Annotated in this window: 49 protein-coding genes (1 of these 49 only partly in view); 16 read left to right on the plus strand and 33 right to left on the minus strand. The window is 38.5% G+C overall.

The features are described 5' to 3' along the window. Positions 1–363: 363 nt before the first annotated feature. A complete protein-coding gene (locus N0B48_RS00920) occupies positions 364–984 on the minus strand; it encodes a helix-turn-helix transcriptional regulator (protein ID WP_259835806.1) in 621 nt (206 codons plus the stop codon). Positions 985–1,176: 192 nt separating this feature from the next. Between N0B48_RS00920 and N0B48_RS00925 the strand changes: the two genes are divergently transcribed. The 6 genes from N0B48_RS00925 (at position 1,177) to N0B48_RS00950 (ending at position 6,329) form a co-directional block, all read left to right on the plus strand. Beyond that, positions 1,177–1,803 carry a superoxide dismutase gene (locus tag N0B48_RS00925; RefSeq protein ID WP_259835808.1) on the plus strand — a complete coding sequence of 209 codons (627 nt, stop codon included), beginning with the start codon at positions 1,177–1,179 and terminating at the stop codon, positions 1,801–1,803. A gap of 244 nt (positions 1,804–2,047) precedes the next feature. Beyond that, positions 2,048–2,548, plus strand: coding sequence for a DUF2480 family protein (locus tag N0B48_RS00930; RefSeq protein ID WP_259835810.1), 501 nt, complete (start codon positions 2,048–2,050; stop codon positions 2,546–2,548). Between the two features lie 7 nt (positions 2,549–2,555). Continuing rightward, positions 2,556–3,110: an NADPH-dependent FMN reductase gene (locus N0B48_RS00935; protein WP_259835812.1), complete on the plus strand. Its 555-nt coding sequence runs from the start codon at positions 2,556–2,558 to the stop codon at positions 3,108–3,110. Positions 3,111–3,152: 42 nt separating this feature from the next. Then, positions 3,153–3,284 carry a hypothetical protein gene (locus N0B48_RS00940; protein WP_259835814.1) on the plus strand — a complete coding sequence of 44 codons (132 nt, stop codon included), beginning with the start codon at positions 3,153–3,155 and terminating at the stop codon, positions 3,282–3,284. Positions 3,285–3,638: 354 nt separating this feature from the next. Next, a complete protein-coding gene (locus N0B48_RS00945; RefSeq protein WP_259835817.1) occupies positions 3,639–3,989 on the plus strand; it encodes a 4Fe-4S dicluster domain-containing protein in 351 nt (116 codons plus the stop codon). Positions 3,990–4,190: 201 nt separating this feature from the next. Next, positions 4,191–6,329 (plus strand): S8 family peptidase, encoded by a 2,139-nt coding sequence (locus tag N0B48_RS00950; RefSeq protein WP_259835821.1) that lies wholly within the window; start codon positions 4,191–4,193, stop codon positions 6,327–6,329. A gap of 165 nt (positions 6,330–6,494) precedes the next feature. Here N0B48_RS00950 and N0B48_RS00955 read toward each other — a convergent pair whose 3' ends face one another. Then, the gene (locus N0B48_RS00955; RefSeq protein WP_259835824.1) at positions 6,495–7,433 is read right to left on the minus strand and encodes a ketopantoate reductase family protein; all 939 of its coding nucleotides are present in this window, start codon (positions 7,431–7,433) and stop codon (positions 6,495–6,497) included. A gap of 307 nt (positions 7,434–7,740) precedes the next feature. Then, positions 7,741–8,322, minus strand: a complete 582-nt coding sequence (locus N0B48_RS00960; protein ID WP_259835827.1) for a Crp/Fnr family transcriptional regulator — start codon at positions 8,320–8,322, stop codon at positions 7,741–7,743. A 168-nt stretch (positions 8,323–8,490) separates the two neighbouring features. On the opposite strand from N0B48_RS00960, the gene N0B48_RS00965 reads away from it, so the two are divergent. Then, positions 8,491–9,348: a DUF1932 domain-containing protein gene (locus N0B48_RS00965; protein WP_259835829.1), complete on the plus strand. Its 858-nt coding sequence runs from the start codon at positions 8,491–8,493 to the stop codon at positions 9,346–9,348. A gap of 130 nt (positions 9,349–9,478) precedes the next feature. Here N0B48_RS00965 and N0B48_RS00970 read toward each other — a convergent pair whose 3' ends face one another. The 3 genes from N0B48_RS00970 to N0B48_RS00980 are packed head-to-tail and all read right to left on the minus strand — an operon-like array spanning position 9,479 to position 12,043. After that, a complete protein-coding gene (locus tag N0B48_RS00970) occupies positions 9,479–9,841 on the minus strand; it encodes a hypothetical protein (RefSeq protein ID WP_259835831.1) in 363 nt (120 codons plus the stop codon). Positions 9,842–9,857: 16 nt separating this feature from the next. Further along, positions 9,858–10,850: an MsnO8 family LLM class oxidoreductase gene (locus N0B48_RS00975; RefSeq protein ID WP_259835833.1), complete on the minus strand. Its 993-nt coding sequence runs from the start codon at positions 10,848–10,850 to the stop codon at positions 9,858–9,860. A gap of 53 nt (positions 10,851–10,903) precedes the next feature. Continuing rightward, entirely contained in the window at positions 10,904–12,043 is a 1,140-nt protein-coding gene (locus tag N0B48_RS00980; protein WP_259835835.1) for a tetratricopeptide repeat protein, read from the minus strand. 189 nt (positions 12,044–12,232) lie between these two features. On the opposite strand from N0B48_RS00980, the gene N0B48_RS00985 reads away from it, so the two are divergent. The 3 genes from N0B48_RS00985 (at position 12,233) to N0B48_RS00995 (ending at position 14,757) form a co-directional block, all read left to right on the plus strand. Continuing rightward, entirely contained in the window at positions 12,233–12,991 is a 759-nt protein-coding gene (locus tag N0B48_RS00985; RefSeq protein ID WP_259835837.1) for a helix-turn-helix domain-containing protein, read from the plus strand. 19 nt (positions 12,992–13,010) lie between these two features. Continuing rightward, on the plus strand, positions 13,011–14,177 hold the full coding sequence (locus N0B48_RS00990) for an FAD-dependent oxidoreductase (protein ID WP_259835838.1): 1,167 nt from the start codon (positions 13,011–13,013) through the stop codon (positions 14,175–14,177). 76 nt (positions 14,178–14,253) lie between these two features. Continuing rightward, complete coding sequence (locus N0B48_RS00995) at positions 14,254–14,757, plus strand: DinB family protein (protein WP_259835840.1); 504 nt, start codon at positions 14,254–14,256, stop codon at positions 14,755–14,757. A gap of 186 nt (positions 14,758–14,943) precedes the next feature. Here the strand turns inward: N0B48_RS00995 and N0B48_RS01000 are convergent, their stop codons facing one another. The 3 genes from N0B48_RS01000 to N0B48_RS01010 form a co-directional block, all read right to left on the minus strand. Then, positions 14,944–15,711: a hypothetical protein gene (locus tag N0B48_RS01000; protein WP_259835844.1), complete on the minus strand. Its 768-nt coding sequence runs from the start codon at positions 15,709–15,711 to the stop codon at positions 14,944–14,946. A gap of 76 nt (positions 15,712–15,787) precedes the next feature. Then, positions 15,788–16,690, minus strand: coding sequence for a helix-turn-helix domain-containing protein (locus tag N0B48_RS01005; RefSeq protein WP_259835845.1), 903 nt, complete (start codon positions 16,688–16,690; stop codon positions 15,788–15,790). Between the two features lie 17 nt (positions 16,691–16,707). Then, positions 16,708–17,712 (minus strand): aldo/keto reductase, encoded by a 1,005-nt coding sequence (locus N0B48_RS01010; RefSeq protein WP_259835848.1) that lies wholly within the window; start codon positions 17,710–17,712, stop codon positions 16,708–16,710. A gap of 268 nt (positions 17,713–17,980) precedes the next feature. Between N0B48_RS01010 and N0B48_RS01015 the strand changes: the two genes are divergently transcribed. Next, a complete protein-coding gene (locus tag N0B48_RS01015; protein WP_259835850.1) occupies positions 17,981–18,358 on the plus strand; it encodes a VOC family protein in 378 nt (125 codons plus the stop codon). A gap of 126 nt (positions 18,359–18,484) precedes the next feature. Here N0B48_RS01015 and N0B48_RS01020 read toward each other — a convergent pair whose 3' ends face one another. From N0B48_RS01020 to N0B48_RS01030, 3 genes are all read right to left on the minus strand, one after another. Beyond that, a complete protein-coding gene (locus tag N0B48_RS01020) occupies positions 18,485–21,502 on the minus strand; it encodes a reprolysin-like metallopeptidase (RefSeq protein ID WP_259835852.1) in 3,018 nt (1,005 codons plus the stop codon). Between the two features lie 1,137 nt (positions 21,503–22,639). Beyond that, entirely contained in the window at positions 22,640–24,064 is a 1,425-nt protein-coding gene (locus tag N0B48_RS01025; protein ID WP_259835854.1) for a tetratricopeptide repeat protein, read from the minus strand. Between the two features lie 72 nt (positions 24,065–24,136). Beyond that, on the minus strand, positions 24,137–25,570 hold the full coding sequence (locus tag N0B48_RS01030) for a tetratricopeptide repeat protein (RefSeq protein ID WP_259835856.1): 1,434 nt from the start codon (positions 25,568–25,570) through the stop codon (positions 24,137–24,139). Between the two features lie 326 nt (positions 25,571–25,896). On the opposite strand from N0B48_RS01030, the gene N0B48_RS01035 reads away from it, so the two are divergent. Next, positions 25,897–26,388, plus strand: a complete 492-nt coding sequence (locus N0B48_RS01035) for a GNAT family N-acetyltransferase (protein WP_259835858.1) — start codon at positions 25,897–25,899, stop codon at positions 26,386–26,388. A gap of 150 nt (positions 26,389–26,538) precedes the next feature. Here the strand turns inward: N0B48_RS01035 and N0B48_RS01040 are convergent, their stop codons facing one another. The 11 genes from N0B48_RS01040 to N0B48_RS01090 all read right to left on the minus strand — a co-directional run bounded on the left by N0B48_RS01040 (position 26,539) and on the right by N0B48_RS01090 (position 42,143). Beyond that, on the minus strand, positions 26,539–29,649 hold the full coding sequence (locus N0B48_RS01040; protein ID WP_259835860.1) for a lantibiotic dehydratase: 3,111 nt from the start codon (positions 29,647–29,649) through the stop codon (positions 26,539–26,541). Beyond that, positions 29,639–30,844, minus strand: a complete 1,206-nt coding sequence (locus N0B48_RS01045) for a lanthionine synthetase C family protein (RefSeq protein ID WP_259835863.1) — start codon at positions 30,842–30,844, stop codon at positions 29,639–29,641. The genes N0B48_RS01040 and N0B48_RS01045 overlap by 11 nt, the downstream gene beginning before the upstream one ends. After that, positions 30,828–30,992 carry a hypothetical protein gene (locus N0B48_RS01050; RefSeq protein ID WP_223609474.1) on the minus strand — a complete coding sequence of 55 codons (165 nt, stop codon included), beginning with the start codon at positions 30,990–30,992 and terminating at the stop codon, positions 30,828–30,830. Before N0B48_RS01050 ends, N0B48_RS01045 begins: the two co-directional genes overlap by 17 nt. A gap of 56 nt (positions 30,993–31,048) precedes the next feature. Next, positions 31,049–32,755 carry a S41 family peptidase gene (locus tag N0B48_RS01055; protein WP_259835867.1) on the minus strand — a complete coding sequence of 569 codons (1,707 nt, stop codon included), beginning with the start codon at positions 32,753–32,755 and terminating at the stop codon, positions 31,049–31,051. Between the two features lie 100 nt (positions 32,756–32,855). Next, entirely contained in the window at positions 32,856–33,080 is a 225-nt protein-coding gene (locus N0B48_RS01060) for a hypothetical protein (protein ID WP_047454104.1), read from the minus strand. Between the two features lie 467 nt (positions 33,081–33,547). Then, positions 33,548–37,033, minus strand: coding sequence for a glycosyltransferase family 117 protein (locus tag N0B48_RS01065; RefSeq protein ID WP_259835870.1), 3,486 nt, complete (start codon positions 37,031–37,033; stop codon positions 33,548–33,550). 161 nt (positions 37,034–37,194) lie between these two features. After that, positions 37,195–38,052, minus strand: a complete 858-nt coding sequence (locus N0B48_RS01070) for a DUF4240 domain-containing protein (RefSeq protein ID WP_259835873.1) — start codon at positions 38,050–38,052, stop codon at positions 37,195–37,197. A gap of 579 nt (positions 38,053–38,631) precedes the next feature. Then, positions 38,632–39,420 carry an SDR family oxidoreductase gene (locus N0B48_RS01075; RefSeq protein WP_259835875.1) on the minus strand — a complete coding sequence of 263 codons (789 nt, stop codon included), beginning with the start codon at positions 39,418–39,420 and terminating at the stop codon, positions 38,632–38,634. Positions 39,421–39,518: 98 nt separating this feature from the next. After that, positions 39,519–40,685: a cytochrome-c peroxidase gene (locus N0B48_RS01080; RefSeq protein WP_259835877.1), complete on the minus strand. Its 1,167-nt coding sequence runs from the start codon at positions 40,683–40,685 to the stop codon at positions 39,519–39,521. Between the two features lie 398 nt (positions 40,686–41,083). Next, the gene (locus N0B48_RS01085) at positions 41,084–41,482 is read right to left on the minus strand and encodes a RidA family protein (RefSeq protein WP_259835879.1); all 399 of its coding nucleotides are present in this window, start codon (positions 41,480–41,482) and stop codon (positions 41,084–41,086) included. Positions 41,483–41,579: 97 nt separating this feature from the next. Then, complete coding sequence (locus N0B48_RS01090) at positions 41,580–42,143, minus strand: Crp/Fnr family transcriptional regulator (protein ID WP_259835881.1); 564 nt, start codon at positions 42,141–42,143, stop codon at positions 41,580–41,582. Positions 42,144–42,354: 211 nt separating this feature from the next. On the opposite strand from N0B48_RS01090, the gene N0B48_RS01095 reads away from it, so the two are divergent. Beyond that, a complete protein-coding gene (locus N0B48_RS01095; RefSeq protein ID WP_259835882.1) occupies positions 42,355–43,545 on the plus strand; it encodes a serine hydrolase domain-containing protein in 1,191 nt (396 codons plus the stop codon). 61 nt (positions 43,546–43,606) lie between these two features. Here N0B48_RS01095 and mug read toward each other — a convergent pair whose 3' ends face one another. Continuing rightward, entirely contained in the window at positions 43,607–44,107 is a 501-nt protein-coding gene (gene mug / locus N0B48_RS01100; RefSeq protein WP_259835886.1) for a G/U mismatch-specific DNA glycosylase, read from the minus strand. A gap of 190 nt (positions 44,108–44,297) precedes the next feature. Here mug and N0B48_RS01105 point away from each other — a divergent pair, with 190 nt between their 5' ends. Then, positions 44,298–44,600 carry a hypothetical protein gene (locus N0B48_RS01105; RefSeq protein WP_259835889.1) on the plus strand — a complete coding sequence of 101 codons (303 nt, stop codon included), beginning with the start codon at positions 44,298–44,300 and terminating at the stop codon, positions 44,598–44,600. A gap of 366 nt (positions 44,601–44,966) precedes the next feature. Here N0B48_RS01105 and N0B48_RS01110 read toward each other — a convergent pair whose 3' ends face one another. The 8 genes from N0B48_RS01110 to N0B48_RS01145 form a co-directional block, all read right to left on the minus strand. Continuing rightward, positions 44,967–45,329 (minus strand): response regulator, encoded by a 363-nt coding sequence (locus N0B48_RS01110; RefSeq protein ID WP_047456049.1) that lies wholly within the window; start codon positions 45,327–45,329, stop codon positions 44,967–44,969. Positions 45,330–45,369: 40 nt separating this feature from the next. Next, positions 45,370–45,942: a chemotaxis protein CheB gene (locus N0B48_RS01115; protein ID WP_259835892.1), complete on the minus strand. Its 573-nt coding sequence runs from the start codon at positions 45,940–45,942 to the stop codon at positions 45,370–45,372. A gap of 10 nt (positions 45,943–45,952) precedes the next feature. Continuing rightward, positions 45,953–46,783: a CheR family methyltransferase gene (locus tag N0B48_RS01120; RefSeq protein ID WP_259835894.1), complete on the minus strand. Its 831-nt coding sequence runs from the start codon at positions 46,781–46,783 to the stop codon at positions 45,953–45,955. After that, the gene (locus N0B48_RS01125; protein ID WP_259835897.1) at positions 46,784–47,149 is read right to left on the minus strand and encodes a response regulator; all 366 of its coding nucleotides are present in this window, start codon (positions 47,147–47,149) and stop codon (positions 46,784–46,786) included. Further along, positions 47,150–50,761 (minus strand): response regulator, encoded by a 3,612-nt coding sequence (locus N0B48_RS01130; RefSeq protein WP_259835899.1) that lies wholly within the window; start codon positions 50,759–50,761, stop codon positions 47,150–47,152. Between the two features lie 4 nt (positions 50,762–50,765). Next, on the minus strand, positions 50,766–52,241 hold the full coding sequence (locus N0B48_RS01135; protein ID WP_259835902.1) for a hybrid sensor histidine kinase/response regulator: 1,476 nt from the start codon (positions 52,239–52,241) through the stop codon (positions 50,766–50,768). A 228-nt stretch (positions 52,242–52,469) separates the two neighbouring features. Continuing rightward, complete coding sequence (locus tag N0B48_RS01140) at positions 52,470–52,814, minus strand: hypothetical protein (protein ID WP_259835904.1); 345 nt, start codon at positions 52,812–52,814, stop codon at positions 52,470–52,472. Between the two features lie 192 nt (positions 52,815–53,006). Continuing rightward, on the minus strand, positions 53,007–54,809 hold the full coding sequence (locus N0B48_RS01145; protein ID WP_259835906.1) for a serine hydrolase: 1,803 nt from the start codon (positions 54,807–54,809) through the stop codon (positions 53,007–53,009). Between the two features lie 311 nt (positions 54,810–55,120). On the opposite strand from N0B48_RS01145, the gene N0B48_RS01150 reads away from it, so the two are divergent. Then, entirely contained in the window at positions 55,121–56,482 is a 1,362-nt protein-coding gene (locus N0B48_RS01150; RefSeq protein ID WP_259835908.1) for a tetratricopeptide repeat protein, read from the plus strand. Here N0B48_RS01150 and N0B48_RS01155 read toward each other — a convergent pair whose 3' ends face one another. Continuing rightward, on the minus strand, positions 56,483–57,445 hold the full coding sequence (locus tag N0B48_RS01155) for a helix-turn-helix domain-containing protein (RefSeq protein ID WP_259835909.1): 963 nt from the start codon (positions 57,443–57,445) through the stop codon (positions 56,483–56,485). It abuts the gene before it with no gap. Positions 57,446–57,540: 95 nt separating this feature from the next. Between N0B48_RS01155 and N0B48_RS01160 the strand changes: the two genes are divergently transcribed. Next, positions 57,541–57,671, plus strand: the beginning of a protein-coding gene (locus N0B48_RS01160) for an FAD-dependent oxidoreductase (RefSeq protein WP_259835911.1). Its footprint extends 1,000 nt past the window's final position; only the first 131 of its 1,131 coding nucleotides appear in the window; its start codon is at positions 57,541–57,543; its stop codon lies off the right edge, out of view.

The following is a 57,671-nucleotide window of genomic DNA, read 5'->3' on the forward strand; positions in this document are numbered from 1 at the left end:
AGAAAATCTTGTCATTGATTGTAAATAACATATCTGTAAACCAAAAAATTGACCTTGCGATTTTTCATAATTAAGATTGGACTAAGGCCTTTATCAGATCTATAAACTAAAAGCGGGCTAAAGCCCACTCCTATTGAATATTTTTAGCCTTTGCAGAAAATCTTGTCATTGATTGTAAATAACATATCTGTAAACCAAAAAATTGACCTTGCGATTTTTCATAATTAAGATGGGACTAAGACCTTTATCAAATCTATAAACTAAAAGCGGGCTAAAGCCCACTCCTATTGATGTTTAATATAAATCTATCACCTTATACCTACTACCTGCTACCTAATATCTGCAACCTCCTACCTAAAAAATTCACCCACTTATTTTATACACACACCGCTGTCCGCCCGACAAAATGTGGTTTATTCTTTCCACCTGATAACTTTTACCGATCAGATTTTGGAAATTGGAGAGTTCAGCACGGCAAAATCCCTGGCATTCAGTGGCAGCGGCACAGATTGGGCAGTGATTTTCGATCAGGAAATAGTCATCCCCTTCTTTTGTCCATTCTGCCATATAGCCTTCTTCACTGCGGACTTTTACCAGTACGTCCAGTCGTTGCTCTAGAGATTCTGCTTTCACTAAGGCTTTTTCATAACGTTCATAAGTATTTTTTTCCCGGTCGTTAATCAAAAGATTCAATGCGTTTTCTCCCAGAAGATTTTTTACAGACCGAAGGATCTGAACCGTAACATCCGCATGAGAATCAGGAAATTGAGAAAGTCCTTTTTCTGTAAGCGTGTAGTAAGTAGATGGCCGTCCCACGCCTTCACTTTTGGTGATGGATCTGATGAGTCCTTCCTCAGCAAGATTCAGTAAATGCTTTCGCGCACCCTCCTTTGTAATAGAGAGTTCTTTAGAGATCAAAAGGGATGTTGCTTCTCCTCTCATCTTTAAAAACATCAGGATGCGGTCTACTGCCGGCTTCTTCATTTGACAATATTTTAGTTGTTTTATTTACTACAACAAATATAGTCATTTTCTATAATTTACCATTTAATTCATTAAATACATAAAAATCAAATCATTATATCAAAGTCAAACGAAAACATAAAACAACCAATAAGTTGTTTTATTAAAATATATGATTACCTTTGAAACACATTAATCAAAAAAATAAAAGAAATGAACTCATTTACATTACCTCAGCTTCCTTATGCTTATGATGCACTGGAACCATTTATAGATAAAGAAACCATGACCATCCATCATCAGCGTCACCATCAGGCGTATGTTGATAATTTGAATGCGGCATTAAAAGCAGCTGAAGAAACTTCTACCGACCTGGATTCCATCCTTCAGCGAATAAGTGAATACAGTCCGGCTATTAGAAACAACGGCGGTGGACATTATAATCACTCTTTATTCTGGGAAATTCTTTCTCCTCAACCAAAATTAAACCCTGACGGAAAACTGGCGGAAGCTATCAACACTACTTTTGGAAGTCTTGAAGATTTTAAAGCTGAAATGAAAAAAGCAGGTCTCGGACAATTTGGTTCAGGATGGGTATGGTTATATGTAAAATTCAATGGCTCAATCGCAATCACTTCTACACCCAATCAGGACAATCCCATGATGGATACCCAATCTGCCAACAGAGGTTTCCCGATCCTTGGAATAGATGTGTGGGAACATGCTTACTATCTTGCTTATCAGAATAAAAGAGCAGATTATCTTGAGTCTTTCTGGTCTGTTCTGAATTGGTCAGCTGTAGAAAAAAAATACGAAGAAGTGCTTTCAAAAATCAGATAAACAAGTTTAATATGACCTGAATTCGGGTTAGAAAAATTAAGATTAGGAAACTGGAAGGAGGTGTCTTGAAGTTACAATGAATTGAATCGTATCCTTGACAAGAATAATTCTCCAGACTTGGCCACGGAGTAGTTTATTTAGTGGCAAAAATTAATAAAACCTGGTTATAATATTTCTTTGGGATCTCAATAACTTTCCTCTTCCAACTTCAGGCTTCCTTACCTAGTTAATTACAGAATCAATTATGGATCAGAAAATTTTCATCAATAAAGCAGAAGCCTCAGGAATTATTGCTCTGGACCTTTTAAACTATAAACCCACTACAGAAATCGTAGAGCTGGATATTAAAGACTATCTTTTCATGGGAATGATTGTAAAGGAGAAAGAATTTAAAGAATCAATCGCTGCTGTAGATTTTTCTGTGTACAACGAAAAAGCTGTAGGAATTATCTGCTCTACAGATGCCATTATTCCACCATGGGCATTTATGATGTTAATGGAAAAACTGTCTCCTTATGCTGTTTACGCAGATTTAAACAGTGCGGAAACTATTCTGCTGGATCTCTGGAAACGGCGCCTGATGTATGCAGATCTTAAATGTTATAAAAACCAGAAAGTGGTCGTCAGGGCAAGCGCTGATTACGATCCATCACTCTATTTACTGGCGGCCGGATTACTGAAACCCTTGGTTAAAACGCTGATGTATGGCGAAATAGGCTTACCGAAAGTAATTTTTAAAAGTTAAAAAAACAATGAAAGCAATTATATTCAACGGCTCCCTGGAAAGAAGATCTGAGTCAACCTCGGGCAGAATTTCACGATACTTTGCAGAAAGACTTGAGAAATCAGGTGTCCAGAGTGAAATCTTTACATTGGCCGACTCAGGCATTCCTCTCTTTGATGTTACGCTGACCAAAACACCACTGGCAGTGCAGCGTATGACTCAGCTGTTTCTGGAAGCAGACATTCATTTCTGGCTTGCTCCTCTTTATCACGGAAGCATTCCCGGAGTGATGAAAAACTGCCTGGACTGGCTTGAAGTTACCTCGGGGTATGATCAACCGTACCTTACAGATAAAACGGTTGGACTGGTTTGCTGGGCAGACGGGCTGCATGCCATGCAGGGTATCAACACGATGGATGTTGTCGCCAAATCACTCCGTGCATGGCCTTTACCTTTCAGCGTTCCCGTGATGAGAACTGCATTATTCGATCATGAAGACCCCAAGAAAATATCTTCTCTGTACTCTGATAAATTCGATAAACTGATCAGCATTGCTACCACAAAAAGGATAGAAAAAATATAGTAAAACTAATAATTTAAGGACTATTAAAATTGACAGATTACAATGAAGGATGAAATTACAATCACAGTAAAAGATCAGGACGGAAATATCCATGAACTGATCTGTCCGCTGGAAATGGGACTTAGCCTTAAAGATATCTGTAAAGCTTACGAGTTGCCGATGGAAGCTATGTGAGGAGGAATGGTAATGTGTGCGACCTGTCACTGCTACATTCTGAATGAAACTGTTGTTCTGCCAGAAAAAGGTGATATGGAGGAGGCGCTCTTATCCGAACTTTTTACGACGCTCCCTTCCAGCAGATTTGCCTGTCAGATTCAGCTCACGGCTGAAATGGAAGGACTTTCCATAGAAATTGCACAGAATTAATTCACAAAAATAAAAGAAAACTGCTTAAGCATCGGACCGATCAATGCTTACAGCCTATTGTTTTTTTCATTTAAATTATGTTTAGACGGAGGGATTTCCCAAGCCAAAAAGGTCGAAAGGAAATCCCTTTTTTAAAATCACCATTTAAAATCTTACCTATTTATGGCAATTAAAATAACAGATGACTGCATCAACTGCGGAGCCTGCGAACCTGAATGTCCTAACTCAGCTATTTATGAAGGAGCTATCGATTGGCGCTGGCAGGACAAAACAAAACTTTCGGGGGAAGTTGTCTTTCCGGACGGAACAGAAATAGATGCAAGTAGCTTTCAACAGGCTTACTCAGATGATGTCTACTACATCGTACCCGGAAAATGCACGGAATGTAAAGGTTTTCATGAAGAACCACAATGTAAAACAGTTTGTCCCGTAGACTGTTGTGTAGACGATCCGGACCACCGTGAGACCGAAGAAACTCTGTTGGATCGTCAGCGATTTTTACATACAGAATAGAAGTCTTTTTGAAAGTCAGAAAGCTAACAGTTCTTAAAAAACAAATTCCTGTTAATCAGAATCTTGTCTTTTTTTTAGTTAACAAAATAAATGAAAAATACGTCAAGTTGTTAACAAGTTTTTAATGGTGGTTTTTTTATATCGATGATAAAGTTTTTTTAATTGCAGAGTTATTTAACTGAAATTAAAAGCTTTACACGTATGAAAAAACAATTACTTCTGACCAGTACATTAATCGCTTTTCTTGCTTCTGCACAAGATAATGCTGCTCTTCAAAGAGAATTTGAACGACAGAATAAGGAAAACAGCGAAAAATTTGACTTCTATATTTCAAAACAATATGGATCACGTGAAAAAACTCCGGAGATTCAAAAAGAAATTGAAGAAAAAAGAAGCCGGTTAGGAGGTTTTCTACCCAATGGAAAACCATTCTTTCTTCAGCCCCATGACATGGATCAAATCAAAAACTCCAATTCTGATTTTCTCCAAAACGGAACGGTAAGCGGTCTGACAGGATCTTTTAACGGGGAAAATATTAAATTTACCATTTTTGACGGTGGTGAAGCAGCCAACTCAGGCAGAGTATTCGCCGGGCATGTACTTTTTAACAATCTTCCCAACAGAATTACCAACAAAGAAGCATCAACCATGAATTACGGAGGACACGCCACTTCAGTTGCCGGATTCATCGGATCAAACGGACATACACAAACCATGACTTTTAACGACGGAAGTACCAGAGCCATTAATTTTCAGGGAATTGCCAAGAATTCACTGATTGATTCCTATACTTTCACCACCACTACTTTACCCGGTAATACTTCCACCAGTACTGTGTATCAAAAGATTCTAACGGCACAACCTAAAATATCCAATCACTCTTATGGTGTGGACGCCGGCTGGGATTTCCAACAAATCAATGGAGCAAATGCATGGGTATGGAATGGTGTTTTCACCAGTCCCTCCACATCTTATGATCTTCAGGGGACCTACTTTATAAACGATCAGAATTATGATCAGATTGTGTATGCCAATCCCTCTTATATTATTGTAAAATCAGCTGGAAATGGCTATGGAGGCGGATCTGGACCTTCAACAACTCCCAAGTACTATACAGACAATAATAATAACCCTATTCAATTTGCGGCAACAGACACCCTTCCGGCAGTAAATTGTGCATCGGGATTCGACTGCATTGGTCCGGGTTCTGTAGCCAAAAATATGATTATCGTAGGCGCTACCGATATTATTACAGCCAACGGGGGAAGATATACGACGGCGACAGACGTTATTCGTTCTGATTACAGCAATGCAGGACCGAGAGATGACGGCGCCGTAAAACCAGACATCGTTGCAGTAGGCACCAGTGTTGGCAGCCTAGTAACGGAGGAAAATTTAACGGGAAGTCAAAGCCTTACTGTAGGCAGTGGAACCTCGTATTCAGCACCGGCAGTAACCGGAATTATCGGACTTTGGACACAAATTAACAAGCAGCTTTTCGGCGGTGCAGAATTTAATGCAGCCTCCGCCAAAACATTAGTGGTGCATTCCGCTTTGGAAGCCGGCAATATCGGACCGGATCCGCAGTACGGATGGGGATTTATCGATGCTAAAAAAGGGGCAGAATTATTAGTGGGAAAATCAAATAATTCCATTCTTTTTAATGATGAAACTTTAACCAGCGGTACTCCTAATAAAAAGAGAGTTATTGCTTCAGGAAGCGAACCTTTAAAGGTAACTATTTCATGGGTTGATCCTGCGTATACCGTTTCTCCTACTTTAACATATGCCGATGCTCACAACAACAGAACTTCAAAATTAATCAATGATTTAGATGTAAGAATTATTGACACGACCACGAATACGGTTTATGAGCCTTGGAAATTAAACGCATTAAGCCCCATGACTCCAGCAACGAAAGGGGATAATACAGTTGACAATGTGGAACAGGTACTTATTCAGACCCCTGCAGCCGGACGGGAATATAGAATTGAAATTACCAATAAAGGGAGTCTGGTGAATGGTACCGGGGCCAGTGCTCCGCAAAACTATTCTATTCTTGTTTCAGGATATTCACAGGTTCTGGCTACGGATGAAGCAGCCAAAGAGCGGGATGATATTGCAGTGGTGCCTGCTATAACTAAAGATATCGTTAAAATAGTAAAAGCACCGCAAAAATCTGTGTACACGATTTATGATATATCGGGTAAAAAACTGCAGACGGGCATTATCAAAAGTGATCAGGAATCCCTGGATTTATCTTCCTATGCTAAGGGTATTTACATCATTGAAATTAAAACCGGAAAAATAAATATTTCTAAAAAAGTGATCAAAGAATAATTTCAGCTCGGCTTGAGTCGGATACAAACAATTCACAGTAAAAACCATAATATACTTTTTATAGATAACAGGCAGGAGATATTCTTTTTCTCATAGTACACTATTTAGAATTTAAATTTATATCCCGATTCTCCTGTCCTGTTTTTTATCACTGAATTAAATCAATTATGAAAAGGCTTTGATCTCATCATATATTTTCCGGGTAAAAGGCGTTGCGATGTCTAATTCCTTTCCGAAATTCAAAACGGCACCGCCCAATAATTCGAGTTCATTATTTTCTTTTCCTGAATTGACATCAAGCTGCAAAGAAGTGGGTGTTTCAAAAGGGAATGTCCCTGCTTTGGCAAATGTTTTCTGAATAATATCTTCGTCCAAAGTGATCATTTTTTTGTCAGCAATCATTTTAATCTCTTTCATGATCTCTGATGCTTCATGCTTTTGCCCATCATCCGTACAAACCGTTCCAATGGAAGAATTATGCTTCGCAGTTACCAGTCCGAAGCTGGCGATGAAAATATATTTGGTCCAGATATCTGTCAGTGAATTATCTTTAAAATCAAAGTCGATTTTACTTTCTTTCAGGACATCTACGATCCAGTCTATATCAGCAGAGAAATGTTGAGGATCTCTTCCTACGATCATTTTTCCCGTTTTTCCTTTATGCTCTACAACCCCTTTTTCTTTGATATGGGAAGCTACATAAAGACATGTCGGCAGAATAACGTGATCTGGAATTATTTTTCTTATTCTTTCGTAAATATCGGCACCGTTCATCATAGGAAGCAATACGGTATCCTTGCTGATGATGTCTTTAAGCTGCCTGCAGATATTTTCGAGATCATATTCTTTGACACAAATCAATACGAGGTCCGGATCTTTTACATCAGTTATATTCTGTTCTACAGCATCAGGAAACGTATGATTTACAGACTGTTCCGGTGAGATAAGAACCAGACCATTTTCCTTTACTTTTTTATACGTTTCACTTCGTGCGATAAAAGTTACCTTATATTTTTGGGAAGCCTCATTTTCCTGATTGATTTTAAAACCAAAATATCCGCCTACTCCACCTAATCCGGCCACTACAATATGTTTCTTAGTCATACATTAATTTTTAACAAAGATGGCTTTCAAATTTGAATATATCACTTGACAAATGCAAAGAAATTAGAAGGTACATTTTAGACATCAGATTTCAGACACAAGACATGAGACTTTTAGGTTGAGGTTAGAAATGGAAATAGTGAATTTTGCTTTGCAAGTGAATGGTGAATGATAAAGTCAAGATGTAAGAGATCAGATACAAACAGGCAATACTTTAACTATACCATTATGAACCAGCAACTAGCAACGTTATTTTAACTAGCAAATGACAACCAGCAACCCATCTAAACCTCTCAAACCCGTACGGTTACATTTTATTGATGTCCCGTCTGATCCGGCTCAAAGAACTGTCTTTGATCCCCAGATAGGATGCAATAACTTTCAACGGTACATGCTGGAAAATATCCGGATGCTTTTTCATCAGATTAAAATACCGTGTAGAAGCTTTCTGACTGGCCATTTCGATCAGCCGGTCGTGGATGCTGTAGTAATTCAGGACAAACAGCAGTCTGCTGAATTCTCTGAATTCCGGGATGTTATGAAAATTATGCTGTACATTTTCCAGACCAGTTTCCCAAAACGAACAGGCTGTAATCGTTTGGTAGGTTTCCTTGGCGGGCTGCTGTCTGAAGAAGGATAAAAAGTCATTGACAAAACAGGGTGCTACATATATATTAGTCGTGATTTCTTCATTGTCCTCATTCAGAATAAAGGAACGGACGTAGCCTTTTTCCAGGAAGAATGTCCTCGTACTGACCTCATCTTTATGCAGGACAACTTCATTCGCTTTGAGTTCGAAGGAACTAAAGGTTTCTGTAATTTTTTCAACCACCTCTTCTTTGATGTCAAATAAAGAATGGAAATAATGATTAATTGAGGACTTATTCATGATCATAAAGTGTCGCAACAAGAATCAAAATTAAGCAAAATCCGGAACATTTTCCTTTATTAATCGGTTTTATCAATAATTACTATCGAAACAATATGCACAACCGATTCAAAAAAATGAAGAAATTTGTGTCGTTCAAACAATTTATCATTTTAAAAATTATCTATATTGAAAACTCAGCCTGTCATTGCCATTCTTTTCCCTGGAGATATGGGAGTCCAAATAGCCAAAGCACTTATACACCATGATTTTAAAGTCATCACTGCAGGAGAAGGAAGATCGGCCCGGACCTTAGATAATATACAAAATTCAGGAATTACGGACACGTACTGTCTTCAGGATACCGTTGAGCAGGCGGATGTTATTCTTTCGCTTACCAGTCCGGAAGGAAGCCTAAAAATGGCGGAACATATAATTTTATGTCTGAAAACAACCCCAAACCGTCCTCTTTACGTGGATTTAAATTCTAATACGCCTGCTCTTGCCTCATCCATGGAAGAACTATTTTCGGCCATAGATGTTCCTTTTGTCAACGGAGCTGTAATGGGTGCTTCTAAGGATGTTCCGGACCATGCAGTGTTGGTCGTGAGTGGCATTTACAGACATCTGTTTATCAATTTATTTGCGTCTGTTTTTAAAATTAAGGATGCCGGTGAAAAAACTGAGGCGGCATCAGCTTACAAACTTTTATTTTCGATGGTGAATAAAGGAATGAACGCTCTCTTTTTTGAGACTATGACCGCAGCAGCCCATTTCGGAATCCTTGATGAACTGAATGAGAGTCTTCAGGAATTTCTTCCCGGAACTTATCAGGATCTCATTAAAACAACCCCCACCTATCCGCAACATATCTTGAGAAGGATTGATGAAATGAAAGGTCTGGCCGACATGCTGAAAAATGAAGGTCTCCCTCATATTATTGCTTCCGGAACTGCCGAAACTTTTGAGAGGGTTTCCAAATCAGGTATTTTTGAGAATGAAAACCCTAAAGGAGTTATAGAAACCTTACAGAATTTTAAAAAATGATCTGATAACAAGTAATCACCGATTTTTTTATTTGATATCAAATGAGTAAGAACAAAAAAGATCAAGCTCACCTTTTTTGTCATTGTTGTGCCTGAATATTGACTATGGTTATAATTTAGAACCTCAGTGTTTAAAATTCCTCCCAGCCTTCATTCTGCGGATCATATTTTGCAAATTCGCCGGTATCGGTAAATTCAGATGCCGTCATTCCCACTTCAAAAATGGAACTTTCACTTAGACTGGCATTGAAATACAACCCTTTCTCTGTTAATAAGGTATTTCCAAAATCTTCATCCGGATGACTGAAATGAAGCCCATAGTCATCTTCTCCTGTTAATTGATATTTGTACCTTAAAAGACGTTCTTTTAATCCTGTAACCTGTTTTTCCGTAAAGGGTACAAGATTTTCTTCCCTGTCAAAAAAGCTGTCATCATCAGCTGCCTGTTCTTTTTCTTTTGTTTCAACGGTGAATAACTGAATATTGTAGCTCATAAGCAAGGTGTGATTATTAATTGGCCAATATAATACTTTTGTAGGTATCTACGCGATCTCTTTCCCGATACATATTACAGAGGATCAGGAGTTCATACGTATTATATTCCTCAGCCTTTTCCAGAAGCTTTTCTGATATATTTCCGGGAGTCCCCAGAATAATATGATCCAGAATCTTAAAAAATTCTTCTTCATCTTCAGTTCCGAGAATCCTCTGTTCAATGGTTTCACTGGGAAGCAGCGCTTCAGGAGCCTGAATATGCCTTGCCTGCAGAAACTGGTAAGCCATTCCGTAGGCATTGTAGCGGGCCGATTTCAGATCTTCTGCCACTGAAACGGCAACGGCGACCTGTAGTGAAGGAACCGGACTATACTGATTTCTGTCAAATTTGTTTAGATACGTTTCCGTACTGTCCAATCCCTGGTCATTTCTCATAAAATCTGCATAGGAATACCCTACGCCATGTTTTGCGGCTTCTGTAGCAGACTGAATTCCGGAGCCCAGCCAAAGAATCTCAGGAAGGTGGGCAACATGTGTGGGTTGCGCAATAAGTCCGTCATAAATCCCTTTCTCTTCTTTAATATATTGTATGATTTCTTCAAGTTTGGTTTCCTGACTGGATAAAATAACAGGTCTGTGATTATTAAGCGCAGAAACGGCATCCTTTAAACCTCCCGGCGCTTTTCCCAGTCCCAGAATAAAACGCTCAGGATACAGGCTGCCGAGCATTTTGGCCCATTCCGCGATCTTATAGGCTGAATAATTCTTCATCATAATCCCTCCTGTTCCTACTTTGATGCGTTTGGTCTTACTTAATATTACTGCAGAAAGAATCTCTGGACTGGCGCTTCCATAGGCTTCCACACCGTGATGCTCAGAATAGATCACACGATGAAATCCTGCTTCATCTGCAAATACGGCGAGATCGATACTGTTCTTTAAGGCCTGTAAAGCACTTCCCTTTTCAATAGTTGGAGACTGATCCAGAATGCCCAATTTTAATTTCATACCGGCTGTTTACTTTTACTGTAAAACTAAAAATAATTTATAGATTGAGAGGCCTATATCTTTGAACTTAATGCTATGATTCGTGCTTTGACATACGTGATCTGCTCCTGTTCTTTCTCCGGATCCGGTTTGTTTTTCAGATACAGATTATAGTAAGTGACCGCATTTTTGGTCTGTTTCAGGTTGAAATCATAGAGAAGTCCCAAACGGTAATAAATTGTATGATTAGTATGATGAAACGTAAGACCTCTTTTATACGCCTCCAAAGCCTCTGAAAATCGATTTTTATTTTCATAAATGCCCGCTAAAGCAATATAATAAAGCTCTATATGCTTTGATATCCCTTCATCGATGGTTTTTTCAGCATACATGAGTGCATTATCATAATCCTTCAGCTCGCGATAACTCAAAGCCATATAATATAAAGTTCCTTCATTCTGAATCCCCAAATCTTCTAATGTTTTAAAAGCAGCTGCACATTTCTGATACTCTTTTAAATAGAAATAAGCCTGCCCCATCTCATTGATCACATTGGCATCCGCATCCTCCTTCATGAGCTTCTCTCCTGTTTCAATGACTTCTTTGTATTTTCCCAGCTGATTAGCCAAAGGAAGCTGTGCAGATTGTAATGTAAAGTTGGCGTTATCAGCATCGATAGCTATTTTGAGCACGTCATAGGCCCGTTGATACTGCTTAAGTTCACGGTAAGCTGCAGAGAGATCAAAAGCAACATCAGGATCCGTAGTATTCAAGGTATTGGCTTTTTTCAGATAACTCAGTTTTTCTTCAGCAGTATCTCCCAAACCCGCCAATTGTCTGTAGGCATTGAAATTAAGGCTGTCCAGCTGAACAATCTGTAAAAGGTAGGTTTTGGCTTTCGTTCCGTTCCCTCTTCTGGAATTGATATTTGCTAAACTGAATAAAACAGGAATATTATCGGGTTCTGCAGCATTCACTTTCAGGTAGTTTTTCTCTGCTTCCGGCAGCTTTCCCGACATCATGTGACAATAAGCCATTTGGGTCAATGCTTTGATGTCTTTCGTATCTTCAGGATAGATGCTTTGAAGATATTGGGCAGCTTCAGCATAGCGTTGGGATTCATAATACTCAAGGAGTTTTTCTTTATCGATTACCTGAGCCGTAAGAGTTGGAATGCTGAAAATAAAAAGACAGATGCAAAGCAGGATTTTCATATTTGTGATTTGTAACTAAATTATAAGTTATTTGAATATTTTCCAAATTTTACAATCAGATTATTCACGGATTAAAGACATAACTAAATTTCACTTAAGATCAATTATACCGATTTTTTGCTTTTAATTCCAGTTTTTTTGTAATTTAATTTTCTGAAAAAGCCGATCAAAAAATAGAACAACATTTCTATGAGCAACGAATTCTATTACCAATTTATCAAGCCTGATCCGTCTTTGGACAGCTTTGTAGAAAACATCGGTATGTTTCATAATCCGTCTGATACAGCAAAAGAAGTTGTTGTAATGCCTGACGGAAGAGTCGATCTGTTTTTTATGCGGTTCGGACCAGATGATCCATTCAATATTTTTCTCATCGGATTGGAAACGGCACCGGAACAGAGAGCTATCCTACCCGGAACTATCGCTTTTGTGGTCAGCTTCAGGCCAATCGCTGTTGAATATATTCTGAAAACTTCAATTGCGGATCTGCTCAATACGGCAAGAATTCTTCCCGATGACTTTTGGAATGTCACGACAGATGATCTCAAAGACCTTGAAACTTTCAACCAAAGAATATCTCAAATCGTAACGGAACTTTTACCGGAAACTATTGATGAAAGAAAACGAAAACTTTTCGACCTCATCTATTCATCAAACGGCGAGATGAGTGTAAAGGAACTTTCGGAACAGACAGGCTGGAGCAGCAGACAGATCAACCGTTATTTTAATCAGCAATTCGGACTTTCTCTAAAAGCCTATTCCACGATTCTGCGTTTCAGAGCATCTTTAGCGCATATTGCTGAAGGCAAGCTGTTTCCGGAACTCAACTTTACAGATCAGACTCATTTCATCAAAGAGATCAAAAAATTTTCAGGCGTACCTCCGAAAGAATTATCCAAAAACAAAAATGACCGATTTATACTATTATCCATACTGAAACAAAAATAATTTTGCATCAGTAAAATGAATGAAAATGTTAATAGAAAATAAATCAATTGCTATAGTAGGCGGAGGTCCCGGAGGATTGACGCTAGCCAGACTTTTACAGCTTAAAGGTGCTGACGTAAAAGTATATGAAAGAGACCTCAATAAAAATGCACGGGTACAGGGTTCCCCGCTCGATATGCATGAAGGATCCGGAATGGACGCCCTTCGAGGTGCCGATCTGCTGGACGAATTTAAAAAGAATTATCGTCCCGGTGCCGACAAAGCACTGATCGTGAATGAACATGCAGAAATAGTTTTCAGTGATCATGAAACGAAACCTGATGAAGATTTCGGAAATCAACATTTCCGTCCTGAAATTGACCGTGGACCGCTGAGAAATATGCTTCTGGATTCTTTACAGCCCGAAACCGTGGTATGGGACAGTCATTTTGTTTCCATGGAAGCACAAAACGGAGGCTGGCTGCTCCATTTCAAAAACGGTTATTCGGCCTACGCAGATATTGTGATTGCTGCGGATGGTGCCAATTCAAAAATCCGGCCTTATCTGACAGCTCTTAAGCCTATCTATTCTGGAATTTTAATGCTGGAAGGGAATGTTTACAATGCTGAAAAAGCGGCCCCGCATATCAAAGAGCTGATCAAAGATGGTAAAATAATGGCTTTCGGAAACAATAAAAACCTTCTGCTGGGTCAGAAAGGAAACGGCGATCTAGGATTCTATGCCAGCTTCAGAACAGATGAAAACTGGGCGAAGGAAAGCGGTCTTGATTTTTCTGATTCAAAAAAGATCCTGGAATGGTTCAAAAAAGAATATCCTGAATGGAGCGACATCTGGTACGAGCTTTTTGAAAATGCTTCAGTCCCATTTATTCCGCGCCCTATCTATTCGATGCCTTTGGATCAGACATGGGAAACTCAGTCTAATCTGACTCTTCTTGGTGATGCCGCTCATGTGATGCCTCCTTTTGCCGGAGAAGGCGCCAATATGGCGATGCTGGATGCCCTGGAACTCAGTGAATGTCTGACATCGGATCAATTCAGTACATTGCAGGAAGCTATTTCCCACTATGAGCACCAGATGCGTCAAAGAGCCGCTGAAGCCACTAAAGATTCTTTAGAAAATGGGGAAAAGATGCATTCTGAAACGGCACTGGCTACAATGTTGGAATTTTTCACCAGTCATTAAATTTTCACAAAATAACCCGAAAAGTTTTTGTCCGTACCTAAATTTTCAATAATTTACAGAATCAAAAGATCTATTTATGGAAATTACCTCTGTACAGTCATTTATTGATTATTATGAAAAAGTACGGGTCAGAACGCTTCGTCTCATTGAAGTGGTTCCGCCGGAGCATCTTGATTTTTCCTATAAACAGGGAAAATTTACAATTGGTGATCAGATCAGGCATATTGCTTCCATCGAAAGGTATATGTACGGTGAAACTATTTTAGGAAAAAAAAGTGCTTATCAGGGTTGCGGTAAGGAGTTGGCAGACGGGTATGACAATATCCTTGCTTTCTTTAATGAAATGCACAGACAGACGATAGAGATCATCAGCGGGCTATCTGATGAAGACCTCAACCGCAAATGTCTGACGCCTCCGGGAAATGAAATTTCTATCTGGAAATGGCTGAGAGCGATGATAGAACATGAGATCCACCACAGAGGCGAATTATATATCTATCTCAATCTTCTTGACGTGAAGACGCCACAGATCTATGGCTTTTCGGCTGAGGAGGTGCAGGATATGAGTGTGAGGTTGTAGTTACAGGGTACGGGTTTTTAGAGTTGCTGGTTGTTAGTTGCTGGTTAAAATACCGTTGCTGGTTCGTAATAAATACGTTAATACAATAATTGTCCTATCTCTAATATCTTGGTTCTTCGTTCTTAACTCTTACAACTTAAAAGTCTCATATCTCGTGTCTGATATCTGATATCTGATGTCTTATTATTAATATGCCGAAAGATCCAGCTCATCAAAATCTTTGATCTCCGAAAGGGTCATCAGTTTTGTTATTTTTAATTTTTTCCAGGTATCTTCGAATACTTCGTCACCGCTTTCTGCGCCTTCATTGACGTTGGTCTTGTCAAGCTGCTTTCCGGTTAGAAAATTTATACTGGTGGTACTGTTTACAGTGGGACCGGTATTGGAACTTTCATCATAACCTATCAGTTCAAAATCTGACTTTCCATATCTGAAAGTATACGTCAAGTAACCATATCTGCCATGGGCATAATGGATATACAGTTTTCCTTTTTCAGCGTAAACATCCAGTTCAGGCGCAAAATAAACACCCCCATCCTCGTTTTCTGAGGAGAAACAGGTTTCGTTCTTAGAAGCGAGCTCATACCCTTGGCCTTTTTTAAAAAGAATGATAATTCCACGGCGGTTGCGGTCCAGTTTTCCACGGGATTCGTCGTTGATAATATGAGCAGGATCTACTTTTTTGATGATGAGAATACAGTCTTCTGCTCCATCCTTATTTAAATCTCCGAAAGATTTCTCAAAAATTTTATAGCCTTGCGGTACAAATTCTGCGGGGTCTTTTTTCGTTTCAACAACAGGTTCAGCCTTTTCAGAATTGGTAACTGCCGTCATATTTGAAGTATTTTTATCACGAGATTGTGGCTTTTTGTCTTCCTTAGAGCATCCGCATATCAGGATGAGCAATAAAGGCAGCGCTGTGAACTTAAGAAAGCTTGGTGTATTTTTTTTCATGAATGATCAGGTTAGTCATACTGGCAGAGCCCAAATGTAAGCATTTCAGGAAATGTACCCAAAATACTTTTTTGAATCAGTTAAACCTAAATCCTGCCCTGAATTCTAAAGGAGCCATTTTTGTTTTCTTCTTAAACAAAGTACTGAAAGACTGTGCATGCTCAAATCCTAAACTGTAGGCAATTTCACTCACGGACAATTCAGTTGCAGACAGCTTTTCTTTAGCTTTACTGATGAGTTTTTCATGGATATGCTGTTGGGTATTCTGGCCTGTGTGGATCCGCAGAAGATCGCTCAGATAATTAGGCGAAAGATTCATGGCTTCAGCAATGAGATGTACGGTTAAAAGTCCTTTTTCTGCGGACTGCTCCTGATCAAAATAATCATTCAGAAATTTTTCAAACCTCGTCAACAGTTGCTGGCTGCCATTTTTTCGGGTAATAAACTGGCGCTCATAGAAACGATTGGAATAATTGAGTAGCAAATTGATTTGTGAGAGAATAATTTCCTGGGTATGCTGATCAATATGCTGACATTCCTTATCAATTTTCTGAAGAATCTCAATCAGGTTAGTTTCTTCATCTTCAGATAGATGCAAAGCTTCATTCACGGCATAGGAAAAGAATCCGTAACCGGAAATAGTATGCGCTAAAGGATGTCTCAATATAAAATCTTCATGGAAAATCAACAGATATCCTGCTCCGCATTCCATATTATGGAAGTCGAGATACTGCACCTGGTTGGGTGCAGTAAAACTCAGAACTCCTTTATCGTAATCATAATGCTGCTGACCGTATCTTACTTTTCCTTTTGATTCCCGTTTCAACGCAACACAGTAAAACCTGTTGACAAAACCTTTCCAGACCTCATCATCCAGAAATATGCTTTCTGATAAATTGATCACACTAACCAACGGATGTTTGGGTTCCGGCAGCGACAGTAAGCGGTGAAAAGCGGAAACAGAGTGAATGGTATTCATAGCTTATGATATAAGGTTTAATCTAAAAGCCCCATGCTGAACTCATCATACGGAGCACCTGTATCAGTTCCCAAAGGTACAATACTTTCCAGTTTTAAAAGATCATCTCCATTTAACTGAATTCCGGCCGCTTCAATATTCTGTTCTACGTATTTTCTGCGCTTGGTTCCGGGAATAGGGATGATGCCTTTACTGATGATCCACGCCAGAGCAAGCTGCGAAGACGTTATATTCTTTTCTGCCGCCATATTTTCTACTGCTTTTACAAGTTCAATATTCTTATAAAAATATTCTTCCTGGAATCGGGGAATTCCTCTTCTGAAATCATGCTCCGGAAGATCATCAATGGAACGGATCTGACCTGATAAAAAGCCACGTCCCAATGGTGAATAGGCCACAAAACCTATTCCCAGTTCTCTCAATGTTGCTAAAACTCCTTTTTCCTCTGCTGTTCTTTCAAATAAAGAATATTCACTTTGTACAGCGGTAACGGGATGAACGGCGTGTGCTCTTCTTACGGTTTCGGAAGATACCTCAGATAAACCTATATACCCTATTTTCCCTTCTTTAACCAGATCGCTCATTGCGCCAACGGTCTCTTCAATCGGAGTGTTTTTATCGAGGCGGTGCATGTAGTAAAGATCGATATAATCTGTTTTTAAATTTTTCAAGGATCTTTCGACTGCTTTTTTTACGTAATCTTTAGTTCCGTTGATGGCCCAGGTCACCTTATCGGAATCGTCTATTTCCCAGCCGAATTTCGTTGCAATAATGTACTGATCCCGGTTATTCCCCATAGCTTTGGCGATCAGCTGTTCATTTTTAAATGGTCCGTAAAGATCGGCGGTATCCAGAAAATTCCCACCTAATTCAATGGAACGGTGGATAGTGGCAATGGCTTCATTTTCATCTGCATGGCCGTACATATTGGCGTCTTCAAAACCGGTCATTCCCATGCAGCCTAAGCCGATATTGGGTATTGTCAGACCCTGATTTCCTAATTTTACCTGATTCAATTTCATACTGTTGATTTTTATTGATACAAAATTCAGAAGAAATAAGGAGGCGGATGTTTGCAGAATCACGAATGTTGTATGTAAATCACGGAATTGTATTTTTCTTAAACCAACAGCTTTTATCCTGTGCTTATTTACATTATTTCATCAGGAAAAGAATATTATTTAAAACGAAAAGAATATCCCGGTGAAAAGTTTTACATATATTTGAAAACAGACGGAAGCACAGATCAACTTCCGGATGATCTTAATTCTAACGATTAAAAAAATAGACATGAAAAAAGTAACAGGAATTGGAGGAATCCTTTTCAAATCAAAAGATCCGAACGCGATGAACGAATGGTATAAGGCCCACCTTGGTCTTGAAACAAGTCCGTATGGAACCAGCTTTGAATGGCGCGAAAGTGAAGATCCCAGCAAAAAAGGACTCACCCAATGGGCTCCTTTTGCAGAAACTACAAAATATTTCGAACCCTCAGATAGGGATTTCATGATCAATTACAGAGTGGAAAATCTGGAAGTTTTGCTGGAGGAATTGAAAAAGGAAAACGTTACGATCCTGGACAGTATTGAAACCTATGATTATGGAAAATTCCTTCACATTCTTGATCTTGAAGGGAATAAGATTCAGCTTTGGGAACCAATTGGGTAAACCATATATAAAATAGAAAGAGCCCGGTGCAATACCAGGCTCTTTCTTCACAAAAGGTACCATGAAATCTTTCTCCAGTTCAGAACAGGTGATTAATCTGTCTTTCAACCTGAAGCATCTCATTTTTTATTTCTTAATCAGCTTGGTGCTGTAAGTTTCAGTCTCACTGGTAATTGAAATGATGTACACGCCTTTCACCAATGCAGTGACATTAATTTTCTGTCCGTCCAGTTTTCCTTCCAATGCCAGTCTTCCGTCTGCACTGTAGATCTTGTAATCTGCTTTTCCTTTGATGTTTTTCACTTCTACATAGGTATCAGCAGGATTTGGATAAATTGAGAGTTCTGATTTTGTATTCTTAGTCTCACTGACAGCCAGTCCACCTGTGATCTTCACAGGGAGATCCATAATACCACCGGCTCCACTTGAAATTTCACCACATGCACTGCTTAATGCTGCTGATCCGTATTTAGCAACAACCCTCATTCTTAATAGCTTATCTCCTGAATAGGCGGCGGCAGGTACTGTGAAAATGATATCTCCGTAATTAATAGATGAAGCTCCGGCAGGAGAATTTCCTGAAGTTTGTCCTACTCTTTCAGAAACCTCAAATGCTCCGTTTCTATTATAGTCGATCCAAACAGAAATATTCACAGGTCTGTTGGTTCCGTAGCCGGGTGATGAACGGATCGTCGGTTTAAAGGTATATTGAGTACCTTTAGTCAGGTTGACTGTTTTTGTAAGATCCTCACTAAGATCTTTATACGTTCTGTATGTAGGATCATCGTAGTCGATGTTGGCTACACGTACTCTTCTAATGGCAGAGTAGTCTGATATTCCTGAATTAAGGATACAGTAGTCTACTCCTGTTGTTAAGCCTTTAGTTTTAAAAGCGTAATTGGCAGAGAAACTTCCCAGAACACTGTTGACAACAGCTGCTACCTGTGTTTCATAGTTCTTTTCATCTTCCAGACCGGTCAGTACCAAAGAATTCGTTGGGCTTGCAGCATTCTGCCAGTTGGTTTCACCTTGTTTTCTGTAATTAACAGAATAGCTATTGGCTCCAGGTACATTGTTCCACGATATTCTGGCTGTTGTTTTGAAAACTTCTTTTTCTATTGAAGAAACTCCCGTTGGAGCTGCTGCAGCCGACGTTGGAGCTGCTCCCACATTAATGGCAGGAGATACCGCGTAAAATACATTCCCCAATGAAGATATTCTCAGCTTAACTGCCCCCGTAAGATTGGCAGGCATCTGTGCTGTGTAACTTCCTGTATTTGGAACTGAAGCGGCAAGATCTGTCCATGTGATTCCGTTATCAGCTGTATAATCTATTTTTACATTGGCCACATTGTAAGGCGCATTATTTGTATTGGCTGCATCCCAGTTGATGGTATTGGATGCATTGTTATACAGCACACTAGCTGCTGTAAGTCCATTAAACTTGAATGGTCCGTCGTTTCCTACAGTTAATGTTACATCTGAAGAAGAAAGCATTGGACGCTGAGGGTTTTCATCTCTTACCGTTATGGCATATTTAAGCGTTCTCGGAATGTAAGAAACCGTTTCCCAATCCTGCTTGTTGGTCAAAGAACCATTCATTACAGTTTCCATTTTAGGGAAATATCTTCTTCCACTGGCTGTTCCTGTATAAGATCTGGTCAAAGCTCCCTGAGTATTATAGCCCCAACCGCTGTCTCCGGAAATGGTAGCTCCGGCTCCTACGCTGTCATTTTGCTCCCAGGTATATTTTATCGGATCATTTTGAGCGTCTATCGCATTAGCTTCCAGGTAGTAAGCGGTTCCCTTAGGAATGGTATAAGATGCGATCGGGGAAATAGCAGGTGCCGTGTTATTGTCAATGTCCAGCGCTGTACCACATGCTGCCTTCCCTTCCATATTCGTAAGGATCTGGTCAATACTCTTATAATGGAAATAAGAATTACTCACCATTTGAACATTATCGTTGGTAATTCCTGCGTAGGCCATAATCGTTGTTCCTCCTCCCGGTTCTACATTCGCTCCGCTATCTTCAGAATTGTGTGAGAAAGTATGGTTACCTCCAAACTGATGCCCCATTTCATGAGCTACATAATCAATATCGAAAGAATCTCCCTGAGGAATTGCATTGGCTGGGGAAGTAAATCCTGCGCCTTTATAGTTTGAAGGAATCCCAGAGTTATCCAGCGCTGTATCATCACTGCATACACATCCGATACAGCCAGCCATACCGCCACCACCTGAAGCTCCGAAAAGGTGACCGATATCAAACAGCCCGCTTCCTACATTGGTGCTGAGCGTAGTCATCAATTCGCCACTCCACAAAGCATCATCAACGCCAGGTCCTGAATCTGAATAAGGGTCAGTCGCAGCATTGGTATAAATAATTCCCGGCAGATCCTGAACCGTCAGGTGAATTCCAAAATCCTTTTCGAAAATCCCATTGACGCGGCTCATCGTATTGTTCATCGCTGTAAGAGCTCCCGCCGGAGTTCCGCCATGAAACTGGGTATATTCTCCTGTAACGGAAAGTGCCAGCCTGTATGTTCTGTATTTTGTACTGGAAGGTCTGCTGGTAATTCCTACGTTAGAAAGATTTTTTTTTCCGTTAGCCTCCAGCGTTTTTATTTCTTTGACATCTTTTTCAGTCATTCCACATTCAAAGCCATGTTCTCCCGTTGTTCTCTTTGTTTTATAGAAAACGCCGTACGTCTTTTTGTCCGCAGAAACGGGCTCTATAAACTGGAATACCCCGTCTTTGATGATCATAGACTGCATATCTGTAGGCGATGTGCTGAATCTTACATATTTGGAAGGATCATCTATACCGGCTCCGACATAAGAACCCAGCTGATATTTTTCTACCAGAGATTTTGCCATCACAGGATTACTGTATACCGCAAATTTTTCAATCTTCCCTTCTGCTGTAGGCAAAGATATAATCACAGGTTTTGCGTTCTTTCCTGTTTCTACAGCATCCTTCAGAAGATTTCTCAGGTTTGCAAGATCTACTCTGTACGCCTGTGTGATTTCAACATCTTTTCTGATTTCAGATACTTTCTGTCCTACCGGCTCCCATCTCTGGCCATATACAGCTGTAAATCCGGCCGCTAAAACACTAACTAATAAAATTTTCTTTTTCATAAAACGGATTAATATAAATAGGTGACTTAATTTAATCGAAGTCTAATCACTGATTAATGATCATTCATTGAAACCAACCTTATCAAAAACAAAGGTGTTTAGTTGTGAATAAATTTCATCAATAACGAAACTTCATTTAAAAAAATAAATCTATCATTATTGCAGTGAAACTATTATAAGCTCACCTACTACTCAGATACTTCCGTAACATAAAGCGCTTATTAACAAATGGTTAAAAATCAACCACATTTGACAGTATTTAACATAATTTTTTCTATACAATCGAAAATATGTAAGATAACTGCAGAAAAAGAAGAAGAAAAATAGAATATCCTCAGCTGAATTCTTTAAACCGAGCAAATGATTTAACCATTAAAAACTCAACTAATTGATGACAACCAATAAAAAAGCCACCTGACATAGTCGGGCAGCTATTCCAAATTTTTATTATTACGAATAATTGAAAAAATTATCCTGTTCAAAATTCTTATATATAAAAAAGAAATCCAAAAATCAACACTCTACTTGTGTACTACGACAAAAAGTAAAGCCAATAACTGATAAATAATCAAAAATGCCAGTCATTAAAAATTGAACGCTATTAAAAAAACATGATGATGATAATTCAGCTGGTATTTACCGGTATTACCTAACTAAAAACCAGCAATATAACCCTTTATAAATGCATCCAAATTGCTTATTAAAAATTAAGCAAAATTTGATAATTAATGAAAAAAAATAACAATGTAGTACCCATGTAGTATAATATTTTTTCTATTTTCTTAATAAAAAGCGCAAATTTGAAACAACAAACAACAAGTGGTGAAATGGGTTTTCAGTTATGATGGAAAAAAATATTTCGAAGGCTGTCTGATATGATCAGGCAGTTTTTTTTATCTAAAAAGGAAGGAGAAAGGAAGGAAGTCTGAAGATGGAAGTTACCGGGTTATGAGGTACGGGTTTTCGGGTTTGAGCGTCAGAGGGTTTTAGAGTTTTGCAGGTTGAAATAAAGTTCCGGATTGCGGATTTGTAGTAAATAATAAACTTAATCTCAGTCTGATGTCTTATATCTTGGTTTTTGAATCTATCATCGAGTCATTCAACCCGGATCTCGTTCCACGAAACCCGAAACCCATCTCACAGCAAGCTGTCAAAAAACTGATAGATATCTGTTTCCGTAGGAATGTTCAGTTTTTTTCTAAGTCTGTATTTTTTCTGCTGAACAGATCTGGGCTGAACCGAAGTATAGCCTGCAATATCTTTGGAAGTAAAATGAAGTTTCAGCATTGCACAGAAAACCAGATCCGAATTTTCAAGCTCAGGATTCAAAGCCAGTACATTTTCAATAAATCCGGGGTAGGCTTTTTTAAACGTGTCTAAAAATCCGGGGTCGTTTTTTTTCGCCAGCTCAATCACTTCTTCCCGGGTATTGTCATGCATCTGGTCTTTCAGCTGTTCTGCCTCGTATTTAAGTATGATCCGTTTATCTTTCAGCTGCCTGATGATCTTCCACAGATACATTCCAACCACCGATAGAATAAAAAGTGAAACAATGCACAAAAGCAGTATCTTACTTCTATGCTGTTCAGAATCGGTCTCGGTCTCCGTGATAAAGCCTTCCATGTCATTGTTGATCGCTTCCAGCAAAGCGGTATCAGACCTGCTTCTTTCCTCTGTATAGGCCTGTAAAAATAAAAGCGCCTTTTCCTTATCTCCCATACTCTCATACAGGGATTTAAGATCTGTATACACATATTTTGTATACTGAGCGAAGACATATTTCGTTTTCTTATTGATTTCCAATGCCTTCAACAGTGACTTTTCCGCTTTACCATACTGTTTAGTCATCATATAATATTCGCCAAGCACAGTATTGGCATTAAGAGCCACGCCATCAACCCTACCCTGCAGGTTAGATTTTTCTGCTATTGAAGACAGATAAAACCGTGCTGAATCCATATTTTTAAATCCATACAGATAAAGATCGCCGATAGCACATTCTATGCGTCCTGAATGGTCTAATTTCCCTGCTTTACGAAAATACTCCAACGCAGGATCGTACATCTTTTTCCTGTAAAAATAATCCCCGCGCTTATAGTAAATTTTAAAAAGAACATCATTGCGGAACGGCGAGTCTTTAGTATCTTTTATATAACTCATCGCCAAATCATTATACTCAAAAGATTTGTCCAATCGTTTAAGATGCAACTGAAAATTGCTAAAGTCATTGTAGAATTTGGCTTTGTGAATATTGCTTTTCGAATATTTAAGGAGTTTTTCAGCTTTATTAAAGAAAAATTCTGCTCTCTTATAATTTTCAAGGAGTATATTTACATTGCCGAGATTAAGAAAACATAATGCCTTTCCCTCGGCATAACTGATCTTTTCAGCTTTCTGATAGTAGTCTTTATTCAGTTTCATCAAAGCATCATAATTACCCGAAAGACGCAACTGTTCATTCTGTTTCAGTAAAGGGGTGTCAAAATCCTTTTCATATTGGTCAGGATCTTTACTGCAAGAAAGCAGGATGAAAAATAGTGCGAAAGTAAGACAGCGTATCATGATACGTTTTTGCATAAAGTTAATCAATAAAGGTATACAACCATTTTCCGGCTCCAAAATAAAACAGGGTCTTTAAATAGCATCTAAAAATTCATAGATATCCTGATCCCCTTCAATATTCAGTTTTTTTCGAATCCTGTACTTTTTCTGCTGAATAGATTTATGCTGAACAAACGTGTAGTCCGCTATTTCCTTGGAAGAAAAATGCAGTTTAAGCAGGGCACAAAAGGCCAGTTCAGAATTTTCAAGATAGGGATTGATGGTGAGCAGACTGGAGATAAACTCAGGATATAGTTCTTTAAATTTCATAAGGAAAGAAGAATCATTTCTTTTGGCCAGTTCCACCACTTCCTGATTTTTCTTTTCGTATACGCGGTTTTTAAGCGTATCGGTCTCTGTTTTAAGATTTTTTTTCTTGAGTTTTAAATACTGTATATTTTTCCAGACAGACATTCCGGATACCGAAAGGACGATAAGGGACAAAATTCCAATAACCCACAAATCATTTTCCCGTTTATCCGACTCTTTTTTGGCTTCAGCTATAAAGCTGTCTGTAGTAGTGTTGATGGCTGCAAATCTAGCCTCCGCGAGCCTGTTGTCCTCCTCCAGATATTTATTCAGATAAAAATAAGCCTTTTCTCTGTCTTTTTTCTTTTTGTAGAGATCTGCAAGGGCTTTGTATACCTCTTTAATGTGAAAAGAATAGGTAAGTCTGGTTTTTATACTGAGTTCCAATGCATTCTTCAGCATTTTCTCAGCTTCGTCGAAATGGTTGATTTCGTTATTGTAATACCCAACTGTATAGTAGATCCAAAGTCTTTCAACATCGGGTGTTTTGTGGCTGTTCATCATCTCTTCTGCCCGTAATGCATATATTCCTGCTGAATCCAGTTTGTTGGTATAGAGATGATACTGGGCCATCATACAGTTGGAATACGCAGACTTCTCCAAAGCATTCCCTTTGTGAAAATTTTTCAGTGAATTTCCAAACTGTCCTTTCCATGCAAAATAAGTTCCCCGATTGATATAAATTCGCGGCATCAGCTTCTTTTTAAGCTCTGAATCCGGTGCTTTTTTCAAAGAATAGAGTGCAGAATCACTATAAATGATCGCTTTATCATACTGCTTGAGATGTGAATAATAATGGGCATAACTGTCGTAAAATTTCGCCCTGTGAAAATTATTTTCCGATCTTTTGAGACTTTCTCCGGCCTTATCCAAAAGAATATGAGCCCTCTCATAGTCCCCTTCTGTAGAATTGACATTAGCAACGTTGAGAAAGCAAAGTCCTTTGCCCTCTTCATACCCCATTTTACCAGCTTTCTTAAAGTATTCCCCATTAAGGCGGACAAGCGCTTCAAATTCGCCGGAAGCATTCAGGTCATTATTCTTCCTGATTAACGGTACATCAAAGTCTTCTGTATGATCGTAGGTAGAAGTCTGGCTGCATGAAATAATAATAAATAATACAATCATCCGTAGTGTGCGGACTATCAAATTTTTCATAGTAGGATGGTGTTCATATACAATTTATCCGTTATTTTTTCAGGATTTTGCCTTTCTATGTAACTTGTCGTTTTTTCAATGCTTAACAGCTAGTATTAAACATATTAATGGTTTATTCGTTTTTTCGTTATAAATATACGCAAATTTAGTATTTCAATTGAATAAAAAACAGAAAACAAAAATATTAATTAGAAACATTCTTATTAAATGTATTAATTAAAAAAGACAATAATTAATTTTTTATTAAAAAGAATGATTTTATTTTAAAAATATTTCCTCAAATTTAATGAATACTACGAAAAAAAGTAATCTGAATTTTATTTTATATGAATATTAATTACCGCGTACTCTTACCTCACGAAAGCAAAAATTACAGAAACATCCGGCTGGAAAGTCTGGAAAAATTTCCGGAATCATTCGGAGCTGTTTATCAGGAAGCTTTACAAATTGAAAAGTTCAGAATGGAATCCGATATCGAGAATCAGACCCAGGGAAGATTTATGGCAGGCGCCTTTTCAGATGATGAACTGATCGGAATCTGTGCTTTTGTAAAAGAAGAAGACCACACAGGCAATATCTACCAGATGTATGTAAAAGAGCGTTTTCAGGGGAACAATATCGGTTTCGGGTTGATTCAGGCTGTGATTAAAGAAGCTTCCGAAAGGTTTCCCGGCATCACCATTTTCTTAGAAGTAACGGATAAAAATGAAAAAGTCTACAATCTGTACAGAAAAATCGGGTTTACAGAGGTCATTGATAGTAACTGGAAAAAAGAAAATTCCGGTAACACTCAACTTTATCTTCATACTGCAGATTAAATTAGACTGAGCAAGGGTCAAGAAAATTAAGTTTATAGGGCTAAAGATTCCTGTTAATATCCTTGCCAAGGATTCTCCCGACATAAGGATAAAGACAATTCCACCGAATCTCCGATTCGGTGGACTTTCAATTGTTTTTGAATCCTTTATCTATACAACAGGAGTTTCTTTTACGGATGTTTTTTTATTCAACTGGGTTTTATAAAACTTCAGCATAAAATTATAAATCACCAGCTCCTGCTTTCTGTGTTGGGAAACGAGCAGCCTGTTAAAGAACATATGAATTAAGCTTCCCACGTAACTGTCACGGTCTTCCCTGCCCTTTTCACTTAAAAGATTATCAAGCGAGAAAGAGTTCAGGAATGAATCAAACAGTCTGTAAACATTGGCTAATTCATTATTTTCCAACCCGATAGAGCTGTGAATCGACTGTTCGGATGCTTTATATTTTGTGGCTATTACTTTTGTCAGGGCTTTGTTGGAATTGAATTCCTGATTGAACTGGCTGCTCAACTGAGTGAAAAATTCCATTTTCCCATCCAGCGTATACGCAAACTTATCAAGCAGTTTATCTATGAAAACAGTTCCCGCCAGCCAGCGATCTTCAAACCCGGTCTCTTCAAGTTCCCTCAGCAGAAGCATGACCATGGTGCTTTCTTTACCGAAATACGTTTCAGAGAATTCAATGCCGGCATAATCATACCTTTCGAGCTCTCTTTTGTAAGTGGTGATTTCAAATGACTTGATGATATCCTGCTCAATGTATTTTTCCATCGCCTCCCGGATATGGGCAAACAGGTCGTTGTAGACCTCATAATTTTTGATAAAATACCTCAGTCTGATATGATTCCCCTTTTCGTTATACCGTATAAAGAAGAAGTTGTTGATCAGATCTTTTTCAAACAATTTTCCGTTCAGTTCAAAAAGTTCATTCCTGATCAGAGAGTCCATCTGCTGCTCGCCGGTGTAGATATTCATATATAAACATTCCGACAGCGGGGACAACTTGGAGCGGCTTCCGGAAAAGTCTTTAAACTCGAAATTCTGTTTTTCATCCTGTATGACAACAGGAATCAGAAGTTCAGAATAAAAAGGTTTCTCATCTGCGTTCAAAACATTGGAGTTTTCTGTGACCAAATCTTCCACTAAGGTAATTTTCCCTTTTTTCGAGATCATGGAAACGAAAAGACGGATAAAAACATCAGAGGAAAGATCAAACAGAAGTTTGTTGTCCCCTTCCACAAGATAAACATGGTCCGGAATTTTCCATTCTTCCCTGAATTTTTTGAATTCTGAGAAAAGGTCTTCTTCTTTTGCTTTTAAAAAGGTAAGATCGACTTGACTCAGATTCCAGGCAGCTTCTTTGACGATTACTTTTTCGATTTTAACACGAGGGGTAAATTTCGCAAAGGAATCTATAAAGCCCCATGAAAAGCTGATTGAGCAGTCCCATTGAACCTGGATCAGCGACAGAAATCTGTAAATATGAGACAGGTTCTGCAGCTGGAAGTTATGGGAATTACTCAAACGCGGAACGATGATCTTCCCGGTATTTTTATTTCTTAAAATCACCTCTTCACTTCGTATGGAAATGGTAATATCAGAGAGTTTTATGGTGTTTTTGATTGTATCGGAAGGTGCCGGAATATTGATCAGGATTTCATCTTTCAGATAGTTTTCCCTAACGACCAGATTCCCATGTCTTAAACTTGGAAGATCCACTATCTCAGCATATTCTACTGAATCATGCAGATTTTCATATTCTATTTCTACAATTTTTTCGGCCAGTTTCTGCAGCTTTTCAGAGCCATGGGTAAATCTTCCCATATTATTGACCGCACTGGATCCGAATGCCCCATGAATAGCCGTTGCCGTATGACCTTGATGATCTTTAAACAGGGTCATATTACAGTTTAGGGTCTGACTGAAAACCCTGGAATAAGAAGGTTTGAATTTTGCACATTCTTCTTTTGTCAATACAACCTCACTTTTCCCAAACTGAAGGGCATGCTGGTATTTGCTGAACAGATATTGATCAACTTCTGTAAATTTATAATCCTTTCCGCCTCCGGTCTGAAAAAGAATTCCATCCAAAAACGGTGTGGAAATACTGCTTACGCGATCGGTAAAAATCCCGAGCTCCGGGTCAATTACATGCAAAAGCGGAAGTTCCGATTCTCCATATTTATCTTTAAATTCATCAATAAACTGGGTCAGCGAAGCGTCTTTTTCTTTCCGTCTGGAATTCAGGTAAGACAGAGAAAGAAGTGTATTTCTTACATTGTGAAAGACTTTGCTGCTGATCTCCGCTTCACCGTCTCTGAAACTGGTTACATCAATATTCTGCATTTCATTCAAAAGCAGATTTTCGAGTTTTTCAGATGAACCGGCTTCTGATTCTTTGATCACGGTTTTAAGATTATTCTGAAGTTGAGTTACCTCTTCAATAATTTGATTAAGTGTTTTTTCTTTTTCTTTTATTGAAATAACTTCTTCATTATCTTTAAACTGTTTCATTTTTCCTATGAATGCCTCTACATACTGATTAGTGGCAGGTGACGGAAAAATATCCATCAACAAGACATTATTTTCAATCAATTCATAAAGATATTCTTCTACTTCATCACTTTCGTAGCCTTCTTCCTGAAGTTTTGCTGAAAGATCTTCAAAATAGATTCCCTGCCCGCTTTCTGAAAAGATATATTCCAGCACATCGTTGGATGCCACTGATGACAGTCTGTAATTCATCGAATATGGCTTGATGTACAGCTCATTATACCGAATATCATCCGCAATTGTGAAAGCCGTTTGATTAGGATACAAAAAACTGTACTTCCATAGGTTTTTACTGCTGCTGATCTCTCTGCTTAATTCATAGATGTAGCTCAGACTTATTCTCATACGGATTTCGCTCTCCTCTATTTCCACGGAAAATGTGTCGCCACCTTCCTTAAAATCACAAACACCATAGGTTGAAAACAGTCCGAACGGTGTAGATCTTGAGCAGTAGCGTACATAATATTTTACATAGCTGAAAAACATTTTCTCAGGAAGATCTTTGGTCTCTAAGGCTTTTGTAATTTCCTCAAATAAGTTTTTTGTGGCGTACAGAAGCGCCAGTCTGAAGTGTCCTGTAAAGGTTTTTCCCACAAACTTCAGTCCGTCCGTAGCAATATCTTTGATCTCACCGATAGGTTTAAGATCATCAATAGACCCGATGGGCGTCCTGAGGATCATTTTATCTATAAATTCAATGTTCATGGTCTAGTAAAAATAGTTTTTCTAATGGGTTTTTATAGTTTTCATGGGTTACAGCGTACAGCTGCAGAAGCAGTCCTGTGCGGCCTTCGAGGATGGTATCCTGTTCTATCCAGCCTTCACTGCCCAACCATGTTCTCATGCCGGTTTCGGGATGGCTGCCGATGCTAAGGGTATCCTGGGTCCAGAAATCTGTAGCTTTTTTAAAGGCTTCATTTCCCGTAACCCTGTACAGATATTGGTACATCATGATGAGCCCGGAACTGCCATGGCATAAGAATACATCTACAACGCCTGTTTTTCCATATTTTCTTTCCGTAGTTTTTAATAGTATTTTTTCAGCTTCCGAAACGCTTTCTTCATTTCCCAGAGCTTTACCGTAATGCAGCATTGCGATTCCCACGCTCAGATCGCCATAACACCAGGCCAGACGACTGCTGTCAGTGGCTATACGTTCTCCGTCGCGTACAGTGATAAAATTCGGGAAGCTTGAACCGTCGTAATCTCCCTGTACAGATCTGATGAAATTGTAGGATTTATCCAGCATCTCTCTAATGATTCCCTTCTCAATACCAGCCGTATACACATTACTGAGCAGGCTTATGATACTTGGAATTCCATGCGCAAAACCGAATGAAAAGCCTTCCACCTTACTGTAAAGACCTTTTGAGATCCAGGCAATTTTGTCTTCGTCTACCGGCACTGACAAGGATTTCAGCAGGTGAACCACTGTGATGATCCTGTCTTTTATTTTATGTTTAAAATCATCATCCGTGCTGAAAGAATATAGCTCAAGGCATAAGAACAGAACGCCCATAAAACCATGGAGATAATCGAAATTTCTTTTTCCGGCATAGTATTCCAGAAGATCATCGGCATACTCGGGAAATTCTTCGAAGGATTCTTCTATAGGCTCATCAAAATATTTATTTTTGGTAAGGTAAAAGATCAGATAATAGATGCCTACAGAACCGGAGCATAGAGAAAAGACCTTGTCATCCTGAAGTCCGTTGAGGGATTTATCAAGATAATGCTCAAACTTTTCAAATGCTTCACTGTCGTTAAACAGCTTATGCTTTTCGAAATAATACAGGGCCAGTCCGGGATATCCGGTGAAGATGCCCAGGTCTACAATATCTTCCTTGATCTCTTTTTCACAGATCTCAATCAGTTTTTTTAATTCATCTAGTTTTTCCATGCAGCATTTTTTTTCTGATCAGATACGCAATATAATAAATCACCAACAGCACAATAAACAGGATTAATGTCCCGAAAGCCACTTCCATGGTCGATTCAGAATTTCTGTATATTTCTATCAGTGAAACGGTTTCATAGTCTAAGTACATCAATAAGTTTATGGTGATGAAACTTATCAAAAAAAGGGTTATAATACGTTTGGTTTTCATAGTTTTTTGTTGATATAATTAATCGCTTCTTTCAGCTGGATATCCTCACCGCTAAGCAAGGAAGCTGCATCTTCCTGAACCAGAATATCAGGTCTGATTCCTGTTCTCTGAGTGGCACTGTAATCAGGCAGGAGAACCCCTATTCCACTCATCCGGATTTTCGTTTTTCCGGGTAGCCTGATCACCATCACATTTCCATTCGTCCCTGCTGTATAGTCGCCTAAAGTAACTGAATTTTTTATTGATTTCATAGCCAGAAGTATGCTTTCACCCTGACTTTGGGTATATTCGTTGATCAAAAGAACAACGGGTCCTCGGTACGCGTCTTTTTTAGAATCAGGAATATGCATTTTATTTTCTATGGTTCTCATCATTCCGGGATAGGTGACATCCGCACGGTATAAATTCATAGTTTGAAAAGGTCTGGTATCAAAATACTTGAGGAAATCTACCGCAATCTCATTAGGATAAGCCCGCAGATCAAAAATAATGGCTTTACTGTGACTGATTTTCTCAAAAGAAATCCTGAAGTTCCCCGAAAAAATATCATTGATTCTGATGTACCCGATATTTTTGTCTATCATTTTTGATACAGCCTTTCCGGCATTGCTTTTATATTCTTTTTCTTCGGTCTCCCTTGCCGTATTGATATGCGTTAAATGTTCCTGTATTCTCATCATCCTGTTTTGCCTCACAATATCCAGCTGAACTGTTTTCTTTCTGGAAAGTAACAACAACCGGTTAATATCACGGCTTAAAACAACATCATTTGATCCTGAAGTTTTTTCTTTTAAACTGTCCTGCACCGAAAGAATATCCTTCCCATTAATGGCCAATATTTCATCACCCTTTTTCAGTGCACTTTGAACGGAACCGATGATGAAACCTTTTATAAAAGTTTGTTCTTCTATGGTTTTTAAAACAGCATTTCCTACATATTTTCCGTCATACTCATCAGAATCTCCCATTTTAACAGCAACATGGCTGTCTTTTAATCTGGAACCGAATTGCTGAACCGCCGCATAATATGCCTGCTCATTTTTAGCATTGATGAATAGAGGCAGCATTTTAAAAAAGACCTCATTCCAAGTTGAGGAAATGCTCTGAAAATAAGGATAATAGTAGCGGGTAATATTCCACAGCTTACACAAGGAAAGGAAGCGTTTTGCAGGCGTAGTTTTTGATTCATCATAAAATAAAGAATCATCTTCAAAACTTAGCTCACCGTTGTCTTCAGCTGTCACGAGCCTTTCATCTGAATTCCGGTAAGATGTAGCAAGAAATTCTACTAATTTTTTTTTATTTTCCGGGTTAATGATTCCGGAAGTTTCAATCCAGTTTTTATCCGGCAGAAAACCACTATAAGATGGAGAAGATGGATTATGAGCTGGTAACTGAAAATCCCGTGAAATTAAAAGATTAAGATCTGCTTTGCCCGCCATGATTTTCTCATAGGCTTTGATAAGCGAGGCATCGGACGACCGAATGAAATCCCGATCGGATGAATGGTATTTTATGGCACCCCAGATTTTACACAGTTCCAGCAGCTCTTTCTCTTTTCCTGTCGCAGTGGAATCACTTATGATCCCTGGAATGCTATTGTAGAAAAGGACAGTGCCTTCTTTAGAGGTATTTCTTTTACTGAAAAAAAAGATCGCGATCAAAGCCGAAATAAGAATTCCGAAAAAAAATTTGATTTTCATAAAATGAACAGCTAAGAAGTTCCCGGCAGTATATCCATATAAAAACACAGATGATCTGTTAATTAAAACAAATCATCTGCAGCCAATAGTTAGCTATTTTTTACCACTTTGTACTGTGGAAGAAACCACACCATGTACAAGCTTTTCTGAAAGTTGTAGAACCTCCGTCAAAACACTTGTCATTAAATGTTGGGGTATCAAAATCTTTGGAAACACCTACTTCTTGTTCCAATTCTAATGCACCTCCTTTTACAGAGCTCTGCTCTACTTTTGTCAACTCATTGATAACTTTCTTATCAAATTTAAGTTTTGTTAATTTTTTCATGGTTGTTAATTATTTTAATTGCAGAACAAAAATAAAAAAATATTCCACATACAAAACAAAAAATCACGAAACAGGGAGGAATGCCATTTATTCAGGTTCGATGCAGGTTTCTTCTGGTAGGCTGTTTCATATAGCATTCCATATCACCAATCACCTACATTAAGCCACAGCGAAGGGAAAAACAATAACTGGTGAAAATATTTACTTAATAAAAATAACAGAATTTATTCATGAAAATAAATTAAAAAAAAATTAAAAAATGAACTAAAATAAGGTGACAATCGGTTTTTTGGTCGATTTTTCAGCTCAGCTGACTCCAATTACTTCACCGAATCCGTAGACCAGCACTCAAAAGTTACTTCAATCATCTCAGTTTTTAGTTTTGGCTTTACACGAAAAATCCGCCAAATTATGATTTGACGGATTTTGGATCTTATTGAAATACTCTACTTAAAGAAGTATCTATTTTACTGTGTTACCTTAATCATAGCTCTGGTAATCTGATCTTCTTTTTCTTTTGAATAGGTGGAATCAAAAGGATGCATTACATCAAACAGATATTGATAAAAAGGGGTAATTTTCTGTACATTTTCAGATTCCTTCGTTGCTTTTTCTTTGCCCATCTGCTGCAATTCTTTGATGAAAACGTTGAATTTCTTATCGATGGGCTCTATAGATTTCACTAAATAGGCATAGCCTTTCTCATTTTGCCCCAGCTTTTTATAAGCATCTGTAACTGCAGCTACCACCATAGAATATTCCATCGGTTTCACCCTCATTTGTCTGGCTGACTGCTTCTGGAATGTTGGAGAAAGGCTCAGGTAATAATCATATTCTTCGAAAATTTCTTTCTTAAGGATTTCAGCCAACTGAAGTCCCTTTTTCTCCTGACCTGCTATAATATATCCTGTCACCATAGAACTCAGCGAACGCGGATCATTGTATTTTTCTGCCGGAATTTCTTTTGAAACGAGATCTAATATCTCAAGTGCTTTTCCTTTCTGCCCGCTTAATGCCAATGCTGAAGCTGCTCTTCCTGCTGCCATTCTGTAAACCATGATATTGGAGGTGGCAGCTTCATCGTAATGAATACTGAGGTCTTTAAAATTTCCCCATCTGAAGTTTTTCACCACATGGTAAAGAGCATTCATATCTACCCTTCCCATATCACCGTCCGTACTTGGAGCGGAATGAATAGGCACGAGTTTGTAGCTGAAACCTTCAAACTGCAGGTATTCATCCAGATAAAAAATATTTTCGCCGTCGTAAACTCCTCCTGATGAAAAGTTGATGGGACGCTTCCAGTCGAAATTAGCAAGCATATCCATCATCATGAGGTTGTTTTTGTAAAGCGTATTGCCTTTATAGGTGATCATAATCTGGTTCACGACCTTCGGAAGATCGGCTTGAGTGATGATTCCGGCTTTTAATGCATTTTCCTTATTCACCGGAAGGATGAATTTATTAACGGGAAGGATATTGTATTCCTCAAATTTTTCCTCACCAAAGTACATTTTTAAAAGATGATCTTTTTCAGGAGATTTAAATTTCAGAAAGTTCATCGCTTCTTTCAAAGTTATAGAATCCTGCGTAAGGTATTTTCTAAACGCCGCGAATTCTGTATCCGGAACCCCTTGTTCTTTTAACATAGAGAAAACACCTTCCCAGTCTTCTTTCTTCATCATATAGATCTGATCATTGACACCGTCTCTATAATCATCGTGGGTCAGCTGGGTAGGAATTCCTGTTGCATTATAGGTTTTCCTTTTCACCTGATCAATATACCATGGAGTCGCTAAAAGCGTAAAGTTGACCGTTTTCACATCATCACGGAAGCGTTCCGTCTCCTGAATGGCCCACACCGGGAAAGTATCGTTGTCTCCATAGATGAAGATAATATCATCTTTAGAAAGTGATTTAAGGAATGAATAAGCATAATCCCGTGCCGCTGATTTTTTGCTTCGGTCATGCGGTACATAGTTCTGGAAGCCCATCATAAAGGGTACTCCCAATAATACGACACCTAAAACAAGATTAACAGAATTAGATTTCACTTTGGATTGGATAAACCATAAAATAGCACCTGCTCCAAGTCCGATCCAGATTGCAAATGCGTAAAACGAGCCTACCATCGCGTAATCCCTCTCTCTTACTTCAAAAGGTTTCACACCGGTATAAAAAACAATTCCGAAACTTGTTAAAACAAATAGTGAAAGAAGCGCATAGAATCTTCCGAAGTCTCTGTTTAACTGGAAGAAGAATCCTATCAGTCCTAATAGTAATGGTAAAAAGAAGAACTTCACCGTGCTGTCGTTTTTGAATTTAGCAGGCATTTTGTCCTGATTTCCCAGCAAAGCATTATCTATAAAAGAAATCCCTGAGATCCAATTTCCTCTCGTGTTTTCCATTTTCCCTTCAAGGTCATTCTGCCTTCCTACGAAGTTCCACATCAGGTATCTTACGAAATAATACCCGTTCTGAAAGGTGATGAAATAATCCATATTCTGAGCCAGTGAAGGCTTCTGAACATTGATCAGGTTATAGGGTTTTACTTTCAGATAATCTGCTGCTGTAATGGATTTATCTTCATATTTGGATCTTAATTCATCAAAGATCTGCTTCGCCTGAGGATTGTCTGCCACCTCTTCGTTATCGTAATTGAAGGTGAAATCCGGAGCTCCGTACATCGAAATATAGTTGGCCATGACATCTTTGTCCTGATTGAACATTCTCGGCAGTAAGCTGATCTGGGATTTACCGAAAACATAGTTGAAACGGTCTCCGGTTTTTCTGTAGGTTCCCGTTTTCTCATCTTTTTCGTAGATCTCCCCTGTTTTATTGGTTTTGAAACTTCCGTCTTCATTTTTTTCAATTCCGTTCGCATCAAGAAAAGCGGTATAATTTTGTCCGTAAATGGTTGGCCAGTCACCGTATTGTTCTCTGTTGTAATAATCCAGCATACCGATTGCCGTATCCGGATCATTAAGGTTCATCGGAGGGTTTGCATTAGCTCTTACCGGAATCACCATCCAGCACGAAAAACCAACAACCATGTACACCACTGATAAAGCGATCGTCTGATACACATTTCTTTTGGCTTTTCTGGCATATTTAATCAGGAAGTAAGAGATGGCAGCCATCAGAACAAATGCCACTACCGTTCCTGAGTGGAAAGGAAGTCCGAGCCCGTTCACGAAGAATATTTCAAGTCTTCCGAACATCGTCATGATCAACGGGAATATAATTTTGAAAACAATGATTAAAATTCCCAGTGTGATCGCATTGGCCAAGATAAAATTTTTCCAGGTGAATTTGTAATTTCTTGCGTAATACACCAGACAAACAGCCGGAACCGCAAGCATACACATCATGTGAACCCCAACGGAAAGCCCCAGTATAAAGAAAATAAGAATGACCCATCTTTCATTATCTGCCGCTTTGTATTCGTTTTCCCATTTGGTCACGAGCCAGACCAGCAACGCGATAAACATGGAAGCCATGGAATATACTTCTCCTTCCACTGCAGAAAACCAGAACGAATCTGAGAACGTGAAGCACAATGCCCCAACAGCTCCGGCAAACAGAATCGAGATTTCCTGATGTTTTGTTATTTCTTCAAAGTCTTTATTTAAAAGCCTTCTTACAAAATGGGTAATGGTCCAGAACAGAAACAGAATGGTGAATGCACTGAACAGCGAAGATATCGAATTGATTACTATGGCATAATTCTCTTCATTCCCCAGTGCCAATATACTCGCTACAGCACCCACAATCTGGAATAAAGCTGCTCCGGGAGCGTGCGTTACTTCAAGTTTTGCAGCGGAGGAAATATACTCGCCGCAATCCCAGAAACTGAGGGAATGCTCCATCGTGGAGAGATAAGTAATCAGGGCAATTGTGAACATCACCCATCCTAAAACGGTGTTCCATTTTTTAAAAGACCAGTTCTTCATATACTATGTAATTTCAATACATAGTAAGACAACCCAGGCAGGTGAATTATTACATCATTATTTAAATATAATAGAATTCAGAAAGAATTTATTGTCTATTACTTCTACATTATCTCATCATTATGCAAAATTATTCTTTCCGCTGTCTACTAAATCTGATCTTATTTACTCCTTAATTCACCTATTTCTTCTACCAGTTTCGGGTATATTGTATGTAAATCGGCACCTCCTTTCGGTTCGCGGTTCATGCTTCGATCCATACCGTCGTAGTCGTTTTCAGGATATAATTCATATACCGTATCTTTTATGATGGACTCTTCATCATCATAGTTTTGGGCATAGGCATCATCGGCAACGTAAAGCAGTCCTTCCGCCCAGCAGTCTCCAACATTAAATCTGTATTTCCCACTTACAAACGATTGAATATCCGCTTTTATATCATCAAAAAATTCTTTTCCTTTTAAGATCAGCCAGCATCTGAAATAGATAAATCCGTCATCAGAAAGATAGTCATCAAAGACATATACTCCATTTTCTTTCTTAAAATCACACTCAAGAATGATTGAAAGTTCTGCTATTTCAGCCGTATACAATTCACTTAGTTTTTCCTGAAGTGTTTTTTCAAAAAGAATCATCCTTTCCTTTCCGAATTTAGATAAATAATCGGTCAGGTTTTCAATATGTTCCTCAATGTCATAGTCGCTCCAGTGGGCTTTTTTAAATTTGTTGGATTTCTCGATGGCTTCCCAAAAATAAATATCCGCCTTTTCATTATCCGAAAGTTCAACCTTCTGAGGAATGGCATCATTTTCCTGAATTTCAGTATAGCCTTTTTTGATTTTCTGATTAATCAGCTTTTCAGATTCCAGAATACATTCTTTTTCGTCGGCATATTCTTTAACTGTTTCCCGGCCTTTGGTTCCGGTTTTCCCAAAAGAGATTTTCTGCACATTTCCGGAACACTCAATATTCCAGAATTTGTCGGACAGTTCTTTCTGGTTGATAAAGTTTCTTTTCATAGGAGATTGTGATGGTATTTTTATTAAAAGAAAGTGAAACTACGAAAAAACAATCGAACCGGAAAGGAAGAATGTCCTGATGATGCAGGTTTTTAATGAAAAGTTAACCACAGATTACACGGATTTTCACAGATAATTACGTTGATTCTTTCTGGTTTTTGGGGAGTATTTTTTTTAAACGCAAAGTTTTAATCTAAAAATGTATAGTTTAAAGGTGAGCGAAGAGGTGTGACTGCGTCATTGAATAAGCGAGCATTATATCCATTCGCTTCATCGAATCAATTTAAATTGATTCTCCTCTTTGCATCCCTAAAAATATAAAGTATGATATTCAAACTTTGCGTTAAAAATGATACTGAGATTATTTATACAAATCTACTGCCCATTAAAGCCTTTTTAAACGCAAAGTTTTAGTGCTAAATGTAGAGTTTCAAGGCGAGCAAAGAAGTGTGACTGCGTCACTGAATGAGCGGACGTTTTCAAACGCTTCATCAAATCAATTTAAATTGATTCTCCTCTTTGTATTCCTAAAAATATAAAGCATTATATTCAAGCTTTGCGTTAAAAAAATCCTCCGAATTAATACGTATTGTTCAATCCTCCATCTAACGGAATACTGGTTCCCGTAAGGTAAGACGAATATTCTGATGCCAGGAAAGCGGCCAGATGACCATATTCTTCCGTTTTTCCAAGTCTTTTCATTGGAATTTTATGTTCTCTTGCTTTTTTGATTTCTTCTTTTGATTTCCCTGTCTGCTGGGACTCATGGCTGATCAGATTCTGAATACGCTCCGTATCAAAATATCCGGTTAAAATATTATTAACCGTGATCTGGTGCTGCGCCACTTCATTAGATAATGTCTTAGCCCATGCAATAACCGCCGAACGAATAGAATTTGAAAGGGATAGATTATTGATCGGTTCTTTTACAGACAGTGAAGACACATTAATGATACGTCCGTTCTTCTGTTGGATCATATTCGGTAAGGCAAGCAGCGTTGTTTCACAAACTGTTTTAAAAAGAAGGTCAAATGCTTTCTGATAATCATCCACGCCTTTATCTACAGCTAATCCCGGTTCCGGACCGTTGGTATTATTAACCAGAATGTCTACAGAATGATTTTTGAAATAATCAGAAATAATGGTTCTGTAGTTTTCAAAGTTGGAGAAATCCGCCACGAGATACTGATGCTTCTGATCAGAATTGATGACCGGAAGTGATGCCACCACGTCCTTAAGTTTCGTTTCATTACGAGCCATGACCGTAACATTGGCTCCGCATTTGGCAAGTTCCAAAGCTATTCCTAAACCTATTCCCTGTGTGGCTGCTCCTACTAAAGCATTTTTTGAAAAAAGCTGAATATTCATGAATTGATGGTATTACTGATTGATTACAGATAAATGTAGGAAAAAAGCTTTACATTCTGGTCAATGAACCATTAATAATTGTCGGATTTAAGCTTTCATTACTGAGGAAGTGCAGGAGGAAGTACTCTTTCCGGCTTTGTAGATAAAGTTCGTAAAAATGCTTCCAGCTGAGCGATTTCTACATCGGTAAGGTCCAGTAATCTTACAAAGCTTGATTTTTCTGAGGAAAGTGTAATGCCATGATGGACTGTTGACCGTTTTTGGGAATGTTCCGGATTTCCTCTGCTGTAAAACTGAATCACTTCTGTGAGTGTCGTCATAGAGCCATTGTGCATCCAAGGTCCTGTTCTTGAGACTTCACGGAGACCCGGCACCCGGAATTTTCCGGCATCTTCAGCTTTTTTGGTCACAAGATAACGGCCAAGATCTTCTTCTTTTGAACCTAATAAAGAAGTCCCGACATTTTCAAACTGATTATTGGAAAAATATCCCGAACTGTGACAATTCATACACTGCGCCTTGGTTCTGAAAAGATGCAGGCCCATTAACTCATCATCAGAATAGAGCTCTGCTTTTCCATCAATGAACTGATCGAATTTTGAAGTTCCGCTTTTAATTGTCCTTTCAAATGCTGCTATAGCTTTGGAAATCCTGTCCTTTGACACTTTTTTATCACCAAAAGCTTTTTCAAACAAGAGTTCGTAGCCCTTGATTTTGGCAATTTTTCCAGCTGCGAGATCAATATGACCGCTCATCTCCCTTTCATCCCGGATCGGCATTTCCGACTGTTCTTCAAGAGATGCAGCACGTCCGTCCCAGAATAATGATTTGGCGTACGCTACATTCAGAATACTCATAGCATTACGGATCCCAAGCTGTCTGTCGTGACCGAAAGAAAAGGTTCTATTATCACACCACCCGAGTTCAGGATCATGGCAGGAAGCACAGGCGATCTGATTGGATTTGGAAAGCCTCGGATCAAAGAAAAGTATTTTCCCCAATACGGCTTTGTCTTCAGAATAGGGATTATCTGTGGGAAACTGAATGTCAGGAAGATGGCCTATTTCAGCAAAATGGGGTTTTGCATCAGGATCTAAGATCGGTTTTGGCCATTTTGAAGAATCTCCGGAAGAATATAATTTCCTCAGTTCGGCCAAGAATGAGGCTTTCTCACGGATCTCCTTCTGAACACTGTTGCTGAAACAGTTATTCAAAAGGGAAACCGTAAGAAATGTAATTAACATCCAGCTTAGGACACTTTTCATGAGTCATGGAGTTTCGGCAAAAATAGGGAAACTGCGTGAGATGGAAGGCATCAGTTTTTAGATTTCAGATATGAGACATCAGATTTCAGACATCAGACACGAGACTCTTAAGTTAAGATTGAAATTGATGTTGGAAGATGTCAATGGTGAATTTTGCTTCGCAAGTGAATGGTGAATTTTAAAAACCAAGATGCTAGATGTCAGACACCAGACATGAGACTTTGATGCAGAGGTCAATGGTATAGGAATGGTGGCTTCGAGTTCCTCAGCCACCAGATATTGCACTCCTGATTGAATATTCCAATGAATAAGTGATATTCCAAATGGTGGCTGAGGCACTCGAAGCCACCATCACCTATAAACCCAATTTACTCTCAACCTCTTCACCTGAATTCAGCTTATTTAACAACCGTCGCTTCCAGCTCTACTTTTAAAGTTTCAAATAATCCGGTTACTTCCAGCATCGTTACGGCCTGTTCGATATTATGTTTTGCAATCCATTCCTGAAGGATCGGGAAATGGGGCCAAAGTTCTTTTGTGGAAGTCGTATAAATATTTAATCTGACGATTCCCTTACATTCATAATCTGCAGTTCTGATCACCTCTTCCAGATTGGCTATAGCCTGTTCCAGCTGGGATTTCATGTCTTTATCACTGGATGTTCCGTCCGGATCAATGGCGGCCTGACCGGAACAGTATAAAGTTCCTGAAACGTTTTTCACTTCCACTGCCTGGGAATAGCTTCTTTCTTCCTGCCATTTCCACGGATTTACGGTTCTTTTTTCTAATGTACTCATTGAATTTTGTTTTCTGTTTACATTACAAAATTGCTTAATAGGTACAATAAATCCGTGTGATTATGATCACGATTATGAAGTGAGAAAAATCACAAATCTACAAAGACAAACGGCTTAATGTTTCTCTGGAAACGCCCAGATAAGCGGCAAGAAGTGACTTGGGAACGCGCTGGATCAGGGAGGGATATTTTTCAACCAATTGTTCATACCGTTCTTTGATTCCCACCGTCATTGATGAAATGATACGCTGCTGAGCGGAAATAAATCCCATATACGCCTTTTCGAGAAAGAAATGTTCCAGTTTTGGAAATGCTTCACACAGTTTTCTGTAATCTTCGAGACGGAGACACAGTACTTCAGTATCTTCTATGCATTCCAGAGACATGGATGCTTTGGTCTGTTTGTAATACGCCTGAAAATCAGTTTCCCACCAATCTTCCATGGCAAATCCTACAATGTGTTCTTTCGCTGTGTCATCCGTATACACCAGCTTTAATAAACCTTTGATCACAAAATAATTGCATAGCACAAATTCCCCTTCCTGAATCAGGAACTGGTGTTTTTTATATTTTTTATAGGTGAAAAATGATAAAATATGTTCAAACTCCTCATCATTCAACGGAACAATTTTCTCGATATGGGTTCTTAACTTCGTAAACATTCTAAATTTCTGATGTATAAAAGTAATATTTTTCTGCACATTATCTATGCATCTTATGGTTTAGAATATTATATCATATAATTCTTTATATTTACAATAGAGACATTAAACTCTAACATTTTTTTGTCCCCCCAATCTTCTATCTTCCACATGCAGATGTAAAGTACAAAAGGGAAAATATAACAGTTGATCATTCATAAAATCAAAAGATATGAAATACAATCTGATCTTTATTTTACTGCTGTTTATAGGAAATCCGGTCTTTTCTCAACTGCAGACTTTACGAAAAATTGATGGTACGGCAGTAACTTCTTCGCAGATAGATCTCGTGGTAAGAAAACTTATGGATACGGCTCACATTCAAGGGCTCAATCTTGCGGTTCTGAATAACAATAAAACAGTATTTATAAAATCATATGGTTTTAGAAATAAGCCTGAAAAAGCATTGATGGACACCGCAACAATCGTATATGGTGCTTCATTAAGCAAAGCCGTTTTTGGATATCTGGTCATGAAACTGACGGAAGAAAACGTTTTAGCCCTCGATAAACCTCTCTATCAATATCTGAAAAAGCCAATTCCTGAATATGAATACTTTTCTGACCTTAAAGGAGACAGCAGATGGAAATCTATTACGGCAAGAATGTGCCTTGATCACACTACGGGACTTCCCAATGTAAGGTGGTTTCATCCGACAACCGGAAAGCAGGATACCATTGGAACCATGAAAATTTATTTCAATCCGGGAACAAAATATGCTTATTCCGGAGAAGGATTTAAGCTTCTCCAGCTGGTGGTGGAAGAAATTACAGGAAAAAATATAGATGAACTCGCCCGCGAAAAAATATTCAAACCTTTTGCAATGACCAGAACCGGGTTTATCTGGCATGAATCATTTGGAGATGACAATGTAGCAGTAGGACATATGAATAACGGTGATATTGACAAAAAAAAGAAACGTACCGAGCCTGTAGCCGGAGGTTCTATGATGACAACCATTGCAGATTATACCAAGTTTATTGAAAACATGATGCAGCAGAAAGGGCTGAGCAAAAAATTGTACAAGGAAATGCTTTCGCCACAGGTTGCCATTTATTCAAAAACTCAGTTCCCTCCCATTCAGGAAGAAACCACCACGGAAAATAATGCCATCCATCTTTCCTATGGCCTTGGCTGGGGATATTTGAAGTGCCCCCGTTATGGGAAAGCTTTCTTTAAAGAAGGCAACGGAATTTCCTGGAGGAATTATAATATCAATTTTCCGGAGAAAGGGATTTCAGTGGTCATTATGATCAACAGCGAAAATGGAGAAAAGGTATTTCAGGAACTTGTGGAAACCGTAGTTGGCGATACATGCATCCCATGGAAATGGCAGGACTATATTCCCTATAACCAAAAATAACTGACAAGTTTTAATATGTATTTTTAACGCTGAAATACAATTAATTTAAAATCAGATCTGCTTATTTTTGAGTCTCTGCATAAAATTCACTATAAAATTCAACCAAATCATCTAATGAAAACCCACGGTTCAGACCGCTGGTATTGGGCAGAACCCAAACGATGGAACCACAGAAATCTTCAGGTTGGAGACCCCATGAAATCTGTTTCTTTTTGGAGAAAGCCTGGTAAGCCGCTTTACCAAGAAATACAATATACCTGGGATGAAACTCTGTTATTTTCGTTTTAAAAAACTCCAAAGAACTGTCAAATTCATCTTTTGAAAGCTCATCAGCACGGGAAGTAGCTCTTGCTACGGCAGTGGTGAGACCCAATCCGAAATCTAAAATATCTCTGTCATTCTCAGCCTCAATCTGGTAGGATGTAAAACCTGACTGGTGCATTACTTTCCAAAACCGGTTGCTTCTTCCTGAAAAATGATGTCCGTCTTCAGCAGACTTCAAGCCTGGATTAATTCCGCAAAAAATAACGGTAAGGTCTTTGGCAATGATATCTTTTAACATAAATATGAGGCTATAATTATATGAATCCGGGTTTTCAAAGATCATCCTGAAAATCATCACAGACAGCAAGATAATATTTATTTTAAAAATAATCAATGATCATCTCTATTGTCGCTGATTATCAATTAAAAAAACTTAAAAAAAACAATTATGGCATGAATATTATTGTATATCATAAAAATACACCAAGATGGAAAATATGTTACAAAATATCGACCTGATCCATCGGTATCTGTCAGTCAGTATAGCGGATCAATTTCGTTTAAATGTAGATTTGGAGGGCGAATATATCTTTACACAGAATATTGTTTCTAAAAAGACGATCATCGCCACTACATTTTCGGATAAAATATTGTCTGATCGTCAACTGAAATTATTTTTATCAGCATTGATCACTGAAATTAATAATGGAAGATGCACCCTTGAACTGATCCGCGAAAGGATCCGAAATTTTGAAGGCATCAGACGACGTCCTACCAGAAGGATTATTTAGAAAAAAATCCCTACAAATACTGTAAGGATTCTTTTTTTTATTATAATTACAATTGATCATAAGATCTAATTCTTTATTTCTTTATCTGTTCTTTTGCCTTGAAACAAAATGAACCAAAAATTCAAGACTGGAAACTTCCACTAAAAATGAAATCTGTTCTCTAAAAATTCTAAAACTCATGCGGTAGCTATCTATGTTTAGAATCAATATTGGTTCCGCACTCAAACAATAGATTTTTTTTAACGTTCACAGAATTCATTTTCTTAACGTTCCATTTTCCAGGTCGCTTCTGAACCATTTTTTTAACTTAAAGGCTTCATAGGCAAAAGCTGTTCTTCTTTAGAGATAACAATTGATTTCAATCTATTATTTTAAATATTTAGCCACTTTATCTTCCAGATCATCCAGATTAAACGGTTTTGCCACATAATCATCGGCCTGAGCTTCTTCAGCCAGCCTCACGATATCATTATTGGCCGTCACATAGATGACAGGAATAGATTTGAACTCATCATGACTTTTTAAAAGTTTGGTCGCTTCTACCCCGCCAATCTTTGGGATCCAGTTGTCCATAAGAATAACATCCGGCTGAAACTGCGCCACTTTTTCCAATATGTCATGAGATGTTTCTGAAATTTCGACCTGATAACCATTCTCTTCGAAAATGATGGTAATAACTTCTAAAATAGTTGTATCATCATCAAAAATCAAAATTTTCTTTGTACTCATAGTAGTTCTATTTAAATCTTAAGTTTGTTTTAATTATTATTTACAGCTGATTGATATAATCTGCCAAATTATCCGGTTTAATGATCAGATCATAATCCACTTCCTGTACCGCATGTTTGGGCATATAATCTACCTCAGCGGTTTCCGGCTCCTGAATCCAGACTTTTCCTTTGTTCTTTTTAATAAATCCCAGACCTTCCACTCCATCAGCATTGGCTCCTGAAAGCAAAACGCCGACAAGGCTTTCGCCATACACTTCCGCCGCAGATTTGAAGGTTACATCAATTGACGGACGGGAATAGTTCATCTTTTCGGAAAAATCCAGCGACATCATTTTTTTGTTTTCGAACAGTAAATGATAATCCGCAGGGACTATATATATTTTATTAACTTCAATTTCCGTTTTGTCATCTACCTCAATTACCTCCATCGGTACAAACTGCTGCAGTAACGTCTGTAAAACATTGGTTGAGGATGCTTTACGGTGTACGACGAGCAGTATGGGGAAATTCAATTCGGTTTTTATTTTTTTCAGCATTTCCAGAATAACCTGCAGGCTTCCTGCTGATCCTCCTATCACTACCAGTTCTGTCTTTGTGTTTTTAGGTTCCATGGTCAATGTATTAAATGTGCTCTGTTTTTTTCCAGATTCGCTGGTCATCGACCTGGTGGTATACTTTATCCAGTTTTGAAAACCTCAGGGTTTCTTTTGAACCTAAAGCCAGATACCCCAAATTTTCAAGGCTGTTGTCAAAAAGCTGAAAGACGCGCTCCTGCAGTTCCCGGTCAAAATAGATCAGTACATTTCTGCAGATGATCAGTTGAAAACTGTTAAAAGAACTATCTGAAACCAGATTATGAGTGGATAATATCAACTTTTCCTGTAAGCTTTTATCAAACTTTACACTGTCATAATTCGCCGTATAATAATCTGAAAAATCCTTTTTTCCACCGGACAAAATATAGTTCTCTGAGTACAGTTTCATCTGCTGCAACGGAAAAACACCTGCTCTCGCGGTTTCCAAAACGGTAGGATTCAGATCTGTTCCGTAGATCAGTGATTTGTGGTAGAGATTGGCTTCCTTAAGCAAAATAGCCATTGAATAGGCTTCTTCACCGGTAGAACATCCCGCAACCCATATTCTGATCAACGGATAGGTTCCCAGCTGTGGCAAAATCTTTTCTCTGAGCTTTTTAAAGAACAGCGGATCCCGAAACATTTCGGTAACGTTCACTGTGATTTCTTCTACAAAACGTTTCAGGTATTCAGGATCATTGAGAACCGTATATCTCAGCTCCGCAAAACTGGTAAACCTGTCAATCAGACAGATCCTGTTGACCCGGCGTTTAAAAGAAGCCCTGCTATACTCGGAAAAATCATACCCATACATCTCATACACATCTTTTATCAAGTATTCTACCTCTTCATCTTTTACGATACTTGGTTCCAGCATTTATGACAGTTTTTCGATGGCAATCATTAACTGGTCTACGTCCACAGGTTTTGAAACATAGTCCTGAGCTCCCACATCCAGGCATTTCTGACGGTCTTCCGGCATGGCCTGAGCTGTAACGGAGATCACAGGAATCTGGCTTATATACGGTGTATTTCTAATCATTTTGATGGCTTCATACCCATCCATTTCGGGCATCATCATATCCATAAGGACGATGTCTATTGCCTTTTCTTTTAATATCTGAATGGCTTCCTGAGCCATTGTACAGCTTTCAATCTGATATCCTCTTGATTTCAGGGTCAGCTTCAGTGCAAATATATTACGTGGATCATCGTCCACAATCAAAATCTTCTTATTCATCATTTAACTTTCGTATAACCAGACGCGCAGTAAGGACAATAACTGATCGATATCCACCGGTTTTGAGATATAATCCGAAGCGCCTGCTACGATGCATTTTTCACGGTCGCCGATCATGGATTTCGCAGTCACCGCAATGATAGGAAGCCTTGTAAACATCGGCATCTTTCTGATTTCTCTTATGGTTTCGTAGCCATCCATTTCAGGCATCATCATATCCATTAAAATTACGTCTATGTCTTTATGTTCTTTGATCTGCTCTAAAGCGTGTTTTCCGTCCATAGCGACCACAACCTCCACTTTATATTTCTCCAGGGCTTTTGTCAAAGAGAAAATATTGCGGACATCATCATCGGTAATCAATATTTTTTTCCCGCTTAATACTTCCGTCAGTGATCCTAAAACTTTGTTTCGTACCGTTTCAATAGAGTTGTTTTTTTCTTCCACCAAATGTAAGAATAAACCGACTTCATCTAAAATTCTTTCGTAAGAATGGGCGGTTTTTACAACGATTGAATCTGCGTACTGCCTGATCTTAAGTTCTTCGGATTTGGATAAACTGTGTTCCGTAAAAATAATGATCGGCAGGTTTTCCAGTCCTTCGTGGCTCTTGATAGATTCAATCACTTTGTATTCGCTGCTTCTTGAATCTCCGATATCTAAAATCACACAGTCGATCTGGTCTGAAGTCAGTGCTTTAACACTGTCCTCCACATTGTTTTCTACGGATAAAGAAATATTGAAATTACTCAGATAGTATGATAGTGCTTTGGCGTGCTTGGCATTATGCTCTACGATTAAAACTTTCTGTGGAGACATCAGAAGCGCGTCTTCAATTTTCTTGAAAACATCTGTCATTTTATCTAAAGCCAGCGGTTTGTTAATGAAGTCAATAGCTCCTTTCATCAAGCTTTCTTTTTCAAGCTGCAGGACAGACATCATATGCACAGGAATATGTTTCGTCGCAGAATTGGATTTAAGCTCATCCATTACCTTCCAGCCGTCTTTAACCGGAAGCTGAACATCCAGTAAAATCGCCTGTGGATGGTACTGAACCGCTGCAGACAAGGCGTAATCTCCTCTTACCACCACAACTCCCTTATACTTGTTCATACGGGTGTACTTCAGAAGTGCTTTCGCAAAATTGATATCATCTTCTACGATTAAGATCACTTTATCTTCAGCAGTGATTCCATCACGGTCATCATCTACATCTTCAGGAATTTCCAGGTTCTCCAAATGCAATGCTGTTGAAGCTTCCGTATCTTCCAGGATATTCTGGATTTCTTCCACATCCTCACGAATGGTAGCCACCAGATGCTGGTCGTTTTCAGGCTGAATCACTTCAGAAACCGCTACTATTGGAATGATCAGGCTAAATTCACTTCCTTCATCCACTTTACTTTTCAGATTCAGTTCTCCACCTAGCAATCGTGCAATTTCACGGCTTATGGACAGTCCTAATCCGGTTCCGCCAAATCTACGACGTGTAGAGCCATCCGCCTGTTGGAATGCTTCAAAAATAATCGCCTGTTTCTCTTCCGGAATCCCGATTCCTGTATCTTTTACACTGAAAACAATGAAGTCTTTATTTTCTGTATCTTTTCTGATGTTTAAGCTAATACTTCCTTCCGTCGTAAACTTTATTGCATTTGATAAAAGGTTACGCAATACCTGATCTACACGGAGCCTGTCGGTCTCAATGGTCTTCTCGACCTCTTCATCCACATGAATATCAAATTTGATCTGCTTTTCCTGAATAATCGGGTTAAACAAACTTCTAAGGTCTCTGATGACATCATTGACTACCACATCCTGATATTCCAGGGTCATTTTACCGGATTCTATTTTGGCCAGATCTAAAATCTCATCAATAAGCGTCAACAGACTGCTTCCTGAGCTCTGGATCACTTTTGCAGATTCTACCTGATCTTCGTTAAGATTTTCGTCAGGATTTTCAGCCATCAATCTTGAAAGAAGCAGGATAGAATTCAATGGCGTTCTCAGTTCGTGGGACATATTGGCCAAAAACTCAGATTTATATTTGGTGCTTAAAGCAAGTTCTTCCACTTTTTTCTGGATCTCACCGTTCCTCTGAGCGATCATGTGGTTTCTTTCTTCTAGAAGTCTTGAACGCTCTTCCAGTTCGGCATTGGCCTGCATCAGCTCTTCCTGTTGTACTTTCAACTCTTCTTCAGAGGCCTGTAATTTTTGGGTCTGGGCTTCCAGTTCCGTATTCAGGTTTTCCAGTTCGGAATGTTGTACCTGCAGTTCTTCTGATTGCGCCTGGGTTTCTTCCAGTAACTGCTGTTCCTTTTCACGCCCTTTTGCTGCATTTAAAGCAATACCGATGTTTCTGCTGCATTCTTCGAAATAATCCAGTCTGTCCTGATCAAAATCTGAACCTGATCCCAATTCGAGTACGCCGATGCAATGTCCGTCCGCATGGATCGGAAGTAATAATATTCCGTTTATTTTTATTCTGCTGCTGGCGAAACTTGCTACGAAATCCTCTTCAAGAAGATTGTTGTACACCTGCATTTTTTCATTGGTAAAGGCCTGACCTACCATTCCCTCCCCTGGTTGGAATGTTTTCTTCATGGTATTTTCCAGACCAAAAGCTGTACTCAGCCTAAGCATTCCTTCATCAAACAAGTACAAAGCCCCGTTGATGCATTTTCCGTATTCTACAAGCTGGTTTAATGAGGCATTGGAAACTTCTTTCAATGATTTATTTCCAACTAAAGACTCGTTTAGTAAAGCAAGGCCCTTTTGGCGCCAGTCGCTTTTATTGATCTTATCAAAAGACTTCTTCAGTGATTCGGTCATGTGATTCAATGAATCTACAAGATCTCCTAAGTCGTCCTCTGAATTATCAACCACTTTCTGGCTATAATCACCATTGGCTACTCTATTCGCAATTTGCTGAATCGCGCTTACACGTCTGCTTATTTCAAGATCTTTTCCCCGTAATTCACTTTCTAATTTATCTCTTCGGATCAGATCTGCTCTCAGTTTAATATAGAAGAAAATGGTAACTACCACCGCTGCTATTGCCGAAACGAGAATGAACATCACCGTCGTGTTGGATGAACGGTTGAGATCTTTATTTTTAATTTCAAGCTGAGCTTCTTCGTACTGGACGAAATCGCGGACGATCTGACGGCATTTATCCATATAGCTTTTGCTCATCAGGATCTGCTGCTGCGTCATCACCATACCGTTTCTTCTGTTCTGAACAAACTGCTTTAAATTCTCCACATTGCTGTTCACATTTTTTTCTAAAGCATCCAGACGCTCGAGCTGTTTTGTATCTTTAATATCTAAAGCCTTCACACGCTCAAATGCCTTTGTATACTCGCCTAAACTACGGTTATAAGGTTCCAGAAAGTTTTCTCTGCCAGTAAGCTGATAGCCTCTGTTTCCTGTTTCGGCATCGAGTAAAGCAACGAGAACATCTTTTACTGCTGTTATTGATCTTCTGCTTTTTGACAGGCTTTCACGGTGATCCATCTGTTTCTGGATACTCATATAAGATGCCACTGAACTGGCAATCAGGATCAGTAATGATAATGCGACCCCAAACTGAAGATTTCTGATTATTTTTTTCGGCATGAGATTAATTTAAAGGTAAGGTGAAATAGAATGTAGACCCTTCTTCCAATTTACTGGATACGCCAATGGTTCCGTGATGCTGTTTGATGATCTCGGAACAGATAAACAGCCCGATTCCCATCCCCTGGAATTGCAATGATGATTCTTCTACGCGGTAAAATTTACGGAATACAGCATCCTGCTTAAAGTCGGGAATTCCTATTCCAAAGTCGGTGACACTCACTTTAACTTCCTGTTTTTCTTCATCTACAAACGCAGTGACGATAACCTGATTGTTTTGGGGAGAATATTTTATGGCATTGGTCAGGAAATTGATCAGAACCTGTTCTATGCGTATTTCATCAAAAGGAATCAGGATTTCAGGTTTTATTCCGTGTCGTTTTATTTTGACTTTATTTTCGTCATGGGTTTGTATAATGGTTTCAACTGCATTGTTGATCACGTTTTCAAGACTGGTTGGCTTTCTGTTGATTTTTAGCTTTCCGTTTTCTATTTTGGAAACATCAAGCAAATCGGTGATCAGCGTATTCAGTTTTTCAATCTGATCCTGAACTTTGCCCATAAATCCAGCTTCAGCGCTTTGCTTATCCAGTTTTAATTTACGGTCCAACAGCTGAACATAAGCTTTTATACTGGTTAAAGGTGTTTTCAGTTCGTGGCTGGCAATACTCAGGAATTCATCCTTTTCTTTTTCCACTTTTTTCTGATCATCGATGTCGGTAAATGTTCCTACCCAGTTTTTGATTCCATTGCCATCGTTTACCGGTGTTACTCTTAAAAGATGGTAGCGATAATCTCCGGAATCTATATTTTTTATTCTGACTTCAAGCTCAAGGGCTTTATTCTTTTTTCTGCAACGTTCAAATTCTTCTCTGATATTAAGGTCATCAGGATGAACTTCCGGAAAATCCAGATCTGACTCTGAGTATTGGTACCATTTAAGGTTCACAAATTCTATTTCTCCCTCTTCATTGAGTGTGAATGCAATCTGCGGCAGAGATTCCAGCATCAACTGAAAATGATCGATCTGCGACTTCATAGTCACCTGAGATTCTCTCCTACCTTTGACTTCCAGCTCCAGACTCTGCTGGGTCTTTTTCATGGCAAGACTCTGCTCCTGAAGGCTGTAAAAAGTTTTAACCTTAAGCAGCAAAATTTCAGGATCCACTGGTTTCGTTACATAATCCTTCCCGCCTGAGGCATAACCGCGGGTGATAAATTTCTTCTCTGTGCTTACCGCCGATAAAAATATAATAGGAACTTCTTTTGTTTTGCTATAATCAGCTAGTGTTTCAGCTACTTCAAACCCATCCATGCCGGGCATCTGCACATCCAAAATAATCAATGCATAATTATTTTTTATGGCTTTTCCTAATGCTTCCTCTCCGGAATCGGCTGTATCTACCTGAAAATCTTTGGATTCCAGCAGTTTTTTCAGTGAGTAAAGATTACTTTGGTTGTCATCAACAATTAAGATCATAAGATGAATCAGTACTTGGTGGTTTGTTTATAATTAATCCCGCCAAAAATACTCACAAAATTTCGAAAAACATTGATTTTTTAATCATTTTATGGCCACATACCACACATATATACTTATAAATCAATTTTTAAAAGAAATATTCACATACGCTTCTTTATAATCAAAAAAAAGCATCAATCTGTTAAATAATTGGCACCCAATAAGAGGTTTATTTATCCAAAAAAATCAGTCCCGCAAAAATACTACCCATTCCTGCAGTAAGTCTCTGATATCTTCTAATGGAAAAGCAGTTGGCTGACCATCAATTATAAAATCCGGATAATTAATTTGTAAATCCATATGCTCCAGCACCATTGATTCATAAGGTTCCCAGGCCGGATCGGGAGTGTGATCCAGATAGAAATTTACTTCTTTCAAAAGAAATTCAGTCTTTGAGATATTTAAATAGCGCAAAAATTGCAACAGGCTATTTTCATCAACGATGTTGTTTTTTCTGATACAATCATATCCAACATCACTGCCTGCCGGTACTTTCAGGAATTCCAGTCCGTACTGATCTTTTTTACTCATAGCTTCTTTTTATTCTGTGTTTAGTGAAAACCAATGTTTTTATTTTCTTAACCGGATTTCGGGATAAGACATTTGCTTTTATAATGAGTTGATCATCCAGTGAACCCTGTCAAGGTTTTGAACCTTGACAGGGTTAAATCAGCTTTTCTCTTCCAGCTTCCAGCTTCCAGCTATCTAACCGAACTCTGTTTATCATAATGTTTTTAAAACCTTTGCAGCGTTTTCATGTTTGGGATTGATCTCCAGAACTTTTTGGTAATTCTGTCTGGCTTTATCCTTTTGACCGGCCTTCAGGTAAGCTTCTCCCAAGCTGTCGTAGACATTTTCACTTTTAGGATACAGTGCCACATTTACCCGGAAAATGTCAATGGCTTTTGTGAAATCTTTATTCCGAAGCAAGGTGTAACCTACTCCGTTCAGATAACCCTCAGAGAGAAGGTCATTTCCGGCATCTTCAGTTTTAGCTTTCTGATAAGCTTCCAGACCTTTGTCATAATTTCCGTCCAGCACCCATTCTAAAGGAGCTTTCTCATCCGGTCCCATCTGTGCATCTGATGACCTTATTTTCCCATTGGAAAATACCTGTATGATATCTGTTTTTCCGGTATCCTTATTTTTCACAAATTTTACTGTAAAATCCCAGTCCCGAAATGCATACTTATTTTCTCCTACTTTAATCATTTCAACCGGAGTATCCATATTAGCAGAAGTCATCAGCTTGCCATTTTCACGATAGACTTTGTAAAAACCATATTTTCCACTTTTGTAACGTCCGACACTTTTGAAATCATCCTGATTTAAAGGCAATATTTTCTGAACCGGGCCATTAAATAAAGGCCAGTGATAGACTTCTGCCACCGAACGCACGAGTTCTTCTACAAACTCAGGTTTATTGGTATTGGTTAAAACGACCACTCCATCACCGCTTGTTTTACTGGCTATAAATCTGCTGGAAAACCCTTCATTCCAACCTCCGTGGTTAAAATACATATGTCCTCTTCTGTCTTCCAGAAAAATTCCCAATCCCATAAACGGATCAATAAAGGAAGTGGTAAACTGTTCTGCTGTCTTTTGTGAAATCACCGTGCTGCTTTTTCCGCTCAGGGTATTCTGAACATCAATGACGAATTTAGCCAGATCTTCGGGTGTAGTCCATAGACCGGCGGCAGCCTGTTCCGGATAAGTATGAGATTTTCCCTGAACTTTTACCCCGTCCTGATTATACGCCGTAGCCGCAAATTGGGACTGTGCTTCAGGCAGTGGCTGGGAAAATGTGCTGTTCTTCATATCCAGCGGTAGAAGTACTTTTTCTTTCATAATGGTGGTGAAATCCTTTCCTTCCAGATCGATAAGCATCTGCTGCAAAACGCAGTATCCGCCACCTGCATAACGGAAAGGTGTTCCCGGAGCTTTATCTACGAAAACAGCTGTGGTATTTGAAGGACTCTGACCATTTAAAACCTGAATTAAAGTAGGAATCGGTTTTCCGGCTTCATATCCCGGAAATCCACTCACGGTAAAACCTGCTGTATGGCTGACTATATTTTTAAAAGTGACTTTTTTCTCTTTGGTGAATTCATTTTCCGGAACTTTCCAGGATTTCAGGTAGGAATTGACATCAGCATCAGGATTGATCTTTCCAGCTTCAACTTCTGTCAATCCCGCATAAACACTGACCGGTTTACTCATAGATGCTGCCTGAAACAGTGTTTTGGAATTGACCAGAGTTTTAGATTCCACATCTGAAAAGCCATAGCTCTTCGCCCAGATCACTTTTGAATTTTTGATAACGGCAATGCTTACTCCCGGAACATTGTAATGCTTCATTCTGGATTCCAATGTCCACATAGGTTCACCCTGAAAACGGACGGCAGGTATTAATCCTGCTTCTACTTTAGCAATTTCGGTATTCAACTGGGATTTTGTCTGTGCAGATGCCGGAATATGCATCATTCCGATCATGAGTGCAGCGTATAGGGGAGCTTTGGTTTTCATTATATCTTTTGAAATTTAGTTTGTCAAAAATAGGTAAGTTTTTTACGTCTTGGCCGAATTTATCAGGCTTTTTTTAATCAGGAGGATATTGATTATATGACATTCTTGGTCCCTTTTTCATTACATCAATCTGTACTTTTTACGGTTCATTCTGGTATTTACTTTAAATAACTATTGAACAATCACTTATGTGGATAAAATCTTTTGTCCCTATTTATAATCTTGTTAATTTTTAATCCTTATGTTTACTATGAAAACACAGCATAACCAATACTTTCTTCAAAAATTGAAAGTAATAAAAATGTAATCCCATGAAACAATTATACCTCATAATGACGCTTTTAACCTGTTTTATTACCGCAGAAGCACAACAAAAATCATTTTCAGAGTATGAATCTAAACTGGATAATGCTTTAAAAAATTACAGCAAAAGTTCCAACTTTAAATATCTTGAGGATCTGGTGACTTATTTTAAAACGGCTAAAAAAATAAATCCAAAACACCTTACCAAAGATGTTACCGGTATTGCTATATTTTTAGATAACGGAAATCGTAATCTTAATCTATTTCCGGCAGTGTATACTTATGATAACGATAAAATAGATATTTCAGCTCTTCGATCTGGTGTTACTAAAATGCCGAATGATGACATGAAAGAATATGTAGATGCCTTTTTGAATAATTGGAGAAGCATCGGAAAAACAAAAGTCTTTAAATCATTATTAGTTGATCATCCTAAGGCAGAAAGCACTTATACTGAACTGCAAAACGAATATAAGGTATTCAGTCCAGCCGATGTTTCGTTTATTCGCGGCAATGATGACTGGATGTACGCCGTTAGCTTTGGAAGCGAGGGTATTATTATCTATGCTTTTAAATTAAGTCTGGCGGATGAAGAAATTTCAGGGAAGAAAGTGGTTGAGAAAATTAAACTTGAAAAAGAAGACGAGTTCACTGCTTTTTTAGAAAAATATCCGTTCGCCCATTCCTCTGATGACCACAACATCTATTCCTATATAAAACGTCTCAGGGAAAGTGGTCCCTTCAGCAAGGACAAAGAATTTTTAAAAAACACTGAAAGCTATACAAAAGGAATTAAGCGAGACAGTTTGGCCAATCAAGCTGCCATGTTTAATTATTTTCTCAAACTCAAATTCCCAAAAGAGCTTCTGGAAGATGGTGATGAGAACATTGATACTTATGGTCTTAAACATGTGTCTGCTCATACTTTGGGAGATTATTATTTTTCCAGACAGGATTACAACAAGGCTATTGAATATTATAAAAAAGCTGTTTTTGATTTTCCGCTTTCAAATGAATCCCGGGTTTGCAGTCATGTTGAAGATTTACTTTTATCGATTTCAACATCCTACAGACAATTGGGTAAAATCAATGATGCCTATGCTTCGCTATTGGGTATGATTTATTCCTGTGATTACATTTCAGGTGTTGAAGAGAAGAAGTTTAATCATTTCATCACACTTGATCAGGTAGATAAGAATCAGTTGAAAAAAGAAATAGATCAGTCATTAGTCACTTTTAAAAAATTAAAGAGCAATTATTACTCATTTACGTTTAGAAATACGACAAGCTTTTTTTATGTAAAAGACGAATTCATTAAAAACATAGCCAACCATATTACCGCAACTCATTTTTACAACTCATTGAAATAATCACTGCATCATTGCATACTGTTTCGGGTTCATTCCCACATGTTCTTTGAATATTTTTGAAAAATGACTCAGGTTGGTAAAACCGAGTTTATAGCCGACTTCTGAAACAGAATATTTCTTGTCTGTCAGCAGAAGAGCAGCTTCTTTCATCCTGAATTCCTGATAATAGCTGAATATACTGTCACCGAAAACCTGCTTAAACAGTCGTTTCAGTTTTGTGGGGCTCATTCCTGCATTGGCAGCCAGTTCTCCGATAACAGGAGGAATGTCGAGATGTTTGAGGGTTTGATCCCTTATTTTATAAAGCGTCTCTATATCATGACTATTCAGCGCATATATGCGTTTTTCGTCCCGCTTTTCCAGCTCCATCAGCAGCCTGCAGATCATTTCCTCTGCTTTAATTCTCATAAAAAACAGTTCGAAAGTTTCTCCAACCGATTCTGAAATAATCTCATCTACCACTTTCTGCAAAGAGGGGTAAATGATCTGCTCAAACAAATATGGCTGGGTATTTTCCAGGAGACTTTGTAAAACCGGTGACTTATCTGATGTACTAAACAATTGTCTCAAATAATCTGCCTCTACTTCAATATTAATGGTAGATGTATTGGAATGGATGGAAATAATTTCATCGGTATTGATGCGGCTGGTAGCAATTAAAACGGAAGGTATTTCCTTCGGATGTTTTCCTGCAGATAATGATTCGTTTTTTGGAAAAATGTTCTGGAACTTAAAAAATATTACCTTTTTGTCAGTATTCCGCTCCGTATTCTCAATGACAATGTCCTCATTCAGCTCATAGTTACTGATCAGCATCCTGATTTGCGTATTGAAGACAAATCCAGTACAGTATCCACTTCCAAATCCGGAAGGAATTTCTAATCTTCTGTTTTTTATTGCTGTTCCCAGTACATGGGCCAACTTTTGAAGAACGTTTGGGATAGTTTGATCATCTTTTTCCATAAAAGTCTTTTACGGCTATTTTTAAGTCTAATATAATTATTTTATTTCTAAAATGACCCTCAATTTTGTATTGATATTAAACAACACAAAAAATTATGTTACTTAAGAATAAAAAAACAGCCATTATCGGTGCAGGACCTGCCGGTCTCACATTAGCCAGATTACTACAACAGAACGGTGCAGATGTTACCGTTTACGAAAGAGATAGAGATCCACAAGCCAGAAT

Origin of the sequence: Chryseobacterium herbae, assembly GCF_025154075.1 — a bacterium.
Lineage (GTDB): Bacteria > Bacteroidota > Bacteroidia > Flavobacteriales > Weeksellaceae > Chryseobacterium > Chryseobacterium herbae.

Excerpts from the sequence above, each read along its gene's own strand:
- N0B48_RS01145 (WP_259835906.1), bottom strand. The coding sequence starts at position 54,809 with ATGAAAACCAAAGCTCCCCTATACGCTGCACTCATGATCGGAATGATG.
- N0B48_RS01045 (WP_259835863.1), bottom strand. The coding sequence starts at position 30,844 with ATGGAAAAACTAGATGAATTAAAAAAACTGATTGAGATCTGTGAAAAA.
- N0B48_RS01035 (WP_259835858.1), top strand. The coding sequence starts at position 25,897 with ATGAATATTAATTACCGCGTACTCTTACCTCACGAAAGCAAAAATTAC.
- N0B48_RS01015 (WP_259835850.1), top strand. The coding sequence starts at position 17,981 with ATGAAAAAAGTAACAGGAATTGGAGGAATCCTTTTCAAATCAAAAGAT.
- N0B48_RS01095 (WP_259835882.1), top strand. The coding sequence starts at position 42,355 with ATGAAATACAATCTGATCTTTATTTTACTGCTGTTTATAGGAAATCCG.
- N0B48_RS01030 (WP_259835856.1), bottom strand. The coding sequence starts at position 25,570 with ATGAAAAATTTGATAGTCCGCACACTACGGATGATTGTATTATTTATT.
- N0B48_RS01000 (WP_259835844.1), bottom strand. The coding sequence starts at position 15,711 with ATGAAAAAAAATACACCAAGCTTTCTTAAGTTCACAGCGCTGCCTTTA.
- N0B48_RS00975 (WP_259835833.1), bottom strand. The coding sequence starts at position 10,850 with ATGAAATTAAAATTGGGCATTCTGGATCAGTCTCCAACTATTGAAAAG.
- N0B48_RS01085 (WP_259835879.1), bottom strand. The coding sequence starts at position 41,482 with ATGAGTACATTAGAAAAAAGAACCGTAAATCCGTGGAAATGGCAGGAA.
- N0B48_RS01125 (WP_259835897.1), bottom strand. The coding sequence starts at position 47,149 with ATGATGAATAAGAAGATTTTGATTGTGGACGATGATCCACGTAATATA.
- N0B48_RS01070 (WP_259835873.1), bottom strand. The coding sequence starts at position 38,052 with ATGAAAAGAAACTTTATCAACCAGAAAGAACTGTCCGACAAATTCTGG.
- N0B48_RS00995 (WP_259835840.1), top strand. The coding sequence starts at position 14,254 with ATGGAAATTACCTCTGTACAGTCATTTATTGATTATTATGAAAAAGTA.
- N0B48_RS00985 (WP_259835837.1), top strand. The coding sequence starts at position 12,233 with ATGAGCAACGAATTCTATTACCAATTTATCAAGCCTGATCCGTCTTTG.
- N0B48_RS00990 (WP_259835838.1), top strand. The coding sequence starts at position 13,011 with ATGAAAATGTTAATAGAAAATAAATCAATTGCTATAGTAGGCGGAGGT.
- N0B48_RS01130 (WP_259835899.1), bottom strand. The coding sequence starts at position 50,761 with ATGCCGAAAAAAATAATCAGAAATCTTCAGTTTGGGGTCGCATTATCA.
- N0B48_RS01075 (WP_259835875.1), bottom strand. The coding sequence starts at position 39,420 with ATGAATATTCAGCTTTTTTCAAAAAATGCTTTAGTAGGAGCAGCCACA.
- N0B48_RS00945 (WP_259835817.1), top strand. The coding sequence starts at position 3,639 with ATGGCAATTAAAATAACAGATGACTGCATCAACTGCGGAGCCTGCGAA.
- N0B48_RS00955 (WP_259835824.1), bottom strand. The coding sequence starts at position 7,433 with ATGACTAAGAAACATATTGTAGTGGCCGGATTAGGTGGAGTAGGCGGA.
- N0B48_RS01060 (WP_047454104.1), bottom strand. The coding sequence starts at position 33,080 with ATGAAAAAATTAACAAAACTTAAATTTGATAAGAAAGTTATCAATGAG.
- N0B48_RS00940 (WP_259835814.1), top strand. The coding sequence starts at position 3,153 with ATGAAGGATGAAATTACAATCACAGTAAAAGATCAGGACGGAAATATC.
- N0B48_RS00950 (WP_259835821.1), top strand. The coding sequence starts at position 4,191 with ATGAAAAAACAATTACTTCTGACCAGTACATTAATCGCTTTTCTTGCT.
- N0B48_RS01050 (WP_223609474.1), bottom strand. The coding sequence starts at position 30,992 with ATGTACTTAGACTATGAAACCGTTTCACTGATAGAAATATACAGAAAT.
- N0B48_RS01025 (WP_259835854.1), bottom strand. The coding sequence starts at position 24,064 with ATGATACGCTGTCTTACTTTCGCACTATTTTTCATCCTGCTTTCTTGC.
- N0B48_RS01150 (WP_259835908.1), top strand. The coding sequence starts at position 55,121 with ATGAAACAATTATACCTCATAATGACGCTTTTAACCTGTTTTATTACC.
- N0B48_RS01105 (WP_259835889.1), top strand. The coding sequence starts at position 44,298 with ATGGAAAATATGTTACAAAATATCGACCTGATCCATCGGTATCTGTCA.
- N0B48_RS00980 (WP_259835835.1), bottom strand. The coding sequence starts at position 12,043 with ATGAAAATCCTGCTTTGCATCTGTCTTTTTATTTTCAGCATTCCAACT.
- N0B48_RS01120 (WP_259835894.1), bottom strand. The coding sequence starts at position 46,783 with ATGCTGGAACCAAGTATCGTAAAAGATGAAGAGGTAGAATACTTGATA.
- N0B48_RS00970 (WP_259835831.1), bottom strand. The coding sequence starts at position 9,841 with ATGAGCTACAATATTCAGTTATTCACCGTTGAAACAAAAGAAAAAGAA.
- N0B48_RS01110 (WP_047456049.1), bottom strand. The coding sequence starts at position 45,329 with ATGAGTACAAAGAAAATTTTGATTTTTGATGATGATACAACTATTTTA.
- N0B48_RS01055 (WP_259835867.1), bottom strand. The coding sequence starts at position 32,755 with ATGAAAATCAAATTTTTTTTCGGAATTCTTATTTCGGCTTTGATCGCG.
- N0B48_RS00930 (WP_259835810.1), top strand. The coding sequence starts at position 2,048 with ATGGATCAGAAAATTTTCATCAATAAAGCAGAAGCCTCAGGAATTATT.
- N0B48_RS01080 (WP_259835877.1), bottom strand. The coding sequence starts at position 40,685 with ATGAAAAGTGTCCTAAGCTGGATGTTAATTACATTTCTTACGGTTTCC.
- N0B48_RS00920 (WP_259835806.1), bottom strand. The coding sequence starts at position 984 with ATGAAGAAGCCGGCAGTAGACCGCATCCTGATGTTTTTAAAGATGAGA.
- N0B48_RS01155 (WP_259835909.1), bottom strand. The coding sequence starts at position 57,445 with ATGGAAAAAGATGATCAAACTATCCCAAACGTTCTTCAAAAGTTGGCC.
- N0B48_RS01140 (WP_259835904.1), bottom strand. The coding sequence starts at position 52,814 with ATGAGTAAAAAAGATCAGTACGGACTGGAATTCCTGAAAGTACCGGCA.
- N0B48_RS01115 (WP_259835892.1), bottom strand. The coding sequence starts at position 45,942 with ATGGAACCTAAAAACACAAAGACAGAACTGGTAGTGATAGGAGGATCA.
- N0B48_RS00925 (WP_259835808.1), top strand. The coding sequence starts at position 1,177 with ATGAACTCATTTACATTACCTCAGCTTCCTTATGCTTATGATGCACTG.
- mug (WP_259835886.1), bottom strand. The coding sequence starts at position 44,107 with ATGTTAAAAGATATCATTGCCAAAGACCTTACCGTTATTTTTTGCGGA.
- N0B48_RS01090 (WP_259835881.1), bottom strand. The coding sequence starts at position 42,143 with ATGTTTACGAAGTTAAGAACCCATATCGAGAAAATTGTTCCGTTGAAT.
- N0B48_RS01040 (WP_259835860.1), bottom strand. The coding sequence starts at position 29,649 with ATGAACATTGAATTTATAGATAAAATGATCCTCAGGACGCCCATCGGG.
- N0B48_RS00960 (WP_259835827.1), bottom strand. The coding sequence starts at position 8,322 with ATGAATAAGTCCTCAATTAATCATTATTTCCATTCTTTATTTGACATC.
- N0B48_RS01005 (WP_259835845.1), bottom strand. The coding sequence starts at position 16,690 with ATGAATACCATTCACTCTGTTTCCGCTTTTCACCGCTTACTGTCGCTG.
- N0B48_RS01010 (WP_259835848.1), bottom strand. The coding sequence starts at position 17,712 with ATGAAATTGAATCAGGTAAAATTAGGAAATCAGGGTCTGACAATACCC.
- N0B48_RS00935 (WP_259835812.1), top strand. The coding sequence starts at position 2,556 with ATGAAAGCAATTATATTCAACGGCTCCCTGGAAAGAAGATCTGAGTCA.
- N0B48_RS01065 (WP_259835870.1), bottom strand. The coding sequence starts at position 37,033 with ATGAAGAACTGGTCTTTTAAAAAATGGAACACCGTTTTAGGATGGGTG.
- N0B48_RS01020 (WP_259835852.1), bottom strand. The coding sequence starts at position 21,502 with ATGAAAAAGAAAATTTTATTAGTTAGTGTTTTAGCGGCCGGATTTACA.
- N0B48_RS01135 (WP_259835902.1), bottom strand. The coding sequence starts at position 52,241 with ATGATCTTAATTGTTGATGACAACCAAAGTAATCTTTACTCACTGAAA.